54 protein-coding genes, 1 other RNA gene and 2 riboswitches (1 of these 57 running past the window's edge) are annotated in these 55,635 nt (G+C 42.1%); of the genes, 27 read left to right on the top strand and 28 right to left on the bottom strand.

Features of this window, described 5'->3' with window-relative positions:
* From NIE88_RS08110 to parC, 7 genes are all read left to right on the top strand, one after another.
* Positions 1-420, top strand: partial view of an SLOG family protein gene (locus NIE88_RS08110; RefSeq protein ID WP_253060980.1) — the 3' portion only. 171 nt of this gene lie to the left of the window's left edge; 420 of the gene's 591 nt are visible here — the last part of the coding sequence; its start codon lies beyond the left edge, outside the window; it ends in the stop codon at positions 418-420.
* A 154-nt stretch (positions 421-574) separates the two neighbouring features.
* Entirely contained in the window at positions 575-886 is a 312-nt protein-coding gene (gpsB, locus tag NIE88_RS08115; protein WP_253060982.1) for a cell division regulator GpsB, read from the top strand.
* A gap of 62 nt (positions 887-948) precedes the next feature.
* Positions 949-1,337, top strand: an RNA gene (rnpB, locus tag NIE88_RS08120) — RNase P RNA component class B.
* Positions 1,338-1,542: 205 nt separating this feature from the next.
* Entirely contained in the window at positions 1,543-2,679 is a 1,137-nt protein-coding gene (locus NIE88_RS08125; RefSeq protein WP_253060985.1) for a THUMP domain-containing class I SAM-dependent RNA methyltransferase, read from the top strand.
* A 114-nt stretch (positions 2,680-2,793) separates the two neighbouring features.
* On the top strand, positions 2,794-4,305 hold the full coding sequence (locus tag NIE88_RS08130; protein ID WP_253060988.1) for a carboxypeptidase M32: 1,512 nt from the start codon (positions 2,794-2,796) through the stop codon (positions 4,303-4,305).
* Between the two features lie 72 nt (positions 4,306-4,377).
* Positions 4,378-6,360 (top strand): DNA topoisomerase IV subunit B, encoded by a 1,983-nt coding sequence (gene parE / locus NIE88_RS08135; protein WP_290446365.1) that lies wholly within the window; start codon positions 4,378-4,380, stop codon positions 6,358-6,360.
* 2 nt (positions 6,361-6,362) lie between these two features.
* On the top strand, positions 6,363-8,810 hold the full coding sequence (parC, locus tag NIE88_RS08140) for a DNA topoisomerase IV subunit A (protein ID WP_309247024.1): 2,448 nt from the start codon (positions 6,363-6,365) through the stop codon (positions 8,808-8,810).
* 4 nt (positions 8,811-8,814) lie between these two features.
* Here the strand turns inward: parC and NIE88_RS08145 are convergent, their stop codons facing one another.
* Both NIE88_RS08145 and NIE88_RS08150 read right to left on the bottom strand, forming a co-directional pair.
* Positions 8,815-9,294, bottom strand: a complete 480-nt coding sequence (locus NIE88_RS08145) for a hypothetical protein (protein ID WP_253060992.1) — start codon at positions 9,292-9,294, stop codon at positions 8,815-8,817.
* 18 nt (positions 9,295-9,312) lie between these two features.
* Positions 9,313-9,786 (bottom strand): hypothetical protein, encoded by a 474-nt coding sequence (locus NIE88_RS08150; RefSeq protein ID WP_253060996.1) that lies wholly within the window; start codon positions 9,784-9,786, stop codon positions 9,313-9,315.
* Between the two features lie 246 nt (positions 9,787-10,032).
* On the opposite strand from NIE88_RS08150, the gene NIE88_RS08155 reads away from it, so the two are divergent.
* From NIE88_RS08155 to NIE88_RS08165, 3 genes are all read left to right on the top strand, one after another.
* A complete protein-coding gene (locus NIE88_RS08155) occupies positions 10,033-11,040 on the top strand; it encodes an NAD(P)/FAD-dependent oxidoreductase (RefSeq protein ID WP_253060998.1) in 1,008 nt (335 codons plus the stop codon).
* Between the two features lie 112 nt (positions 11,041-11,152).
* Positions 11,153-12,028, top strand: a complete 876-nt coding sequence (locus NIE88_RS08160) for a GNAT family N-acetyltransferase (RefSeq protein ID WP_253061000.1) — start codon at positions 11,153-11,155, stop codon at positions 12,026-12,028.
* 1 nt (position 12,029) lies between these two features.
* The gene (locus NIE88_RS08165) at positions 12,030-13,244 is read left to right on the top strand and encodes a class I SAM-dependent methyltransferase (protein WP_253061002.1); all 1,215 of its coding nucleotides are present in this window, start codon (positions 12,030-12,032) and stop codon (positions 13,242-13,244) included.
* Between the two features lie 46 nt (positions 13,245-13,290).
* Here NIE88_RS08165 and NIE88_RS08170 read toward each other — a convergent pair whose 3' ends face one another.
* Positions 13,291-14,772: a sugar porter family MFS transporter gene (locus tag NIE88_RS08170; protein WP_309247026.1), complete on the bottom strand. Its 1,482-nt coding sequence runs from the start codon at positions 14,770-14,772 to the stop codon at positions 13,291-13,293.
* A 270-nt stretch (positions 14,773-15,042) separates the two neighbouring features.
* Between NIE88_RS08170 and NIE88_RS08175 the strand changes: the two genes are divergently transcribed.
* The 5 genes from NIE88_RS08175 (at position 15,043) to NIE88_RS08195 (ending at position 19,021) form a co-directional block, all read left to right on the top strand.
* The gene (locus NIE88_RS08175; RefSeq protein WP_253061006.1) at positions 15,043-15,495 is read left to right on the top strand and encodes a MarR family winged helix-turn-helix transcriptional regulator; all 453 of its coding nucleotides are present in this window, start codon (positions 15,043-15,045) and stop codon (positions 15,493-15,495) included.
* A gap of 579 nt (positions 15,496-16,074) precedes the next feature.
* Positions 16,075-16,617, top strand: coding sequence for an EXLDI protein (locus NIE88_RS08180; protein WP_253061008.1), 543 nt, complete (start codon positions 16,075-16,077; stop codon positions 16,615-16,617).
* 38 nt (positions 16,618-16,655) lie between these two features.
* The gene (gene corA, locus NIE88_RS08185) at positions 16,656-17,612 is read left to right on the top strand and encodes a magnesium/cobalt transporter CorA (RefSeq protein ID WP_253061010.1); all 957 of its coding nucleotides are present in this window, start codon (positions 16,656-16,658) and stop codon (positions 17,610-17,612) included.
* A 117-nt stretch (positions 17,613-17,729) separates the two neighbouring features.
* Positions 17,730-18,305 (top strand): xanthine phosphoribosyltransferase, encoded by a 576-nt coding sequence (locus tag NIE88_RS08190; protein ID WP_253061012.1) that lies wholly within the window; start codon positions 17,730-17,732, stop codon positions 18,303-18,305.
* Between the two features lie 20 nt (positions 18,306-18,325).
* Positions 18,326-19,021: a YjjG family noncanonical pyrimidine nucleotidase gene (locus NIE88_RS08195; protein WP_253061014.1), complete on the top strand. Its 696-nt coding sequence runs from the start codon at positions 18,326-18,328 to the stop codon at positions 19,019-19,021.
* A 55-nt stretch (positions 19,022-19,076) separates the two neighbouring features.
* Here NIE88_RS08195 and xerS read toward each other — a convergent pair whose 3' ends face one another.
* On the bottom strand, positions 19,077-20,174 hold the full coding sequence (gene xerS, locus NIE88_RS08200) for a tyrosine recombinase XerS (RefSeq protein ID WP_253061016.1): 1,098 nt from the start codon (positions 20,172-20,174) through the stop codon (positions 19,077-19,079).
* Between the two features lie 231 nt (positions 20,175-20,405).
* Positions 20,406-20,489, top strand: a riboswitch (ZMP/ZTP riboswitch).
* Between the two features lie 53 nt (positions 20,490-20,542).
* On the opposite strand from xerS, the gene NIE88_RS08205 reads away from it, so the two are divergent.
* Positions 20,543-21,430 (top strand): bifunctional 5,10-methylenetetrahydrofolate dehydrogenase/5,10-methenyltetrahydrofolate cyclohydrolase, encoded by an 888-nt coding sequence (locus NIE88_RS08205; protein WP_253061018.1) that lies wholly within the window; start codon positions 20,543-20,545, stop codon positions 21,428-21,430.
* Positions 21,417-21,593, top strand: a complete 177-nt coding sequence (locus NIE88_RS22765; RefSeq protein WP_373689417.1) for a cyclodeaminase/cyclohydrolase family protein — start codon at positions 21,417-21,419, stop codon at positions 21,591-21,593. The genes NIE88_RS08205 and NIE88_RS22765 overlap by 14 nt, the downstream gene beginning before the upstream one ends.
* Before the next feature lie 375 nt (positions 21,594-21,968).
* On the opposite strand, the gene NIE88_RS08210 is transcribed toward NIE88_RS22765, so the two are convergent.
* Positions 21,969-22,526 (bottom strand): GNAT family N-acetyltransferase, encoded by a 558-nt coding sequence (locus NIE88_RS08210; protein WP_253061020.1) that lies wholly within the window; start codon positions 22,524-22,526, stop codon positions 21,969-21,971.
* 377 nt (positions 22,527-22,903) lie between these two features.
* On the opposite strand from NIE88_RS08210, the gene NIE88_RS22770 reads away from it, so the two are divergent.
* The gene (locus NIE88_RS22770) at positions 22,904-23,107 is read left to right on the top strand and encodes a DUF975 family protein (RefSeq protein WP_373689418.1); all 204 of its coding nucleotides are present in this window, start codon (positions 22,904-22,906) and stop codon (positions 23,105-23,107) included.
* Positions 23,108-23,336: 229 nt separating this feature from the next.
* Here NIE88_RS22770 and NIE88_RS08215 read toward each other — a convergent pair whose 3' ends face one another.
* Positions 23,337-24,185, bottom strand: coding sequence for a VOC family protein (locus tag NIE88_RS08215; RefSeq protein ID WP_253061022.1), 849 nt, complete (start codon positions 24,183-24,185; stop codon positions 23,337-23,339).
* A gap of 230 nt (positions 24,186-24,415) precedes the next feature.
* Here NIE88_RS08215 and pepF point away from each other — a divergent pair, with 230 nt between their 5' ends.
* Positions 24,416-26,218, top strand: coding sequence for an oligoendopeptidase F (gene pepF, locus NIE88_RS08220; RefSeq protein ID WP_253061024.1), 1,803 nt, complete (start codon positions 24,416-24,418; stop codon positions 26,216-26,218).
* Positions 26,219-26,303: 85 nt separating this feature from the next.
* Here pepF and NIE88_RS08225 read toward each other — a convergent pair whose 3' ends face one another.
* Complete coding sequence (locus tag NIE88_RS08225; RefSeq protein WP_253061026.1) at positions 26,304-28,043, bottom strand: methyl-accepting chemotaxis protein; 1,740 nt, start codon at positions 28,041-28,043, stop codon at positions 26,304-26,306.
* 191 nt (positions 28,044-28,234) lie between these two features.
* On the opposite strand from NIE88_RS08225, the gene spoIIP reads away from it, so the two are divergent.
* Positions 28,235-29,362, top strand: a complete 1,128-nt coding sequence (spoIIP, locus tag NIE88_RS08230) for a stage II sporulation protein P (RefSeq protein WP_253061028.1) — start codon at positions 28,235-28,237, stop codon at positions 29,360-29,362.
* Positions 29,363-29,465: 103 nt separating this feature from the next.
* The gene (gene mbcS / locus NIE88_RS08235; protein ID WP_253061030.1) at positions 29,466-31,058 is read left to right on the top strand and encodes an acyl-CoA synthetase MbcS; all 1,593 of its coding nucleotides are present in this window, start codon (positions 29,466-29,468) and stop codon (positions 31,056-31,058) included.
* A gap of 70 nt (positions 31,059-31,128) precedes the next feature.
* On the opposite strand, the gene NIE88_RS08240 is transcribed toward mbcS, so the two are convergent.
* Genes NIE88_RS08240 through NIE88_RS08255 form a run of 4 tightly spaced genes read right to left on the bottom strand, consistent with a single transcriptional unit; the run spans position 31,129 to position 34,759 of the window.
* Positions 31,129-31,896 (bottom strand): SDR family NAD(P)-dependent oxidoreductase, encoded by a 768-nt coding sequence (locus NIE88_RS08240; protein WP_253061031.1) that lies wholly within the window; start codon positions 31,894-31,896, stop codon positions 31,129-31,131.
* Positions 31,897-31,940: 44 nt separating this feature from the next.
* Positions 31,941-32,768 (bottom strand): energy-coupling factor transporter transmembrane component T family protein, encoded by an 828-nt coding sequence (locus tag NIE88_RS08245; RefSeq protein WP_253061033.1) that lies wholly within the window; start codon positions 32,766-32,768, stop codon positions 31,941-31,943.
* The gene (locus NIE88_RS08250) at positions 32,701-34,176 is read right to left on the bottom strand and encodes an ABC transporter ATP-binding protein (protein WP_253061035.1); all 1,476 of its coding nucleotides are present in this window, start codon (positions 34,174-34,176) and stop codon (positions 32,701-32,703) included. Before NIE88_RS08250 ends, NIE88_RS08245 begins: the two co-directional genes overlap by 68 nt.
* A complete protein-coding gene (locus NIE88_RS08255) occupies positions 34,163-34,759 on the bottom strand; it encodes an ECF transporter S component (RefSeq protein ID WP_253061037.1) in 597 nt (198 codons plus the stop codon). Before NIE88_RS08255 ends, NIE88_RS08250 begins: the two co-directional genes overlap by 14 nt.
* A gap of 96 nt (positions 34,760-34,855) precedes the next feature.
* A riboswitch (TPP riboswitch) is annotated at positions 34,856-34,951 on the bottom strand.
* Between the two features lie 176 nt (positions 34,952-35,127).
* Here NIE88_RS08255 and NIE88_RS08260 point away from each other — a divergent pair.
* Together NIE88_RS08260 and NIE88_RS08265 are read left to right on the top strand one after the other, a co-directional pair.
* On the top strand, positions 35,128-35,679 hold the full coding sequence (locus tag NIE88_RS08260) for a hypothetical protein (protein ID WP_253061039.1): 552 nt from the start codon (positions 35,128-35,130) through the stop codon (positions 35,677-35,679).
* Between the two features lie 80 nt (positions 35,680-35,759).
* Complete coding sequence (locus tag NIE88_RS08265) at positions 35,760-35,963, top strand: hypothetical protein (protein ID WP_253061041.1); 204 nt, start codon at positions 35,760-35,762, stop codon at positions 35,961-35,963.
* Here NIE88_RS08265 and NIE88_RS08270 read toward each other — a convergent pair.
* A complete protein-coding gene (locus NIE88_RS08270) occupies positions 35,960-36,346 on the bottom strand; it encodes a YppE family protein (RefSeq protein ID WP_253061043.1) in 387 nt (128 codons plus the stop codon). The two genes, NIE88_RS08265 and NIE88_RS08270, sit on opposite strands and share 4 nt — an antisense overlap.
* Before the next feature lie 102 nt (positions 36,347-36,448).
* Positions 36,449-36,769, bottom strand: a complete 321-nt coding sequence (locus NIE88_RS08275) for a hypothetical protein (protein ID WP_253061045.1) — start codon at positions 36,767-36,769, stop codon at positions 36,449-36,451.
* A gap of 246 nt (positions 36,770-37,015) precedes the next feature.
* Between NIE88_RS08275 and recU the strand changes: the two genes are divergently transcribed.
* A complete protein-coding gene (recU, locus tag NIE88_RS08280) occupies positions 37,016-37,618 on the top strand; it encodes a Holliday junction resolvase RecU (RefSeq protein ID WP_253061047.1) in 603 nt (200 codons plus the stop codon).
* A gap of 83 nt (positions 37,619-37,701) precedes the next feature.
* The gene (locus tag NIE88_RS08285; RefSeq protein ID WP_253061049.1) at positions 37,702-40,065 is read left to right on the top strand and encodes a transglycosylase domain-containing protein; all 2,364 of its coding nucleotides are present in this window, start codon (positions 37,702-37,704) and stop codon (positions 40,063-40,065) included.
* A gap of 141 nt (positions 40,066-40,206) precedes the next feature.
* On the opposite strand, the gene NIE88_RS08290 is transcribed toward NIE88_RS08285, so the two are convergent.
* The 13 genes from NIE88_RS08290 to NIE88_RS08350 form a co-directional block, all read right to left on the bottom strand.
* Entirely contained in the window at positions 40,207-40,737 is a 531-nt protein-coding gene (locus NIE88_RS08290) for a YpoC family protein (RefSeq protein ID WP_253061051.1), read from the bottom strand.
* Positions 40,712-41,362 carry an endonuclease III gene (gene nth, locus NIE88_RS08295; RefSeq protein WP_253061099.1) on the bottom strand — a complete coding sequence of 217 codons (651 nt, stop codon included), beginning with the start codon at positions 41,360-41,362 and terminating at the stop codon, positions 40,712-40,714. The genes NIE88_RS08290 and nth overlap by 26 nt, the downstream gene beginning before the upstream one ends.
* Before the next feature lie 43 nt (positions 41,363-41,405).
* Complete coding sequence (locus NIE88_RS08300; protein WP_253061053.1) at positions 41,406-42,107, bottom strand: DnaD domain-containing protein; 702 nt, start codon at positions 42,105-42,107, stop codon at positions 41,406-41,408.
* A 156-nt stretch (positions 42,108-42,263) separates the two neighbouring features.
* A complete protein-coding gene (gene asnS, locus NIE88_RS08305; RefSeq protein WP_253061055.1) occupies positions 42,264-43,556 on the bottom strand; it encodes an asparagine--tRNA ligase in 1,293 nt (430 codons plus the stop codon).
* 33 nt (positions 43,557-43,589) lie between these two features.
* Positions 43,590-44,774, bottom strand: coding sequence for a pyridoxal phosphate-dependent aminotransferase (locus tag NIE88_RS08310; protein WP_253061057.1), 1,185 nt, complete (start codon positions 44,772-44,774; stop codon positions 43,590-43,592).
* A gap of 50 nt (positions 44,775-44,824) precedes the next feature.
* Complete coding sequence (locus tag NIE88_RS08315; protein ID WP_253061059.1) at positions 44,825-45,295, bottom strand: cell wall elongation regulator TseB-like domain-containing protein; 471 nt, start codon at positions 45,293-45,295, stop codon at positions 44,825-44,827.
* A 266-nt stretch (positions 45,296-45,561) separates the two neighbouring features.
* Complete coding sequence (panD, locus tag NIE88_RS08320; protein ID WP_253061061.1) at positions 45,562-45,945, bottom strand: aspartate 1-decarboxylase; 384 nt, start codon at positions 45,943-45,945, stop codon at positions 45,562-45,564.
* Positions 45,942-46,826 carry a pantoate--beta-alanine ligase gene (gene panC / locus NIE88_RS08325; protein ID WP_373689419.1) on the bottom strand — a complete coding sequence of 295 codons (885 nt, stop codon included), beginning with the start codon at positions 46,824-46,826 and terminating at the stop codon, positions 45,942-45,944. The genes panD and panC overlap by 4 nt, the downstream gene beginning before the upstream one ends.
* Positions 46,827-47,073: 247 nt before the next feature.
* The gene (locus NIE88_RS08330; RefSeq protein WP_253061065.1) at positions 47,074-48,072 is read right to left on the bottom strand and encodes a biotin--[acetyl-CoA-carboxylase] ligase; all 999 of its coding nucleotides are present in this window, start codon (positions 48,070-48,072) and stop codon (positions 47,074-47,076) included.
* Positions 48,030-49,244, bottom strand: coding sequence for a CCA tRNA nucleotidyltransferase (locus NIE88_RS08335; RefSeq protein WP_253061067.1), 1,215 nt, complete (start codon positions 49,242-49,244; stop codon positions 48,030-48,032). The genes NIE88_RS08330 and NIE88_RS08335 overlap by 43 nt, the downstream gene beginning before the upstream one ends.
* Positions 49,245-49,269: 25 nt before the next feature.
* Complete coding sequence (locus tag NIE88_RS08340; protein WP_253061069.1) at positions 49,270-49,683, bottom strand: methylglyoxal synthase; 414 nt, start codon at positions 49,681-49,683, stop codon at positions 49,270-49,272.
* A gap of 35 nt (positions 49,684-49,718) precedes the next feature.
* Entirely contained in the window at positions 49,719-50,528 is an 810-nt protein-coding gene (gene dapB / locus NIE88_RS08345; RefSeq protein ID WP_290446366.1) for a 4-hydroxy-tetrahydrodipicolinate reductase, read from the bottom strand.
* Positions 50,525-50,875 (bottom strand): nucleotide pyrophosphohydrolase, encoded by a 351-nt coding sequence (locus NIE88_RS08350; protein WP_253061071.1) that lies wholly within the window; start codon positions 50,873-50,875, stop codon positions 50,525-50,527. Before NIE88_RS08350 ends, dapB begins: the two co-directional genes overlap by 4 nt.
* A 213-nt stretch (positions 50,876-51,088) precedes the next feature.
* Here NIE88_RS08350 and NIE88_RS08355 point away from each other — a divergent pair, with 213 nt between their 5' ends.
* Positions 51,089-51,997, top strand: coding sequence for a YitT family protein (locus NIE88_RS08355; RefSeq protein ID WP_253061103.1), 909 nt, complete (start codon positions 51,089-51,091; stop codon positions 51,995-51,997).
* A gap of 153 nt (positions 51,998-52,150) precedes the next feature.
* Entirely contained in the window at positions 52,151-53,080 is a 930-nt protein-coding gene (rarD, locus tag NIE88_RS08360) for an EamA family transporter RarD (protein WP_253061073.1), read from the top strand.
* A gap of 84 nt (positions 53,081-53,164) precedes the next feature.
* Here rarD and NIE88_RS08365 read toward each other — a convergent pair whose 3' ends face one another.
* Positions 53,165-53,590, bottom strand: coding sequence for a ferritin-like domain-containing protein (locus NIE88_RS08365; protein WP_253061075.1), 426 nt, complete (start codon positions 53,588-53,590; stop codon positions 53,165-53,167).
* 108 nt (positions 53,591-53,698) lie between these two features.
* Positions 53,699-55,246 carry an amidase family protein gene (locus tag NIE88_RS08370; RefSeq protein WP_253061077.1) on the bottom strand — a complete coding sequence of 516 codons (1,548 nt, stop codon included), beginning with the start codon at positions 55,244-55,246 and terminating at the stop codon, positions 53,699-53,701.
* Between the last annotated feature and the right edge of the window lie 389 nt (positions 55,247-55,635).

Here is a 55,635-nt window from a genome sequence, read left to right on the forward strand (position 1 = left end):
GTTGAACTATGGGCAGGGCAAGCATGCCTTGAATTGCGGGATTCTGACCAATTGAATGTAAATCTTGCGGTTTTGATGCCTTTTTTTAATCAACAAGAGCATTATAAGGAATGGCAGCAAGAGATTTATGCTCAGATTCTTGAAAGTGCGGATTATACCGGATATATCAGCAAACGTCCCTATGAAAGTCCGGTTCAGCTAAGGCAGAAAAATGAATTTCTTGTTGCAAAAACGGACGCAATGTTGATTATTTATGATGAGGAATCACCGGGATCTCCAAATTATTACCTGGGTGCTGCGAAAAGAAAAGCGCGAAACGCTGACTATTTGATTCAAGTCATCAATCGTTTTGACTTGGATTTTGCTGCTGAAGATTTATCGCAGCAAGATCCCGATTATTGGACAAATAATGATGGATGATGAACTAGTGCAGCTTCCAAAATATTTTTTGCCAGGCTTAATAACTCAGCAATGCGCATAATAAAAATAAAGAATGATGTAATGAATAAGCGATTGACACAATAGACTAAATTTGAAAAAATAAGACGAGATACTTAGCTTGGAGTGAATCAGAATGGCAGACCAGAAGACGATTCGATTAACAAAAAATGAAATTCTCCATAAGGAATTTAAAACCGGTTTTCATGGCTATCAGCAGGATGAGGTTGATCAGTTTTTAGATATTGTGATCAGTGATTATGATATTTTCAACGCAGAAATCCTGCGTCTGCGCGAGGAAAACAAACGGCTCAAAAGTCAGCTCACAGATGGAGAGGGACAGCGTACTGCCGCACCAGTTGAGAATCAGGGTTTGACTAATTACGATATTTTAAAACGGCTGTCTAATCTTGAAAAACACGTTTTCGGCAGCAGACTCGGCGAATAATGCCGATAAAGGGTTGTTTCTTTAATTAAATTGGATTATAATGTATAGCTGTGACATTGTTCGTGTTCGGGTGATCGCTGTATCTCTTGCAGATATAGAGGAAAGTCCATGCTCGCACGGTCTGTGATGACCGTAGTGTTCGTGCCTGGCGAAGTCATAAGCCAGGGTAGTTCGGAGCAATCTGAGCTAACGGCGGGAGAGAAACCTGTGTTCCTTCGGGAATATGGTTTGTCATCCCATAAAGTGCCATAGTGACGATGTCTTTTGGAAACAAAAGAAGTGGAACGCGGTAAACCCCTCGAGCGGGAAACTCAAACTTGGTAGAGGAACCCTTTGGAAGGAATCAAACGGAAAAAGGGACAGATAATTCTGTAGATAGATGATTGCCGCCTCCGTACGAGGAGCGTGCAGCTCCGTTTGAGTGCGAAGGTACAGAACATGGCTTACAGAACATGAATAATGCATTTTAATGAAGAAAAAGCCCATTAAGGGCTTTTTTTGTTCGATTAAAAAGAGCATAAAATGAATGAGGCAGATCGGCATTGTTTTGTACCGGGGGGTTCTGTCATAAATCTTGTGATTACGGTTTATTTTGATAAATATAATTGATACATTTGGCAATAGAATGCAGGAGTTCCTGAGAAAGGAAAAGCGACATGAGTGAGAAATGGACGCTGATTGCGACGGCAGCAATGGGATTAGAAGCAATTGCTGCGCGAGAGTTAAGAAGTTTAGGATACAAAGATTTAAAAGTAGAAAACGGCAGAATTTTATTTTCCGGAGGGCCTTTGGATATTTGCCGATGCAATCTCTGGCTCCGCACAGCAGATCGAATCAGGCTTCAAATCGGTGCTTTTAAAGCGGATACCTTCGACAACTTGTTTGAACAGACAAAGGCACTTCCCTGGGCAGAGATCCTTCCAAGGAATGCCATGTTCCCAGTGATTGGGAAATCCCATAAATCAATATTGCACAGTGTTCCTGATTGCCAAGCAATTGTTAAAAAAGCAATTGTTGAATCAATGAAACAGCACTATAATCAAGAATGGTTTGATGAAGACGGACCGATGTTTAAAATCCAGATTGCTCTCGAAAAGGATTGGGTGACACTTGCTATTGATACTTCGGGTGATGGTTTGCATAAGCGGGGCTACAGACAGCTGCACAACTTAGCACCGCTAAAGGAAACTTTGGCAAGCGCATTAATTTTGCTCAGTCGCTGGAACCCGAATCAGCCGTTTGTCGATCCCTTCTGTGGTTCAGGTACCTTACCAATCGAAGCAGCTATGATCGGTCAGAATATTGCGCCGGGATTCAATCGGGACTTTGTTTCCGAATCATGGCCGATTATTGCGAGTGGCTGCTGGGAGCAAGCACGTGAGGAAGCAGAAAGCATGGCAAACTATGACCAGCCTTTAATGATTACGGGTAGTGACATTGATCACAAAATGATTGAACTGTCTGAGCATAATGCGCTTGAAGCCGGCTTTAACGGATTAATTACATTTAAGCAAATGCAGGTCGCTGATTTTACAACGAAGGATGAGAATGGATGTATGATTGGAAATCCGCCGTACGGAGAACGAATGGGCGACCGCCAGCAGATTCAAATGATTTGCCGTGATCTGGGAGAACTATTTCAAACCTATAAATTATGGTCTTTTTACTTTATCTCATCTTTTGAAAAATTTGAGAATTTCTTTGGCCGTCCAGCAAGCAAGAAAAGAAAGCTGTATAATGGACGAATTCGGACCGACTTTTATCAATACTTTGGGAAAAAATACATGGATTAACACAAACTGATCAGGCAAATGATTCTTCTGAGAAAGAAGGACATTACAATGAATACAGAGAAAAGAATGAAGGAAGCACTTCCTGCATTTACTATCGTAAAAGGGGCGTTATGAATGGCGATTACTGAAATTGTAGACTCTTATAATAAACATGTAAAAAAAATCATGGATTTTAACGAGTCCATCGCACTCGCAGAATGGGATATGCGGACAGGTGCGCCGAAAAAGGGCATAAAGCAGCGTTCAGAAGTTGTTGGAACGCTCTCTGATGAAGTTTTTAAACGATCGACTTCAGACGAAATGAAAGGATACATAGACGCGTTGACTGATCCGGCGGTTCAAGATCAATTAAGCTTAGTTACAAAAAGAATGATCGAGGATTCAAAAAAAACATATGACCGATTCATCAATATCCCTTCTGAGGAGAACAAAGCGTATGTTATTCTTCAATCCGAAGCGCAGGATGTATGGAAAGAAGCAAAGGAAAAAAGTGATTTTGCCATGCTTCAACCATACTTGGAAAAAATGGTTGCATTCAAACGGAAATTCATTGAATACTGGGGTATTAAGAAAAATAAATACGATGCATTGCTTGATTTATACGAGCCTGGGGTGACAGTTAAAACCATTGATCAAGTATTTGACAAACTTCGCAAGGGGCTGATTCCATTAGTTGAAGCGGTTGCCGCATCCAAAGATCAACCGGAAAAAGCATTTTTATCTGTTCCATTTCCTATTGAAAAGCAAAAGGCGCTGTGCCTCCATTTGCTCAAGGAAATCGGATACGATTTTGATGCCGGTCGCCTTGACGAAACAGAACATCCCTTTGAAATCACGCTCAATCCCGGTGATGTGCGTGTGACAACGAATTATCAGGAAACTGATTTTATCTCTACGGTGTTAGGAACCATTCATGAAGGAGGCCATGCTCTGTACGAACAGCATATATCCCGTGAATTAGTAGGAACACCGCTTTGTGCAGGAACCTCGATGGGTATCCACGAGTCGCAGTCCCTCTTCTTTGAAAATTTTATCGGCCGAAGCAAAGCATTCTGGTCGTGTCATTATGAAGAGTTGAAAAGGTTTGCAAACGGCCAGTTTGACGGCATATCTCTCGATGATTTTTATCGAGCAATCAATGTGTCTCAACCATCACTTATTCGTACCTTGGCAGATGAATTAACCTATCCGCTTCATATTATGGTACGCTACGATATTGAAAAAGGATTGTTTAATGGAGAATTGAGCGTAAAGGATTTGCCGGGAGTGTGGAACGAAAAAATGAACGAATATCTGGGCATTACTCCAAACAATGATCGTGAGGGTGTGCTTCAGGATATTCACTGGCCGGGCGGAGATTTCGGCTACTTCCCATCCTATGCACTGGGTTACGTTTATGCTGCTCAATTTAAGAACACGATGGTTAAAGATATACCTGACTTCAACGTTCGCGTCGGTTCAGGCGATCTAAAAGTGGTTACAGAGTGGCTCAGCAAACACATTCATCAGTTCGGAAGCTTAAAAAAACCGCTTAAAATTCTCAATGATACGACTGAAGAGGGACCGAATCCAAATTATTTATTAAATGATCTGTCGAAAAAATATAGTGACATCTATCGCCTTTAATCCATATGATTCAAAGAAACAAGTCGAACATCAGAGATAGATCAGAACGCATTCTGTTCCCTGCTGAACAGGATGTTGGAGAAAGGGGTTCTTTATTTGGCAAGACAAGTATCAGCTTATGATGATGACACAATACAAATACTCGAGGGCCTGGAGGCTGTACGAAAACGTCCGGGCATGTATATTGGTTCTACCGATTCAAGAGGGCTGCATCATCTTGTTTATGAAATTGTTGATAATGCGGTAGATGAAGCACTCGCCGGTTATGGAAATGAAATTTTCGTTCGCATTCATAAAGACGGAAGTGTAAGCGTGCGTGACTTTGGCCGCGGGATGCCTACCGGAATGCATCGAACAGGGAAACCAACGATAGAAGTTATCTTTACCATTCTGCACGCAGGAGGCAAGTTCGGACAGAGCGGCGGTTATAAAACAAGCGGCGGACTGCATGGTGTCGGCTCTTCTGTTGTCAATGCACTTTCAGAATGGCTGGAAGTTACCATCTGGCGCGACGGAAAGACTTTCAAGCAGCGTTTTGAACATGGTGGTCATCCGGCGACAACTCTGGAAGAAATCGGAACGACCCGCGAGACAGGATCATTGATTCATTTTAAACCGGATGCAACAATTTTTAGTACAACGGCGTATCAGTTTGATATTCTAAGCGAACGGCTCCGCGAATCAGCGTTTCTGCAAAAGGGAATGAAGATTGTTCTGACCGATGAACGAAGTGACCGTGAAGAAGTTTATCACTATGAAGAAGGAATTAAAGAATTTGTCGCTTACTTAAATGAAGACAAGGACGTCCTTCATCCGGTCGTTGCCTTTGAAGGTACAGCCAGTGAAATGGAGGTTGAGGTCGCATTTCAGTATAACGACGGCTATTCGGAAAATTTAATCTCATTTGTTAATCATGTACGTACTAAGGACGGCGGGACGCATGAATCCGGATTTCGTACAGCGCTGACGCGCGTGTTCAATGATTATGCGCGAAAAAGTGGTATTTTGAAGGAAAAAGAGAAGAATCTGGATGGTACGGATATTCGTGAAGGGTTCATGGGCATCGTTTCTATTCGCGTTCCGGAGCATTTGCTTCAGTTTGAGGGTCAGACGAAGGAAAAGCTCGGAACGAGCGAAGCACGGTCAGCAGTAGACACGGTTGTATCAGAACAGCTCGCCTATTTTCTTGAAGAAAATCCTCAGACAAGCGAAAGATTAATTCGAAAGGCGACACGTGCACGTCAAGCGCGTATCGCTGCACGAAAAGCAAGAGAAGATGCAAGAAACGGTAAAAAGTCGAAGCGTAAGGAAACGATGCTCAGCGGAAAGCTGACTCCGGCATCTTCTAAAAATGCGGAACGGAACGAGTTGTACCTTGTCGAAGGTGATTCAGCGGGAGGTTCGGCGAAACAGGGACGCGATCGTAAATTTCAAGCTGTTTTGCCGCTTCGAGGCAAAGTCATTAACACACAAAAGGCCCGGCTTGAAGAAATTATGAAAAACGAAGAAATCAACACGATTATTTATGCGATTGGCGCAGGAGTAGGTTCGGATTTTTCTATTAAAGACAGTAATTACGATAAAATTATTATCATGACGGATGCCGACAACGATGGCGCACATATTCAAGTGCTTCTTCTTACTTTCTTCTATCGGTATATGCGGCCATTAATCGACGCAGGCAAAGTGTATATAGCACTGCCACCTCTCTATAAAGTAAGTAAAGGGATCGGGAAGAAAGAAAAACTGGAATATGCTTGGGACGATAATGGGCTTAAGGAAGCAATAAAAAAAATCGGCAAAGGCTACACTATCCAGCGTTACAAAGGTTTAGGCGAGATGAATGCCGATCAACTGTGGGAAACAACGATGAATCCTGAATCGAGAACCTTGATTCAGGTTCATATTGAAGATAAAGCCTATGCTGAGCGCAGGGTGAGTACACTTATGGGTGATAAAGTGGAACCGCGGCGCAAGTGGATCGAAACGCATGTGGCATTTGGACTTGAAGAAGAGGTAAGTGAAGGATTGACCGCTGTGAAAGGTGCTGATTAACTGTGGCAAATAGAGAAAAATTAGTGAATCGGACGCTCGAAGAAGTCATGGGCGACCGATTCGGCATTTATAGCAAATATATTATTCAGGAGCGTGCGCTTCCCGATGTTCGAGACGGATTAAAGCCTGTGCAGCGTCGCATTCTTTATGCAATGCTTCGGGACGGTAATACAAACGACAAACCGTTCCGCAAGTCGGCGAAAACGGTCGGCAACGTCATCGGCAACTACCATCCGCATGGTGATTCCTCAGTCTACGAAGCAATGGTACGTATGAGCCAGGATTGGAAAGTACGGATGCCGCTTATTGAAATGCACGGAAACAACGGCAGTCTTGACGGCGATCCGCCGGCGGCAATGCGTTACACAGAGGCTCGGTTGTCGAAGATATCTGCCGAGCTGCTGAGCGATCTGGATGCGAAAACAGTCGACTACGTGCTTAACTTTGATGACACAACGGAAGAACCCACTGTTTTTCCGTCAAAATTTCCCAATTTGCTGGTTAATGGTTCAACTGGAATTTCGGCGGGCTACGCAACGGACATTCCACCACACTGCTTGTCTGAAATCATTGATGCAACGATTATGCTAATGGAAAATCCAAGCGCTACGGTCGATGATTTAATGACCTATGTTAAAGGGCCGGATTTTCCAACAGGTGGAATTGTTCAGGGATTGGACGGAATTAAGAAAGCATATAAAACGGGGAAAGGTAAAATTGTGCTGCGCGCCCGTACTGAAATTGACACTTTGCGTACAGGACGAAAACAGATTATCGTTACTGAGTTGCCCTATGAAGTTAATAAAGCGCTGCTCGTGAAGAAGATGGACGAACTTCGTCTTGATCATAAGGTTGAGGGCGTTTCAGAAGTGCGTGATGAGACAGACCGCAGCGGCATGCGTATTATTATTGAATTAAAAAAAGATGCAGATCCAAACGGTATTTTAAATTTTTATTTTAAAAATACCGATTTACAGATCTCATACAACTTTAATATGGTCGCCATTGATCATAAAGCACCAAGGCAGCTGGGGCTTAGGGAGATTCTTGAAGCCTATATTGAACACCAAAAAGAAGTTGTCACTCGCCGATCACAATTTGAACTTCAAAAAAGTATTGAACGACAACACATCGTTCGAGGATTAATCAAAGCAATCTCAATTCTTGATGAAGTCATTCGTGTGATCCGAAGCTCAAAGGATAAAAAGAACGCAAAACAGAATCTCTGTGACGTTTTTGCATTTACTGAAATTCAGGCGGAAGCAATCGTAAATTTACAACTGTATCGTTTAACAAATACGGACATTGTCACACTTCAAGAGGAAGAGCATCAATTGGACTTAACCATTGCACGATTGCAGGGAATACTTAATTCCGGCAAAAAATTGATCGCGGTCATCAAAAAGGAACTATTAAATGTTCGAAATAAATATGCGGACGCAAGAAGAACAACCATTGAAGCAGAAATTGAAGAAATCAAAATTAATCTTGAAGTCATGGTTGCTTCTGAAGAGGTCATGGTATCCTTAACAAAACATGGCTATGTGAAGCGTTCAAGTTTGCGATCTTATACGGCAAGTGGCGACGATGGTGTGGCAATGAAGGACACGGACCATTCACTGTTTCAGAAGCAGATGAACACAACCGATACCTTGCTCGTATTTACAGACAAGGGCCGATACGTTTATTTGCCTGTCCATGAAATTCAGGATCGTCGCTGGAAGGAGCTTGGCCAGCACATTGCAAGCATTGTTCCGATCGATCCGGATGAAGCGATTATTTCAGCCGTTCCTGTAAGTGATTTTGAACACAGCAGATTGTATATGACGTTCTTAACGAAACTAGGTATGGTCAAACGGACAAAATTACTGGAATATAAAGCGCAGCGCCGTTCAAAGCCCTTGACCGCTTTAAAATTAAAGAAAGATGACTCATGTCTTGCTGCCATGGTCACGGACGGATCTTCAGATTTACTACTCGCAACTTATATGGGTTACGGATTGCGTTTTGCTGAGCAGGAGGCCGGAGAAGTCGGTCAGCGCGCGGCAGGTGTTAAGGCCGTTCAGTTAAAAAATGGCGATACGGTTGCCGGTGCCGTTGCCCTTAAGAATCAATCATCTGTTCACTTATTGATTGTTACTGATCGCGGGGCCGTCAAGAAAATGAACATAGAAGGCCAAATCGAACAAACCGGCCGGCCGAGACGCGGTGTACAGTTGCTGCGTGAATTAAAGACGAGACCGCATCATATTGCCGGTTTGGCACTTGTTGGCACGAGTGATCAGATCAACATCAGCACGGATAAGGGGAATGTGTTCACACTTCAATCGAAGGACATTCGAGTATCCGATCGGTACAGCAACGGTTCTTTCGTTTTAGATCAGGATGAGGACGGAAAAGTCAACGAAATTTGGATGGATACGGATCAGGTCAAAAAAAACGAGGATTGAATGACTACCTGCGGATAAAAATATGGTAATAAACCATAGTTACAGTGAGTACAATCAGGTAGATCGGCAACGAGAAGAACAGTTGATACCCATTTTTATAGTGGTAAACGCCGACGTGCCAGGCTAATGCTTCGGCAAACATTGAAATCAGTGCCCAAACTGAAATATAAAAGAAATAAGTCGATCGATTTTTTCCAATACCAGTATAAAAGTAAACGAAAAGATAGGCAAAGGGACCAAACATGACGAATGAAAGCATATCCCAAAAGTCAACAAACGGTGTATCGTTTACGCTATAATAATTAAATGGATTGATACACACCGTATTATCAAAAAAAGCGCTGATAAAAATACCAATCAGAAGCATTGTGACTGTCTGCTGCCGTGTGAAACGTTTTGGCAGAAGAAAAATAATCACATAGGCTATAATGCCGCTGATCAGAATGAACAGTTCATTTGAATTGAAAGCCGTATCTTTTGGCATTTGGATCTCCCTTTTCATTTACTCGTCGCCTGATTGCCGTTTTAAACCAAGCAGTTGAAATACTTTAAGAAGGAACAGCATGAGTATGTAGTAACAAATAAAGTAGACAGACAAAATCAACGTGCTGATTGACGTAACAATGGTATGTTTTTCTTCAAGTTTGCAAAACAAAATAAATACGAGAAAGCTTGCAGCGAATGTGAGCGACTTTTTCCATAAACCTTTGTCTTGCACTAAATTAATGGAGATCAGTGTGAGCACAGGGAAAATAACATTCCGATTAAAAAGAAATGCGATTGTCCCTTCAACACTGTAGTTAAATCCGTGATCGCCAAAATACATGCGCTTCGCAGGAATCAAGAGAGAAATCATAATGGTAATTGAGCAAGTGAGAAATAGAAATAGATTTTCCTCACGGGAAAGCCGTTTGGGCAGTATAATGAAAAGATTCACGACGATCCAAATGAGACACAGAGTGACGGCTAGAACCATTCATTTTCCTCCTTTTCGGCGATTAGGTAGGTTGTGAATCATGATGCTGATCAATAATTAGGCCAATTTTGTACCTTCCATTATCTTGAACGTTTTTTGGGGAATTCATTCTGATCCATGTGCGTATCTGCTGATTTATCATTTGTCTGTTCGTACTAAGCGTTCTAATGGCATTGATCAGAAAAATCACTTAGAATAAAACATGATAAAAAATGATCATTTTCTAAGGTAGTTGGAGGGATTGTATTGACCGAAGAACAAGAACTTTTTGATATAACGATAATAGGCGGGGGTCCAACGGGACTTTTCACCACTTTTTATGCCGGAATGCGGCAAATGAAAGTGAAAATTATTGAAAGTCTCCCGCAACTTGGCGGACAGCTCAGTACCCTTTACCCTGAAAAAGAAATCTTCGATGTCGCTGGATTTCCAAAGATCAAGGCAAAAGATCTGGTTAAAAATTTGACGGTACAAGCAGAGCAATTTCATCCTGATGTTGTGCTTGATGAAGCGATCAGTTCTATGGTACGGCGAGAAGATGGAGTCATTGAACTGATCGGAGCTTCCGGCCGCGCTCATCGCACGAAAACCATTGTGATCACTGCCGGAGTCGGCGCGTTCGCGCCACGACCATTAAAGGTCGATCAAAGTGTTGAAAAGTTCACGAACATACATTATTATGTTCAGGATGTGACGATTTTTAAAAAGAGACGCGTTGTCATTTTGGGAGGCGGCGATTCCGCCGTTGATTGGGCGAACACCTTGGCCCCGATCGCAAAGAGCGTGACCATTATCCATCGCCGCGATCAATTCAGGGCGCATGAAACAAGTGTCGAGGCGATGAAAAAGGCATCTGTGCAAATCAAAACCCCGTTTATTGCGAAATCTGTCTCAGGATCGCAGGACCGTATTGATCAACTAACGATTCAAATGGTGAAAGGTGAAACAGAGGAAACGTTGCCACTGGATGATTTGATCGTGAACTATGGTTTTGTATCCGCCTTAGGACCGATTAAGGATTGGGGACTTGAGCTGGAGAAGAATTCAATTCTAGTAAACAGCAAAATGGAAACCAATATTCCGGGTGTTTATGCCGCGGGAGATATTGCTGCTTATCCCGGAAAAATTAAACTGATCGCAACCGGACTGGGCGAAGCGCCGACTGCTGTTAATAATGCCAAGCATTATCTTGATCCGAAATCACGCGCGCAACCTGTGCACAGTTCAAGCGCAGGCGAACTATTTGCAAAATAAACTTACGTTTTTTTTAGAAGCCTGAGATGGTCAGGCTTCTTTACATAACTCAAGAAAAATGAAATAGAAAACAACATATTTTGTTTAGAAATAAGATGAATGGGGCTACTCAATGATCATTAAATCCATCTGTCGGTTAAGTTCAGCTATTAAAAAGGAAATCCGAACACTTGAACAACTGTGTGCTCAGGCCGACGGCGTTCGATACGCTACCTCTTTAGACAGTGTCCTTAATTTTCATGCAGAAATGAAGCACACATTCCTTTGCTATGAGAACCATCAACTCGTCGCTTTTCTGCATGTGTTTGCACCGACGCATTCAGAAGCAGAAATTTCGGCATTGACTTTGCCTCAATGCCGAACAAAAGGCTATTTTACTGCTTTGCTGCTTCGAGCAATTGAAGAACTGAAAGCCTTTCAAATTTCCGATGTGCTTTTTGTTTCTCAGCCGTCCTATCCAAGGAATCAGGTAATCAAACATTTTGGTGCAGCCTATGAATTTTCAGAGTATATCATGTCGCTCGAACGAAAAAAGTACATGATACAGATCCCGGAACAGCCAATGTCTCTATTCATTCAAAGAATGGGATATATGAAGCAATTAATCGAGGTCAGTGTAAAAAGCTTTCATGACAGCAGCGAAGAGGCACAACGCTTAATTGAAATGGCATTGCTGTCTGCCAATCGACAGGGTTATATGGCTGTTTTCAATGACAAAATTATCGGTATCTGTTTTGCACGATTTGAAGGTGCAGAAGCATTTCTGTATGGATTAGGTATACACACTGACTATCAAGGCAAGGGATTCGGCGGCATTTTTCTTAAGCTGGTTCTAAACGAATTGTTCTCAGGAGCTGCTATGAAAGTGAAGCTGGAGGTCGAATCTCGAAATGCTTCGGCACTGCATTTATATACAAAAACAGGATTTGCATCTGAAAACACGGTTGATTATTATCGTGCGACGATCAAGAATCTGCTAGGAGTTTAACATGAGCACACAACAACAAAAAGAACAAAATTGGCGGTCAGCGCTTCTAGAGGCCTGGCGTTTTATTGAGGCTGAAGGAATTTCTGCCACTATAGAAGGTACAGCTGCATTAAAGATACAGGGCTGCGCAATTCATGATGATTCGATTCACATTTCCATTCAGTGGGATGCATTGGAACAGTTTTATCAAACAGTGAGGAAACGTACCGCCTGCGAACTAAAAAGAGACAATGACAGCTGCTTCTTTACCTTCCAGTTAAACGAATATTCGATTCGAATCAGTGGATATTTTGGAACAGTAATTCGCACCGATCCCGATCGATTACTTCTTTCGGTTGAGTCCTGTCAGGTAGCAGTTAAGTCGTTCGGTTATTTTTTGCACACACTGCCACAATCCGATTCGCTGCGCGAAATAGTTAAAGATTATCTAAGGCGTTTGCAAAATACAGATGCAGGTCAAAATGGGCACGCCTGGAATAACGAAGCGTATCAAGCATGGATCAACCGGTTTGGGAAGCCAGAACAAGCAGCTGCGAAAATAAAAGAAAACCCCGCAGCAAAGTTAGGGGCCCTGGCACCGTATTTAAAGGAAATTCAGGGAGAAAAGATTATTAATCTTCTTGGTTCTCACGGAAGCAAAGCACTTGCTCTTGCCTTAATGGGGGCTCAAGTTACTGTGGTTGATATTTCGTCAGAAAATGCTGCTTATGCAAAAAATGTGGCAGATGCACTCCATGTAACACTAAACTACGTTATTTCCGATGTTTTGCAATTACCGGTTGATCAGCACAAGGAAAAGTATGATAAAGTATTCATGGAGCTTGGAATCCTGCATTATTTTATTGATCTCGAACCGCTTGCAGAGCTTGTTTTTTCAATTTTAAAACCGGGTGGCCAATTCCTTATTCAAGAGTTTCATCCCGTGTCAACAAAACTGGTTACGACACGAGGAAAAAGGCAAATTGTTTTCGGCAACTATTTTGATCAATCATTGCATGCGCGTCAAGTCGCTTTCTCGAAACATCTTTCTCATGGAGAAAAAAGGAATGGTGAGAAAGCGCGCACCGTATTCTTAAGAGAGTGGACACTTGGTGAGATCGTGACTGCATTCGCTCAAGCGGGTTTGATCGTGCAGCGTTTAGATGAAACGCCAAATATGAAAATCAACGATATCGGCTTGCCCAAGTTATTTACACTTATTTGTCTAAAACCGTAATTTTTTTGGAAATGCAATAAGAGCAGCCGCAGCTGCTCTAAGTAATTTAATTTTTTTTATCGATATTTACATTCGGCATATCGTTTTGGATGTTCACTTTTGATCCAGCATTGCGAAAATAGAGTTCCAGTTCTTCAAGTGATTTATCCTTAGTCTCAGGCAAGAAACACTTAACAAATGTGAATGCCACTACACCGCAACAGAAAAAGATGAAGAAGGTCATCGAAAGACCGATCCAAGACAGTAAAACGGGAAATAAAAGACTAATCAGGAAATTCGTCGTCCAAAGACAAAATACAGTGACGCCCATTCCTAAACCGCGTAATTTTTGAGGAAAGATCTCAGAAAGCATCAACCAAGTTACCGGAGAGATTGTTGCCTGCTGAAACGCTAGAAACATGACCGTCATGCTGAGAACTAAAAAAGGAAGCAAGGGCGTCCCGTGCAGAGTCATTGAAGCAACGCCAATCAACAGCAAGGAAGTGGAGGTACCGGTCAATCCAATCAGCAGCATAGGCCGATGATTTACTCGTCCAAGAAGCCAGATGCCTACGAAAGTTGCTGCGACTGATATAACTCCATTTGCAACATTAGCAATGAGTGCTACATCTGTTTTGAATCCGGCGTCTTGAAGAATATGCGTTCCATAGTACATGATTGAATTAACACCGCTGATTTGCTGGACAACAGCGATGCCAATTCCAAGAAAAACAATTCTTCTGATCCATGGCTTTCGCAGATCCCGAAAGGTTGCCTTTTCGCTTGACCGATCATTTTGAACTGTTTTTTTGATTGCAACTAATTCTAGTTGAGCACGTTTTGGGTGTCGAATCAGATGAAGCACATGCAATGCGCTTTTTAATTTACCTTTGGATGCATACCACCTTGGACTTTCCGGAACGAAGAACATGCCAATCCAAAGTAAGATTGCCGGCAGCGTGGCGATAACGAGCATATAACGCCATATATGAGTTGAACCGCCAGAGTAATTTGCGATGACCGCATTAAACACATAAGCGAGCAATTGTCCGCTGACAATCATTAACTCATTTTTTGTTACCATTTGACCGCGGATTTCGGCCGGTGAGAGTTCGGCGAGAAACGCCGGAACAGTCACAGATGCTCCACCTACAGCAATTCCCAGCAGAAAACGGAAAAAGACCATAACTGCTGCGTTCGGTGCAAATGTACAGCCCAAGGTTGTTATAAAAAAAACAATGGAGAGGTACTTAATTACCTTTTTACGGCCTTTATGATCGGCTAATCGTCCGCTGAACACTGCTCCAAATGCCGCACCTAGAAGCAAGGAACTGGCGACTAATCCCTCGGTAAATGAAGTAAGATTTAATTGATCCGGTCTGGCCATAAATGGAAGGGCGCCATTTATTACACCCGTGTCGTAACCAAAGAGAAGACCTCCGAAGGTTGATACAAGTGTGATGATTTTTAAAAATTTTTTAGGACTTCGTTTATGAGCACTGTCATCGGAAAGAGCTGCATCCTGCATTGCTTCTAAAGGTTTGTTAATACTGATCGTGAATCCCTCCTACATGAACTGCATTAAAACAAGATTAATTAAAAGATAGACACTGACAAAAATAAAAATGGGTCGTGTTAAAAACAAAGCAAAGATTAATAGGCTTATGTAATTCGAGGATAAATGGTTAAAAATTGATGTTTTGAAAAGAATCACGCGTTGTTAATTGAGTACTAAATTGATAGCAATTAAACCTGAAATTCAACAACTTTTTATTAGTTTAACACTAAACTGACGATTAGTCAAAAAAGGTGAAAATAATTGAAAATAAGAACAATGGGAAGCGCGACAAATAAAGGGATCCTCTCGTGGTTTTACATTTCAAGAACGTACCACATTCAACTGAAGCGCTACAGCCAATTTTTGAAAACGTGGAGTCTGACTCCTTCACAATATGAAGTACTCGTGAATATTAGAGAGAGCGGCAGGATGTCGCAAAAAGAATTGGCAGAGAAAATGTTCCTTACCAAAGGGAATATCACACAATTAATCATAAAGATGGAAAACGAGGGCTACATTTCACGCGAACAAGAATGGAAAACAAAATACATTCGATTAACTGAAAAAGGAAATCAGCTACTTGACCGAATCCGTCCAGAACAGGTTAATTATTTCTCGCAGCAATTTCAAGGCCTGACCAAGAAAGAGCAAAAAAGACTCATTAAATTGCTTAAAAAAGTGAATGAAACACAGATCAATCAGGATAATGAATGACCTTAATATAGGGAATACATCAATTAATCAAACGTATGTTTAATTTATACGTTTGTATCCTGTGGTACAAAATCTCTGTTTTATCGTTTCTCTACTGGGAAACAGACATTATATTTTTATTGATTTTTCTTTGTCTCTCTTTTGAGGGGCATTTTTTATTAAAGCGATTAACAACCAGAAATCTGAATACCACAGGAAAAACTCTTTCGCCAATCAAAAATTCATTAAAAGACTTTAAGAAAGATGGTAACAATACACTTTTTTCAAGCGGGAAAGGTGGTAACTGCTGCGTACGAGCGGTGTGGTGAATTTAAAGTATATAGTTAAACGATGCAATGCAACTCCGCTGCTGTGCTTTATCCATCGTATATCTCATTGCTTTATGCATTGATAACACTTCTTAAAGATACCATTTTAAATACTTAATTATTATGTGAATCACTCGTGTATTTAGTTTCTATGCAGACAAAAAGAAAAAATATATGCATATTTTATGTATAAAACGCTTTGCCATCTACGTATAAAGGTGTATATTTATATGTATAAAGTAAATATATATTATTTTAAAAGGAGATCAATATGCCGAATAAGACTATTTATGTCCCAGATGCTGATTTAGAAGTGTTCGATCAGGCCCAGGAGGTCTCCGGTAAAAATCTATCCGCGACTATTGTGCAAGCGCTGCGTTTCTACACGAAAATTGGTGAAGGAAAAGGATTTGAGCATATTGAAGTTTCCGAAGGCGAAAACGGATTTTATAAGAGAAAACGATTTATAGGCAGAGAATTGGCTTCTGCTAGCGTTCATGACGAAGATCATTCATTGCTGACGACCTATGTTGTCTACGAAACAACTCATGGACGTTATGCTGTGCTCATTCGTGAACAGAAGAGAATTCCTCTTGAACAATCGATTGAGAACGAATTAAAGAAACGAATTATGGAAAAGATCGCAGGAGAAAACATGAACAGAATTCCTTTTCAAAAGGAATCAGAAGATGATAGTCCGGATTTACGCAAACTGGAGATATTCAATTCAATTGACGACTTGGTTGGTCATGTACCCTCTGACTTGTATCGCGCCTTGCACGAAATTAAAGACGGCGAATTTTTAGATATATAAGTTGAGATCAAAGCCATGTAAAAGGAGTTTCTGGATTAATGATACGTATTCTTGCTCACGACAAAGACAATAAAATCTCATCACAGCTAAATCTTACCCAATTAAGTGATCAAGAAATAAATCATTACTGGCTGGATCTAAGTGCCCCTGATGATGATGAACGGAAACAATTAAAGAACTTCCTCCCTGTTTTTCATCGCCTCACAAAGGAAAACGAGCATCATTCGAACAGACCGCAATTAAAGCTGTTTAAAGATTATTATTTTGTTTCCTTGCAAGTCATTAGCCCGAATACCTTGAAAACACATGAACTCTATCTGTATGTTGGGAAAAATTCACTCGTCACATTTCATACCAGCAATTTAAAAGCAGTGAATGATATATGGCATGGCTGCAGATCAGACGATCATTTTTTCAAAGAAGATATTCCGGATGAAATTCTTCGTCGGTTAATGAGTCGATTGGTGGAACAGTATATCATGGCCGCGAATGATCTCGAGGATAAAATCGATGATTTAGATTTGAACGCGAAACGCGAGTCAATCAATAAAATGAATCGACGTATCTTTCAATTACGCAGTGAACTGCTCAGTTTTCGTCGCGTCATCGCACCGCTTATGGATATTACAAATCGAATGATCGGCTCGTCGTCTATTGAAAAAAGCGAGGAACATGAATTTTTCCTGCGCAATTTGAACGATAATTTAAGCAGAATTACACATATGATTGAATCAAATTTGGAAATAACATCTGATATTCGCGACAGTTATCTGTCGCTGACTACATATCGCACGAACCGTGTGATGCAAACTCTGACCGTCATTACTACAATTTTTATGCCACTGACTTTTATTGTCGGTATTTACGGAATGAATTTCGCGTATATGCCTGAGCTCAACTGGAGATATGGTTATTTCTTCATTCTCGTGTTCATGGGACTGATCGCAATCATTATGTATTATTGGTTCCGGAAAAAGGGTTGGTTTGACAAATAGGTTCCGATCATGCCGCCTCCATAATTATCGGGTCTAGTACAGGTGACAAATCCAGTGTATACTTTTAAAAAAGATACCCTGCATTGAATGACTGAAGAGAGGAAGAGCCTAAATATAATGGAAGAATTAAAGAAACGCATTCGTGAGGATGGAACTGTAATCAATTCCGATATTTTAAAAGTTGACCAATTCTTGAATCACCAAATAGATCCAAGTTTATTGAGAAATATCGGCGAACAATTTGCTCAGGCTTTTGCAAACTCCGACGTTTCAAAAATCCTGACAATCGAGTCCTCAGGAATTGCACCTGCATTGATGACTGGACTAGCATTGAATGTCCCGGTAGTGTTTGCGCGGAAAAAGAAGCCGTTAACGCTGAACGAAGGTTCACTAACGACTAAAATCCAATCTTACACGAAACATTTAAATAATTCGGTATATCTTGAAAACAACATGCTTTCAGCGGAGGACCATGTTTTGATCATCGATGATTTTCTTGCTAATGGCGAAGCTTCGCTTGGTTTGACGCGTTTAATCGAAATGGCTGGAGCATCTGTCGCTGGAGTGGGCATTGTCATTGAAAAAACCTTCCAGCCGGGAAGAACGCGGCTTGATCATGCTGGCTATTCTGTTTATTCACTTGCCCGCATTTCATCGCTTGCCAACAATCAAATTACTTTTCTGGATGACTAGTATAAAATGAGGGAAAATCAATGAACCATTACAAATATTTATTTTTTGATGTTGATAATACATTACTTGATTTTAATGCTGCAGAAGAGTTAGCTCTTCAAAGGCTATTTGATGATCAGCATATTAACTTAACCACTGAGATTGAACGTTACTATAAAGAAATGAACAAAGGATTGTGGAGAGATTTCGAAAATGGAAAAATCGATCGTGATGAATTGGTTAACACGCGTTTCGCTAAATTATTTAAAGCCTTTGGCAGAGATGTTGATGGCGTTACAATGGAACAGAATTATCGCCGCTTTCTGAACGAAGGTCATCAGCTTGTCAGTGGCGCTCGTCAATTATTACTTCGTTTAAAAGAACGCTTTGACTTGTACATTGTAACAAACGGTGTTGCTGAAACGCAGCGCAAACGGCTGCAAGATTCCGGTTTGACTCCGTTCTTTAAACAGATTTTTGTCTCAGAGGATTCGGGATATCATAAACCAGATCCCCGTTTTTTTCACTACGTTTTTAAGCATATTCCTTGTTTTAGGGCAGACCATGGGCTTATCGTCGGCGACTCATTAATCTCCGATATCCAGGGAGGAAGTCATGCAGGACTTAAAACGTGTTGGTTCAACGCAAAACATCAGAACAATGAGCTTGATGTAAAGCCAAACTACGAGATACATAAGCTTGATGAACTTTATGCCATTCTGCAACCAAATGAATAAAGGAGAGTACCTAAGGTTACTGAATAATATTTATGTAAACTAATTAACTGGAAAATTATTCTGAACCATGTTGCTGGTCAAAATGATTATCCATATGATCAACAGCACGCTTTAGTTCATCGTTTGAGAGATGCGTATAGATCATTGTTGTCTGGATTGCTGAATGGCCGAGTTGGCGGCGCAGTTTTGGTATATCGTTATTTTCTGCCTGGTAGCGTGTTGCGAACGAGTGACGCAGCTTATGAACAGAAAGTGAAGGCTTCCCGAACGCAATCGCATACTTTTTCACTAGATTTTCGATGGATCGGGCACTGAGCCTGCGCGTTGTTCCTTTCGGCCCCATGGTTGCCGAGACGAACAGCGCCTGATTTGTATGCGGCAGCTTGTATTTTTTTGTACGTACTGCTATGTAATCTTCAAGATCAAGTCCTGCTTGTTCACTGAAAAATACATATTGCTCTTTATTTCCTTTACGAATGACGCGCACCATCCTTTTTTGAAAATCAACGTCATGCAGATCCAGACCGACGACCTCTGATAAACGAAGTCCAGAACCGAGAATCAATGAAACAATTGCGGTATCACGTTCTGCATTCAATGAATGGAAATTGAGCAGCTTCTGATTGTCTTTTATCACGGAACGGTAATCGTGTGCAACAAATTGGCGAAATGCTTCGTACTCATCATTCCAAAGAATCTTTCCGGCCATCTTCTGTGCAATGGTCTCTTGATCTTCTTTTATTTTATTGAATGCGATTTTAGCCATTACATTGCGTACAAGATAAGGCTTGAGATCGTTTGTCTCGGCAATATTTTGTAAATAATTAAACAGAGATTTCAATGAGGAAAGCTTGCGATTAATGGTGAATTTGTCATTACGTAAACGAAATTGAAGATGAGAAAGAAAATTTTCAATTACCTGAGGTGTTAATTTTTCAAGACAATCCAATGGAATATCAATGCGACTTCCTTGATAAAAGCCTTCAGAAATCAGCCAGTCAAAAAATATTAAATAATCATGGCAATAATTCAATAATGAACGCGGGGACATCACTCGCATTTTTTTATCTATATATTCGCGAACGTACCAGGGGAGCTGTGCTGTTTTCTCATCAATTCGGTCATAGAGGCGTGTTGCTCGCTCATCAGTCATAAAGAAAAGCTCCAATCACGTGGTATTATTTTACAGTCAAAAGTATAACACAAAGCAGGATAGATAACAATATTTTACGAAGTAAACAAACCTATAAAAGAACAATGACAGCGAAAATTGATAAATTCATTTCTTGTCTATGACATATATCATTAATCTATGAAATATATTTTATTTTCAGCACTATTCGTGTTATAGTGTAATCGATGAGTTATCTGTTACCTAATTGAATAAATTATGTGTGACTGGCGTAGCATGGGAAAACCATGAGGGAGCACATGATTATTAGATCAGCCGTACGCCTGGGCAAAGGATTTGGATATTTTTTCCGAATGCTTTTTTTATTTGCTTACGGAGGGCATAAACCAATGGGAAAACTGTTACAAACAAAGGGTATGGCCAAACAGATCTCTGGCCACTTGATCGCGGAAATTAAACGGATGAAAGAAGATGGAATTGACCCGACAATCGCTGTGCTCATCGTTCAAGGAGATCCTGCATCTGAATGTTACGCCAAAGTGAAACAAAGAATTGCTCGGCAACTCGGTATCCGCTATTTGCTCACATCTGTACATTCCAAAATCACCGAAACTGAACTGCTTGAAAAAATTAAATGGTTGAATCGCTGTCCGTCCATTCATGGAATTATTCTTGAATTGCCGCTTCCAAAACATCTTAATGCAAAAAAAATGGCATCTGCCATTGCGCCTGAAAAAGATGTTGACGGCCTGTCTCCGACAAATAAATTAGCATGCTTGACTGGTGATGAAGGATTATATTCGGCAACACCGCAATCGTGTATTCGGATACTTGATCATTTCGGCTATCCACTAAAAGGAAAAAATGTTGTATTGATTGGTTGTGGTGAGACGGTCGGCAAACCGCTTGTTCAGCTTTTACTGCGTGCAAATGCAACACTGACTGTGTGCCATGCCTATACAACGGATTTAAAAGATCATATTGCTAACGCAGATATCTTGATCACTGCTGTAGGAAAGAAAGATTTGATCACATCAGATATGGTGCATCATGACCTGGTGATTGTCGATGCTGGAATAAATGAAACAGAGGGTGGCATCGTCGGAGATGTGAAGCCTGAAGTATCAGAATTTGTAAAGGCATTTACTCCTGTTCCGGGTGGGGTAGGAAAAATAACCACAATGATTTTATTTGAAAATCTGGTAAAAGCCGTTCAGCTTCAAGAAAATAAAAAAAGCATTGAAAAAAGAGAGGTTCAGCGAAGTGAAAGCCTTTGACCAAACGATCCGACGATTTATCGAGGCCGCAGGTTCCTCATCGCCAACGCCTGGTGGAGGTAGTGTTGCCGCAATTTGTGCAGCATTAGGAGCCTCCATGGGGTCCGTGGTTGCATGTTTATCGAACGGTCCAAAGTTTGACAGCAATAAAATAATAAGATGAATTAAATTGCGTATCAAATGCAAACAGCAATACAAGTCTTTGAAGAGCTTGCAAAACAGGGGTATGATTTCATTTGATGAATTTATGAACGTATTGAAACTGCCCAAAGAAAATATTGGAGTTATAAAGTTTCCCTTAAATTACTTCGTCAAAATTATATTTTACGTAGTAATATTCAGGCGTATGATACATCTCTTTTTTATATAAATTTCATAGCTTTAAATCCAAGAATGTTCTACTTACCGATCATTGCTCCTCCTTAAATCTAAACAGCTTCCGTTTATTTCAAAGAAATTAAAAGCAAGCATTCTTTAAACGTTAACTAATCATTTTCCAAACCTGTTTGGAGTTTGGGAGATAATTAAAAATCATTTTCTAAATCTGCCCATCATATAAATAAACATTATAATAATAATATTTTCCATCTGAAAGAATTCTATCCTTTTTTATCAGGCCTTCGATTTCAAAACCAAGTTTCTTATACAGTTCAATCGCATTCTTATTCGTTTCCAAAACACCATTTAGCACAATTAGCACAATTTTTTTAACGCCATTGGTGTCAGCCCACGAAATTGTCTTTTTCATAAGTTTTTTTCCAATCCCAAATCCCCAGAAATGCTTCAATACACCTAATCCGAATTCCACTTTATGAGCGAATCGTTTTAATTCGTAACTCGCGCATCTTGAGTAACCTGCTAAACGCCCATCTACTTCTGCAACTAAAAATAAGTTTCTGGGATGATTCGTATCTATTTTAATTATCTTTATAAATCCTTCCCTGTCTATGAGCGCTTCCCCCCTTCTGTCCATATGCTCTGTTTCGCCATCAATCTGTGCCCTCAGCTCAGACAAACGTTCTGCGTCACTTTCAACAGCAGATCTAATCGTATAATGTAATCTTTTAACAGTGAATGCGTGCTGATTAATAATCATGATCTCACTCCATTCCAATTTAAAACTAACGGCAGACAGATGCCCATCATATCATAAGCAAACTAATTTGTTTATGATAAATCAAATATGCGTTTCTAAAACTTAATAAAGTTTAAAGCCATTGGGATTGGTTCCTCATTTTTTCTGGTGCAAAGCTTAATTGGAAGCCTTAATTCAATGTCTTTGACATATACTCTGACAACCTCACCTGTTTCTAACTCGTTCTTTACTGCAAGTTTAGGGACAAGCATTTGCAAGTTGCTGTTTATTGGTACTTCATAAATCTGATTCGCGGACAGAATGTAAAGATCTCATTTCTATTTAAGATTTACCAGCATGGAAAAAAAGCCGTTAAATTAATTTGGACAAATGTATTCATGACCATTTTAATCTTACTATGGTTTTTCGTATTGATTGTTCCCGGAATTATCAAGACTTTTTCATACGCTCAAGTGTACTTCGTCCTTAAAGACCATCCGAATTATTCAGCAAGTAAAGCCATCAAAGAAAGCAAGAAATTAATGAAGAGCTTTAAGTGGAAGTTTTTCCTTCTCAATCTAAGTTTTGGTGGTTTTTGCTGATCATACCTACGATTGCCGGAATCTTCGCGGCTGGAATCATTGGCTTTATGATCTCAATAACATCATTGCTTATCTGCTAATTGCCATCGGAATCTTCGGCAGTATCTGGCTGTATCTTTGGCTGCTTCCTTACTACTACACTTCCTTGGCCATGTTTTATGAATATCTGCGTGTTAATCAATCTTAAACACAAAACCGTCTGATAAGGTCAGGCGGTTTTGTGTTTAGGTTATACAGCAAGTTCAAGTTTAATTCCAGATGGGTCTTTGGCAAACGTATGCCCCTCTGTTTGTTCAATGAATACACCAAGTTTTATCAATCGATCAATCGCTTCGCGACGTGTTTGCCTGTCTGGAAAAATCAGCCGGTAATAATTTAAACCGATATGTGCCCCCTCTTGAACGGGTACGCCTCTGCTATTCCAAACGTTCAGTCCAAGATGGTGATGATAGCCGCCAGTTGATATGAAATCAGCATAGGGCTCATAAGCGGCAGCAAGATTAAAACCTAGTCCATTAAGATAAAATTTTTCTGCTTCTTTCAAGTTAGCGACTTGCAAATGAAGATGCCCCATGATCGTTTCTTTTGAGAGTCCTGTCCAAGATTCTCCGTTCAATTCGTCAAGCAAATGTTTATCCATTGCATTGGTTGGCATAAACACACGTCCGTTCTCCCACTTCCATTTCTCAGATGGACGATCACAATAAATTTCTACTCCGTTGCCATCCGGGTCGTTCAGATAAAGGGCCTCACTGACTGCATGATCAGCACCTCCGACGAGCGGATATTCTTCTTTCAATAAATGAGCCATCACAGCTGCCAGATCTTTTCGAGTCGGTACCCGTAATGCAAGGTGATAGAGTCCGGAACTTCGTCTGTTTTGAGGAAGCACATTGATCGTTTGTTCCACTGTTATTAATGGATCTGAACCGTTCGCTGCGAATGTGACGATTTTTTTTGTCTCTTTTAACACACGCAAACCAAGTACACCGGAATAAAAATCCTTTGAACGTTCTGTATTCTGTACATACAAGTTTACTTGATCCACATACGTATTTGGTGCTTTGTGAAAGTTCATCTAAACTCCTCCGATATGTCTTCTTTGTTTATATAACTAAGAACTCAATAATTACTTTATATAAGTAAATATAATTTAATTAGTTATAGATGTCCATTAATCTTTCTTTTAAGAAAATCAAAAACCCTGCAGACAAGGTCCACATGTATGAATTTGAAAACAGACTTTATCCGTTTGATTAAGCCGGCTATGATAAAATAGAAATCATTAAGATAAATTGGAGGATAGATATGGATCATCGTTTATCGAGAAATCAGGTACCGATTGGCGAAACATGGAATTTAACCGATCTCTTTCCCACGCGAAAGGCGTTTCAAAGTGAACGAAATGCCTTGCTTCAGAAGTCTGAAGAATTAGCAAAGCTTAAGGGCAAACTTGCAGCAAATGGTTCATCACTCCTGCGCGCCCTCGATCAATATTTTGACTTTTCCGCACGATTGTGGCGGCTGTCAGCTTATGTTAGTCTGAAGCAATCTGCTGACAGTACTGCTCCTGAAAATCAGGCAGACGCAGCGCGTGTCGATGCGGCAAATGCTCAAATAGACACAACTTTATCTTTCTTTGAGGATGAATTAATGAATTTGGATGCCGGGCAATGGGCCGCTTTAGTAGATGAAGAAGCCGCTCTTCAAGCATATCAACCCTATATTCAAAAATTATTCGCTCGAAAATCGTACCGCCTCCATCCTGAAGCGGAGAAAACGATCAAAGCATTATCCGAGGTTCTGGAAGCCCCTTATGCGATCTACACGCGCAGCAAGCTCGCAGATATGCCATTTCAATCGGTGACTGATGGTAAAGGTGTGGCGTTGCCGATGTCGTTTACTCTTTATGAAAACAGATATGCTTCAACAAGTGATCCAATTTTAAGAAGAAATGCCTATGAATCCTTTACTCAGTCATTAGATGCCTATAAAAACACCTTTGCTTCCGTCTATGCTGCCGAAGTAGCAAAGACAGTTGCTATTGCAAAACTGCGCGGTTATACTTCTGCAACTGACTATTTGCTTCAGCGTCAATTGGTTAGCGAAACGATGTATAACAATCAATTGGATATTATATATAAAGAGCTCGCACCGCACATGCGGCGGTATGCGAAACTGAAAAGGAAAACTCTCGGATTGAAGGAAATGAAGTACGCCGACCTTCTTGCGCCGATTGATCATTCAGACCCACAGACAACTTTTGAAGAAAGCAAACAGGCAATTCTTGAAGCATTAAAGATCATGGGGCCCGAGTATCATGACATCATAAAAGAAGGCTTTAACAATCGATGGGTCGACTATGGTGACAATGTCGGCAAATCAACCGGAGGATTCTGTGCGTCACCGTATGGTATTCATTCCTATATTTTAATGACCTGGACCGGAGATATACGCAATATCTTGACGCTTGCACATGAATTCGGCCATGCCGGCCATTTTATGCTGGCACAAAGATATCAAAAAATGGCCAACTACCGTCCTTCACTCTTTTTCATTGAAGCACCGTCGACAATGAATGAATTGATTCTCGCCCACTATTTAAAAAAGTATGCAGAATCAGATCAAATGAAGCGTTCGGTGGCTGAACGCCTGCTGAGTACTTATTATCACAACTTTGTCACACACTTGCTGGAAGGCGTTTATCAACGCAAAGTGCTTCATCTTGCCGAGACCGGCGAAGCGCTCACTGCTTCAAAATTAACTGAATTATTCTATGAAACACTGCAAGGATTCTGGGGTGATTCGGTTCAGCTTGAAGAACGTGACGGATTAACCTGGATGCGTCAGCCTCACTACTATTCGGGGCTCTACTCGTATACGTATTCCGCAGGCTTGACTGTCGCCACCGCGGTTGCCGAGCAAATTGAGAATGAAGGCAGACCAGCAATTGATCGCTGGTTGTCCGTGCTCAAGGAAGGCGGACGTCTTACTCCGCGGCAATTAACTGAGAAGGCACATGTTGATATTCTGAATTCCGACACAATCCGCCGAGCGGTCGCCTACGTTGGAACATTGATTGATGAGCTGCAAACGACAACGGTTAAATAAAATTCGTAGAAGCAAAAAAAGCGAACCTATTTCGGTTCGTTCTTTTCTGCTTCTCTTTTTCATCAATTCGATCTACTCATTTTCCTTATACTTTAAAACGTTTCATCAATTGATCAAAATGATCGGATGTTTCTGCAAGTATTTTCGACTCACTTGCTACCGCACGCATTGTTTTCTCAATCCGGTTCATTGATTGGTTAACATTGGCAACCCGTGCGGATGATTCTTGTGAAACAGCAGCAACGGCATCAATTGATTCTTTCATCTGATAGCCGATTTGATTCACTTCATGAAGTCTTTCGGTTAACCGATCCATGCTATCACCAATATTCTGTGCTTCCGAATGAATAGATATCAGCGCATCTCCAGTGCTCTTGATCTGTTTTACTCCCGATCGTACCTGCTCTCCACTGATGACTAATGCTTGTTCAACAGCCTCTGAACCATTATGAATACCTCGCAACTTGTTGGCCATATCTTTTGCAGATTCAGTTGTCTGGATGGAAAGCTTGCGGATTGACTCAGCGATGACCGTAAATCCTTTTCCATATTCTCCGGCTCGTGCTGATTCGATCGTTGCATTCAGAGCAAGCAAGTTGGTTTGACCGGCAATATGCTCAATCATTTCAATTAAGTGATTTAAATCTTTAAGTCGAACCTTAAAATTGCCCATTTCATCCCGTGCTTTTAAAACACTTGACTCAATCTGTTTCATGTTTTTCTGAGATTGATCAATAAGTTTTGTTCCTTCTTCAGTCAAATGTGAAGCGTTGAGCGCCTTATTCAAAACGATCGACAACGTGCCGACTTCCTGATCAAGTTTATTCATGAATTCTTCAGTAAACTGAGCAATATTACTCGTATTTGTTGCTTGATTTTCCAATCCTGCTGAAATCTCATTCGTTGCCTCTGCCATCTCTCTGCTTTCATCAGATACTGATTTTGTTGAGGTAATCAATGTCCTGCCGCTGTTTTTCGTATTGAGTGCGGCCGCACGAATCATTTGAATCATATCAAGTAAGTTATGTTTCATTTTTTCAATAGATTCTGCAATGAGTCCGAGTTCATCTTTATTATGTACACTTTGTTCCTGACCATCTCCTACTCTTAAATCACCGGAGGCTATTTTATTCGTTGACGCAATGACACGTGTAAATGATGCTTTCGTTTGTTTGCTGATCCACAGGGTAACCGCGGAACTTAGGACAATGGTTAAAAGAACACTTGCTACCAGAAACACCATTGATCCGATAACCTGTTTTCGAATATTTTCCATTGCGATTTTTTCTTCAGTCAGGACCGATTCACGTAATTTGCTGACATTGTTTATAATCTGATTCTGGATCTTGTTCTGTTCCTCATGAACCTGTGCTGTTTTCTGCTTATCGTTCATGAGCACCGCCGGAACGAATTCACTTTGAAATAAGTTGAAGGTACGCGCGTCCGCACTCATAATTTGTGAGAACCACTTTTTTTGTTCATTCGTATTCATGTACGGCTCAAGCTTTTTTTCCGCTCTCGTTAATTTCATCTGATCCTGAGAATAAAGCTTGACCGCTGCGTCACCCGGATTCAGTACATAATCAACGACTCTGGCATCTTTTGCGCGAAACAGTGAACCGATTTCCGTAATTTGTGCCGCTCGTTCCCCTGCTCTTTGGGCATCCTCCGCCCTTTGCATCGTTTGATAGAGCAGCACCGCCGACATTGCTGCAGAACTAAGCATGAGGATTAATACAATCCATAAACCGATTGAAAATTTCATGCTGATGGTCAGCTGAAGCCGAGACCATGACGGTTTATTTCGTTTAAAAATGTTCTTCAACCCAATCCCTCCGCTTTTGAGCCTTTCTCTCTACTCTATTAGTATTTATGGAAATGACCGTTGGAAAAAGCCTTTTATTGTAAATTTAGTGTAAAAATAAATTTACAAAAATTTATAGCCACTATTTTCATAAAAAAATAGAAAAAACACGTCTATCTTTTCCCCTATCTTTCATAGATTAATAGAGCAGCTTGGCTAAAACAGAAGATGGGGAGGGACACCACCTGAGAAAACTTAATCAACCAAATATGTTGCATCAATCCATTACTCGTAATCTGTTCTATCATTACTTTTTTGTCCTGATCCTGATTTACGGCCTTGCCGTTATCGTCGGCTTAAGTCAAATCAAGATTAGTTTTATCGAAGATGCGATGCAAAAGGCGGACTTGCCGGCACAAGTCCTGCTCACTGAAACATTCGGAAATGAAAATATAGTTTATAATCATGCGATTAAGAAGCAAGATCGTCCAAAAACTGTCTATCATCTCTTATTTGAGGCTATGACTGAACTTCATTTTGATGATAATCGCAGTCTTTTCGGCTCGGAGCTTCCAGGATTTACCGTGTATAACACGCGCATTTTTGTTGCCGGAAAAGGACTAAATTATAACACGCTGCCAAAAGACAACCCTCCATCTCCGGAAATTAATATCAAGACACCTTCTCCGAAGAAGCCTTCTGAGGAAGAAGATAACGCAAGTAAGTCGAATGAAAAGCTCAAAAAAACAGTATTGATTTACCATACTCACCCATGGGAATCATACAATCCGATTAATAACGGTCAAGTAACAACGACCGACCCTGATAAGAGTGTGGCACTTGACGGAAATGAAATTGAAAAAGTGTTAAGCCAGAATGGGATCGGTTCAGAACATCTGATCAAGCAAGGATGGGGCTATAATGTCGCTTATCAAAGTTCCAGAGCAATGGTTCAGAAGGCTATGAAGAAAACGCCAAGTCTCAATTATTTGATTGATATTCATCGGGACTCATCGGGAAGAAGCATCACGACAATGAAGATCGGCAGCACTTCTTATGCCAGGATCAGCATCATCATTGGAGAGGCAAATCCTAATTACTCAGCTAATCTTTATTTAGCGAAAAAAATAAAAACAGAATTGGATAAGAAGTATCCGGATCTGGTTCGCGGAATCGTCGGCAAGACAAAACTTACTGGAAACGGAATCTACAACCAAGACCTGTCTAAGAATGCCATTCTCGTTGAAATTGGTGGAGTGGATAATAATTTACAAGAAATTACGCGCAGTTCAAAAGCATTCGGAGAAGCCTTAGCACAAGTGATCAATCAGAATAAATGAAAATAGTTGCAATATTTAGCACCAGGTATTAATATTAAGATATAATATTGATCTTGAGACCTGTTCTCGAGGAGATAAACTTCAGAGAGTTGAGTGATCACATATGGAATTGACAGATCTTATTGCACCGCAGAAATATAATTTAATTAGTGAAATTGACCGGTTTGATTCCGACCGGATTGCCCTACTTTGGGAAAGTGAAGACGGTGAAAAACAATCAGTTAGCTATCATGAACTGATTCAAAAAGGCAAACGTTTTGCAAATGTATTAAACAAATTGGGAATTAAAAAAGGCGATAAAGTAATGACAATTGTGCCGAGAATTATTGATGCCTACGTCATTTATTTAGGCGCGCTAAGAGCAGGTATTGCGGTCATTCCCGGATCCGAGATGCTTCGTTCAGGCGACATCAGTTTTCGAATCAATCAAGGCGAAGCAAAAGCAATCATTACTTATAAAGATTTTACTGAACAAGTAGATAATATTCAGGAAAAAATGCCTTCTTTGAAGCATAAGATTTCTGTTGCCGGCGAGACAGACGGATGGCTCTCAATGGACAGCTTGATGGACGAAGTAACCGACTCATATACAACGGTTGATACGGATAAAGATGATATGGCGTTCCTTACCTACACATCAGGGACGTCCGGCACACCTAAAGGTGTTGTCCATACGCATGCATGGGCCTACGCGCATCTCAGAATCGCGCCGAAGCGCTGGCTCAACATCAAGGAAGGCGACATTGTATGGGCAACTGCAGGACCCGGATGGCAAAAATGGATTTGGACCCCCTTCCTTTCAATTCTCGGAAAGGGTGTTACAGGGCTGGTTTATTTTGGCCGCTTTCATCCGGAAAAACAGCTTCAGCTGCTTCAGGATTATAAAGTCAATGTGCTCTGCTGTACACCTACCGAATACCGGCTGATGTCAAAAGTAGATCATTTGGCTGACTACGATCTTTCACAGCTTCATACGGCTTGTTCCGCAGGCGAAGCATTGAATCGAGGAGTGATCGACATTTTCAAAGAAACCTTTGATCTTCAACTGAAAGATGGCTATGGTCAAACAGAGAGCACACTGCTTATCGGTACTTTAGTAGGTAAAGAAGTGCGAATCGGGTCTATGGGTCAGCCGATCCTCGAAGAATTTATTACCATTATTGATGAAGACGGTAATCAAGTGCCGGCTGGTGTTGTAGGCAATATCGCAGTTCGTCGCGACTTCCCTGCCCTCTTTAAAACTTATTATCAGCAGCCCGACCGTTATCAGGCGGCTGTTATTGGCGACTACTTCCTGACTGGAGACCGAGCATCACGTGACAAGGATAACTATTTTTGGTTTCAAGGCAGACGTGACGACGTGATCATCAGTTCAGGATATACAATCGGACCGGCCGAGGTTGAAGATGCACTCCTGAAACATGAGGCAATTAAAGATTGTGCCGTGGTTGCAAGTCCTGATGCGATCCGAGGCAACATAGTTAAGGCTTTCGTTGTTTTAAAAGATGGGTATTCTGAAAATCCGTCACTGATTCCACAACTGCAAAAATTTGTAAAGAATCAGACAGCACCTTATAAATATCCTAGAGCAATCGAATTTGTATCCGAGCTGCCTAAAACTGTATCTGGTAAAATCATGCGTTCCACACTTCGTGATCTTGAAGTGCGTCGTGCAGCCGAAAAACAAAGTGATTGAATCAAACCAAAGACAGTAAAACCCCCGAAGGGATCGATAAATTTTCTGATCCCTTCGGGGGTTTTTGCGTTCACTTCTTTTTCGGTTTTGTGACCATTCGAACAGCTTTTGCCCCCCAATTTCTCGGCAGCAGCTTTGCAGCGATTGCACCGGCATAATTAAGTGAGCCGGTGATGGCGACCTGTTTTCCTTTCATTAATGCTCGATAGCCGATTGATGCAACGGCAGCAACATCCATCGTATGGCTGAACATTTTGATGTTCTCTGCATGGGCTACCGCTCCAAACTGTGTATGCGTAGGTCCTGGACAAAGTGCAGTAACAGTAACTCCGCTTCCGCTCAGTTCTTCAGAAAGCGCTTCAGAAAGCGACAGAACGTATGCCTTGCTCGCAAAATAAACAGCCATAAACGGTCCCGGCTGATAAGCGGCAGTGCTTGCCACATTCATGATTTTACCCGAACTGCTCCGGAGATCAGGCAGGAAATAGTACGTAAGCTCCGTTAGTGCTGTACAATTCAATTGAATCATGTTGCTTTGACGCTCAATTGGCAGGGATTGAAATGCACCGACGAGACCGAACCCAGCATCATTAATCAGCAGATCAACGTTTAAACCAATTTGTTTTACCTCATCATACACTTCTTTTGCAGCCCCTGGCTTGCTTAAATCCTTAGTGATTACAGTAACTGAAAGAGCGGGCCATGCCGCTTTCATTGCTTCCATTTTTTCTTTACTGCGTGCGACAAGAATTAAGTCATAATGATCGGTTGCTAACCGTTCGGCCAAAGCGTTACCAATTCCGCTCGACGCGCCGGTCACTAAGGCGGTTTTTTTCATGAGTGCTCCACTCCATTCTAATCTTTATGATGCACTTTGACTCATTAATGATCAAGTACATTCGTAAACGGAGTAAGCGGGAAATAAGCTGAAAAAAGAAATCCCGAGGTCACGGTCAATAACAGGATGACTACAAAAAAAATATCGTTCCTGCTCCATCCGATCTCATAAAAATAAGTTCGCTTCTCAGTCATTGAAAATCGTTTGGCCTCCATGGCAATGGCTGTCCGCTGTGCACGGCGAATAGACTGGGCAAGCATTGTGATTGTATATCGGGTCATTCGTTCCCAGAATACCCTGATCCCCTTCTGGCGCGTCATACCTCGAACGCGCATCGCCTGACAAATGTGCATGAACTCTTCTGCCATGATCGGAATCATTCGAAATGCAGCCAAGCATCCGTAGGCATAGCGAACCGGCACTCTCAATTGCTGCATCAATGAATAGAAAAAAGGAACCGGGAGTGTCGTTGTTGCGAAAATCATTCCAATTAAACTGAATGTAAATGTTCTGAGGCCAAGCAGTATTCCCCGAGCCAGGCTTTCCTGTGTGATCAGAATAAGCGATTGATGATAGATAATATGGCTTCCTTTGCCGAATAGAATCATGGCCGACGCACTGAAGATCGAGACAATTAATGTAATGAGTACAAACCAAAATGACCATTTGCCCGATAGTCCACTGACAAAATAATAAAGAATTAAAAAGAACATGGATGCCCAAATCATTGTATTTAAATTCTGTACAAAAAGATACACAAGGAACAGCGAAGAAATGAGAATAAATTTTAGACTGGGATTGATTTTAAAAAATAACGTGTTCGTGTTCGTCAAAACCGTATCCAGAGCGCCTCTCCCCCTTGTCGCCTTCATTCCTCGTATCCTTGATCAGTTTCCCTTGATCAATGGTCAGCGTGCGTGTCGCAAAACGGCTGACAATCTCCATTTCATGAGTAACCATAATAATCGTCGTCCCGTCTCGCCTCAATTGTTGAAACAGGTCTAATAAGGCAAACGTGTTTCGTGCATCCTGTCCAAACGTCGGTTCGTCCAAAATCAGAACATCGGGATGATTAATCATCGCAGAGGCGACGCTGAGTCTCCGTTTTTGACCGATTGAAAGCTGAAACGGATGCTGAAGCCGCTGGTCTTTAAGGGCATAGCGTTCCAAAGCCCGATCAACTCTGTGCGTGATTTCATCCTCACTAATTTTTTTTATGCGGAGACTAAAAGCGAGTTCATCCTCGACGCTGTCCGCAACAAACTGATACTCAGGATTTTGAAAAACAAACTGCACATGGTCCTCGGGATGCGCAAAGTTCCAATGCAGTTTTCCTTTAGTACGCAGAAGTCCCATAATCCCTTCAATCATTGTACTTTTGCCGGCGCCGTTTTCACCAATGATTGCGATCCATTCCCCGCGATGGATGGTGAGTTCTTCAATGGAAAGTCTCACGTATTTCTGACGCAGCACTTCCAAATGATTCAGTTCAAGGATGGGCTCAGCAAATGTATGATCACACTTTTCAATTTGTTTCTGCTCATATCCATGCCAAACACCTGGATGCCAAATACCAAAATCATCAAGCTTTTTTTTGTAGTGTGTCAGAATCGTTTCTTTGGGACCATCCGCAAAAATTTCCCCATTATGATTGAACAAGACAACACGATCAATAAAATCAAGGACATGATCGATTTTATGCTCGACGATCATCAACGTACGGCCGATTCCGATACGCCGAACCGTTTGCCAAAGCTGTACCGTCCCCTTCGGATCAAGCAATGCAGTTGGCTCATCTAAAAAGAGTACATCGGGCTCAAGAGCGAGCACGCTGGCAATGGCCAAACGCTGCTTCATACCACCTGAAAGTGTGCGGATCAATTGATGATTGTTCTCCAATTTAAGATCGACCATATCCACATAATGTTGGATTAATTGAGGCATTCGAGCACGTGGAATGCTTCGATTTTCAAGTACAAAGGCAATTTCTTCATCGACATAGGGCATACAAAACTGCGTGTCGGGATCTTGAAAGATAAATCCCCAATTACCCGGTACAGCATGCCGATCGGCACGCATCGGCAATTCAATACTGCCCGGAACAAGACCGGAAAGTACTTGCAAAAGTGTTGATTTTCCGCAGCCGGAAGGCCCCAGCAGTAAAATTTTTTCACCCTTGTGATAATCCAAGGAAAGATCCTTAAAAAGCATCGATTTCTTCTTCGGAAATGCGAGACGCAGATTGGTGACGCCCCAGCCTTTCCGATCATTTAAGGACATCGTAATCTTCCTTAGTCACCGGCCGCAGCGATTGAGTAACGCCTGTCTTTTCCAGACCTTTAACTAACACATATGGGAAAAGGCCGGAAAAAAGGACAGACCCAATGACACGGAACACTAAGTACAGCACCAGGTTCCAGCCTGCGAGAAGCGGAAGATAGGCATAGCCTGCGTCCAAGATGATCGACGCGATCAGCGCGGCAAATGCGGATAAGGAAGCGACACCGATTGAGAATTTCTTATAGCGCCATGCAGCAAAAACAGCCTCTGAAAACGCACCTTGAAGTAAACCATAATAAAGATTAATGACACCACCGCTTCCCGCAAAAAGCATTTCTGCAAGCGCTGCCGCTGTTTCGGCAAGAAATGCAACACCCGGTTTGCGAATGAGTAACGCAGCAAACGGAGCCGCGATGAACCAGATTCCATAAAGCAGCGCATCAAGATGCAGACCAAATGGCTTTACTAAGTCATAAACCGGTCCAAGCAGCCGAAAAACCAGTCCGAAGACAAGGGCAATGACGATCGTTACAAGAATGTCTGATAAATTCAGTTTTAAACTCGTGTTCTTTTCCTTGCTCATTGTACTTCTCCCCCTCAAAATGCATTTAATGGTTCATCCGAAAAGGTGGCTGAAAGTATAAAAAACCGCTTTCAGCTATAGTGAAAGCGGCATTAGTTTCATCATAAACCACTTTCCTACGCTGGTATTACCCAGATCAGGTCCAAGGGTCGGGACAAAGCCCTCTCAGCAAAAGCACCCCTAGTGGACGAACTATTCAATACTTTTTAATTTACAGACTAACCATACTACATCCTCATCCATTCAGCAAGAAATAAGATGATTCATTTGGTTATTTTATTGAGATTAACTCAATAAAGCCATATCGCAAGTGAATAGAAATTGATGAGCAGCGTCAAGCTAAGAAAAAAGTATTGGAGTTCTTGTACATGCGTCGAGTGAAACAGCTGCAATTCTTAGTTCACGTTAATGTTCTGCTGCTTTTGTTTCTTTTTCCTGCGGTAACACATGCTGCCAATATCAATCAACTTATAAAATCCGAGCCTTTTATAAGCAGCACGTTAATGAAACAAGAGTCAGATCTGATTGTTTTCACACATCTTGACCAGCAAGTGAGAAAATGGGCTACCGGGCAGCGATTGCCTTCCGGCGCGCGTTTTATCAATGCAGAACAAGTACTCCAGATTCATGAAGTATTACAAGGCCATGCACCATCACCATCCCTGCTGCTGACCACCGGCATTGATCCTCTCCCCGATCCGCACGACCCGTTAAACGAGCAATATACAGGACCGCTTGCAGACGGGGATTACGTTTTATTTCTCAAACAGTATCATGATTCACAGCGCTATGTTTTGAACGGTGGTTTCTGCGCCGTTTATCCTGTTGTCTCCGGGAAAATAATCGCACTGGATGAGGGCTTTAAGCAATTCTCCGGAATGACCGTATCTGAATTTAATCATTGGCTTTCATTACAATAATTAGCCGCTTCCTGATTTAAGGAATATTTTGATCGGACAAGCCATATAGTCTATTAAAAGCACTCGAGGAGGAACAGGCAGTGGAAAAAACCAATACAACACCATTCTCAAAAAAACAGGCGCAACTATCCGAACGAATGCAACAGTTTTCAAAGAAGGTCGACCGGCTTTCTGCCGAAGAATGCTTTGATTGGATGACTAAAGTCATGTACCGTGCCATTTTATTTCTTGGCATTCCTTATTTTCTTTATGTTCTTGTCTCATTTATTCGAATGGTCAGTTAAAGTTCCGTTTGATCTTGATCCAGCTGATCCAATATATTGCTTAACACGTAGTCGATTGACTTAATCGTTTCATAGAATCTTCTTTTTCGTGTATCCTTTTGAAAAGCAGTGACGCAAACAATAGCAAGATTATCGTAGGTATCTTTAATCTGGATTGGAAACACATACCTTGGTTTGGTCGTTTTCACCCATGCATCGGCAAGTGGGCGCCAGACATCAAGCACACGCTGCATTTCATCTGCAAACGGTTTTACTTCACTATAAAAGTCCGTTTGATAGTCTGCTGCTTGCGTTCGTTCTGAAAATTGCTGGTATGCGGTTTGATTTAACTGCTGTAATCGATTTGTTGCCTCTTTTAATTTAATTGCTGCTTCTGCCTGCAAGGATCATTCACTCCATTAATTTATATCTACTACTAGTGTACCATGGCAGAACGGAAATGCTCTCATCTCTGCTTGAGTGCACAAGGTAGAAAATGTGAGCAATTAACCAAGCAATCGTGTTGTCTGTTCCGTCCACGGTTTTATACTTTCGTTAACTGCCGGCTTCTTCGTCTCAAATAGAATGTTTTCCAGTTGGTGCGAGTAATAAATTCCGGTACCTCTGGCTGCTTTAATCAATAAATGATCGATTTTGTGTATTTTCTTTTCTGATTTTGCGAGTTTCTCCCTGCAAAAAACAAGATGACCGTCAATGATCGCTTCATTCTTGCGTATGATCTTATTTTCAATCTGTTCAAGCTGCATCATTAAATAGTCAACGGTAAAGTCCATTTTCTTAATCGAAATTCCTTTCTGTTCGTCCATATTAATTCCTTCTCTCAATGATTGTCATAGAGAGAATTTCCCTATGTGATTCTGATTCCCTGCACGGTCGACAAAACTAGAACCAATCCTGCAAATTTAGTGAAATAGCGCATTTTACTTTGCAGGATTGCGCAAAAAACAAGAAAACTAACCTCTTTTCTGCTGACTTTGGTATACTGTTCTAAGAACTTAACTGTCATAAACCAGCTAATCTACGAAAATACCGGAAGGGAGCGTTTCCAGCTAATGACCGTCTTTTATCCTAATGGACAACCTTATCAAGGAGGAGATCGATCATTTGATGAAAAGACGGATTCCGAAGTCGCCTATGGCCATCGAGGTATGACTCTGGAAGAAGATCTAAATGTGACAAACCGATATTATATCGAAACGGATCAGGCGGTAATCTACAAAAAACCAACACCAATTCAAATTGTTCATGTGGATTATCCGAAACGCAGTGCCGCGAAGATTACCGAAGCCTATTTTCGCCGAGCATCAACCACTGATTATAATGGTATCTATAAAGGTAAATACATAGATTTTGAAGCTAAGGAAACCACGCACGCCCACTACATTCCTTTAAAGAATTTTCATGCTCATCAAGTTGAGCATATGAAACGAATTAAACGCCATGGAGGAATTGGTTTTATTATCGTTAAATTCACGCAGAGCTCCGAGACTTTTCTGCTTGACGCCGATTTTCTTGCAGTCTATTGGGACGCATCCTTAACCGGCGGCAGAAAATCAATTCCAAAACAATTATTTCAGGAACATGGTCACCTGATTCCCCAGAACTACCTTCCTCGAATCGATTACCTTCGGGTCGTGAAAGAGGTATATTTTTGAGCTGGTCATAATCTATGGGAACAATCGAATACTATGAAACGTAAACCATGGGGCAGGTTTTTTTTGGAAAGGTAGGATCAATCATGGTTGAATACCATACACGAATGGAAAAACGGCGCGCAGCCGAACAAGAGAAACAAAAGGGAAATAAAAAGGTTCCGAAGAATAAGAGGAACAAAAAGAAAAGCGATGGTAAAAAGCATTGGGTAAAACGCATTTTTATCATCCTTCTTCTCTCATTTTTATTTTTAATTCTTGCAGGAGTGATCTTTGTTTTCGCAGTAATCAGAGATGCGCCGAAGTTGGATGAAAATGCGCTGCACAATGAAATATCATCAGTTATGTATGATCAAAACGGGAAAATTGCGACTACTGTCGACTCAGGGCTGCACAAAAAATATACATGTATTGATTCGATTCCATTGACTGTGCAGGATGCTTATATATCGACGGAAGACGTACGATTTTACAAACACTTCGGCATTGATCCGATCCGAATTTTAGGTGCCGGTGTCGCTCAATTTACAAAGGGATACAAATCAGAAGGCGCAAGTACGATTACACAACAAGTGGTTCGCAATGCGATGCTGACCCAAAACAAGACCTTTACCCGCAAGATACAGGAGATGTATCTTGCTATTCAGCTCGAAAAAAAATACACAAAAAAACAGATACTGGAAATGTATTTAAATCAGATCTATTTGGGTGAGGGGCCTACCTGGGGGGTTGCGGCAGCTTCGGAACGTTATTTCGGTAAGAATATCAAAAATGTCACACTGGAGCAGGCTGCAATGCTTGCGGCAATGACTCGGAATCCTGGTTATTACGATCCGATTAAGCACCCGGAACAAGCTAAAGCACGACGTGATTTAGTTTTGGATTTAATGGTTCAAAATAAAGCGATTACTGCAGATGAAGCTGCAAAGGCCAAGGCTGTAAGCATGAAGCAAATGACCAAGGGCCATCATAATGTTCCTGTGAGCAACCGAAAATACGGGGCATTCCTTGACTATGTGCGTCATGAGCTGGTTGATGAGAAGAAAGTCATCACCGAGCAGGAATTTAATTCCGGCGGCTTGAAAATTTACACCACACTGGATTCTGAAATACAAACCCAGACACAAGAAGTTCTGAATAACAAAAAAAATTATCCTAATGTACAGAATAATTTTAATGCCAGTGTTTCCGTTATCGATACGCAGACCGGTGCGATTCGAGCACTTGGCGGTGGACGAAATTACAAGTATCTGTATACAAACTGGTCCTACGACGGAAAGAGAAACATCGGGTCCACAGCCAAACCGATCATGGATTACGGCCCTGCCATCGAGTATTTAAAATGGCCGACTGACTATGAGGTTAATGATTCTAAGGATATTAAGTACAGCTGGGGTAAGGAGATCAACGACTGGGACGGTAAAACACTTGGGAAAATGTCCATGCGCAAAGCGCTGTATCTGTCTCGGAATATTCCGGCTCTGCAAACCTTTCAAGAAGTTGATCATGCTCTAGGCGGTACGAAAAATATCCGTACGTTTGCTGAGAAACTCGGATTTACCGATAGTGTGCTGAAGCAATTAGGTGAAAGTTATTCCATCGGGGGCGGATCGTTTACTTCCAATCCGCTGCAAATGTCTGCCGCCTATGCATCCTTTGGAAATAACGGTATTTATAATCAACCCTACGCGGTTCGTAAAATTGTCAAACCCGATGGCGAAGTCATTCAGCTTGATCATAAACGCCATGTTGCGATGCATGATTACACCGCGTATATGATTACCGACATGCTTAAAGACGTTATGACCAAAGGTACCGGCATAAATGCCAACATTCCCGGTGCCAATCTGGCCGGTAAAACCGGTACGACAAATATCCCTACCGACTATGCCAATCAATTTAAAATCAGTAACTACCTGCGCACAAAAGGTGCTCTGGATTCTTGGTTTGTCGGTTATAACACGCAATTGACTACAGCAATATGGACGGGATATAACGCAGATAAAACCAAAATCGGCAATAAAAACTATGGCTCTTATTTAGGACCGAATGAACAGCGCTATGCTCAAAGGATTTTTAGAGCCATTATGGCTCAATACATGGTCGGTGCCTCAGATTTCAAGAGACCGAGTTCTGTTATTAATCTTAGCAACGGAGAATTGGCGGTGCGGAATTCAACGATTACAAATCACTATAAAGCGGAGAGTAAATCTGATCATTCCGGCAGCTCGGATTCAAGCAGCAGCAGTGAAAGCAGTTCATCCGCACCGCCTGAAAGCAGCAGTGAGAGTGTGCCGCCCGAAAGCAGCAGTGAAAGCAGTTCATCATCTGCGCCTCCGGCTGAATCATCTTCTTCGAGCGCACCAACATCCCCGGAGTCGCCTGCTTCCTCAGCAGCGGCTCCTCCAGCAAGTTCTTCAGAGAACAGCGTACAATCGAGCACACCTTGACAAAAAAGGAGCCATCGAAAAGTCGATGGTTCCTTTTTTGTTTTTCTTTAAGTGAATACGGTTTACTAAGATCCAAAACTAATCACTAAATAAAGTTTCTAAGCCTGCAAATCAGATTAATAGTAAAAATTTTTAAATGAATCAATACTTTTTCTGACGTCTTTTTTGATAAGCAGAATGCCTTTTCGTGAACTCCTGTTCCAATTCATCGAGTTGGATATAAGAAAGGAAACGATCCGGCTGTCGGAGCAGATAAACAAGCCTCTCCTCAATGTTTAGTGGCGCAAAGGGCAGCAATTGAATTCCCTGCAGCAAGCGCTGATCCGTCAATGAATCAACGGGACGTCCTGTTGACCAGAACAACTGGTCAATGAAGACTGAGACAGAGAGCAGCATCGGAAATTCCGCCTTTTTTTGTTCACGCTTATGAAAAAGTTCTCGAATGGATTCTCTTTGCTTCATCCAGTACTCGTGAAAGTAATTCTCCTTTTTACTCCATGGCCAAAATGAAAGGGTATGCGGATTTGCGTGATAACAAAGATCATAGAGAAAAGGGAGCTGAAACACAGCCTCTTCTGAGATAAGCGCAGCTTCAATCACCTGTCGATCCTTATAAAAAGGAGCTTGACGAAAAGATTCCGGGATTTCAAGTTTTTGTAACGATTTTTCCAAAATCGCCCTCTCCTCTTCTCATCCTCTTTCTGCCCTCCCGACAGATGTCCAATAACGGACATTCCGGGCAATTAGGATGCTGCGCTTTGCAGTGATATCTGCCGAAAAAAATAAGCCGATGATGTGTTTCCGACCATTTTTCCCGCGGAAGACGGCGCATTAACGTTCTTTCCACTTCAAGGACACTGTCTTTCCAGCGACAAATGCCCAGTCGCTTCGTCACCCGCTCGACATGCGTATCGACTGCGAGTGCCGGCTCGTCAAATGCGACAGATACAATTACATTTGCGGTCTTTCTACCGATACCGGGCAGCTTGATCAATTCGTCACGAGTCGTTGGCAGGACACCGCCGTAATTTTCAATCAGCATTTGACACATTTGCCGGATATGCTTAGCTTTATTTCGATAAAGTCCGATTGACCGAATATCGTGCTGAAGCTCTGTAACAGAAACAGCTAAATAATCTTCAGGTTCATGGTATTTTTGAAAAAGTGCCGGGGTCACGCGATTGACCAGTGCATCGGTGCATTGCGCGGAAAGCATAACCGCTATAGCAAGTTCAAAAGGATTACTGTGATTCAGTTCACAATGCGCATCGGGGAACATATCCGCAATCGTCTTCATAATGAGGTCAAATTGAGTCTGATTCAGAACAGATTCCTCCTTATTATTCACGTTTTTCCAGCCAATTATAGGCCGGCATTTTCGGTGCATCATGATGAATACTGTGCACAGCATTTGCTGAACGCTGCTGATGACTCCTTACTTTTTCACCACGTGCTTTTGCTTGATCAAGTGTTTTGATCCCATTCTTCTTCCAGTCAAATAAAATTCGATCAATATATCGGAAATTCAGTTTTCCGGAAACAACGGCTTCCCGCAATGCTCCTTTAATCAGCGCAGGTGAATGACGGTCTTGATCCATCCACATCGCAAGTGTCTCACACTCAATCGGCGACAGCGGTCGTCCGAATTCTGTTTCAAACAAAGTATACAATGTATCTTCATTTTTCTTTGACGGCAAGTCAATGGTCATTCCATATGCAGCTCGCAGCAGTTTTTCCCATAACGGATGAAGCGAATAAGCCTCTGCATAAAGCTGCTGATCGTTTTTCTGTACAATGGACAGGAAGCCCCCCTGAATGAGTCGTCTAAGCAAATCAGCGCAGGCCGTTTCATTCAACGTCATGCGCCTCGACAAATCATCAAAGGTGGGAAAGTCATCCCCCCTGGAAATAAACGAATGGACTTGAATCAGCATCATACATTCTTGTTCATTCAAACCTATGTCATGATAATGTTCAATCAGCAAGGCGGGTACATTAACGCTCCCTGTTTCGACTAGTTTCAGCATGAATTTCATATCCATTAGCGACACCTCTTAGTTTATTATAGCATGATCGTATGATTCGGTATTGACTGAACGATCGCGTAATTGGTCAAAGAAATGTTGCATTTCGGTGCTAAATATATCAAAAAGAGGCTTTAGGGACGCTCCCCAGCCTCTTAAAAACGAAACCTTTAATCAAGGATAAATTCGATTCAGCAATCTTGGGAAGGGAATCGTTTCGCGAATATGATCAAGTCCGCAAATCCATGCGATTGCCCGTTCAAGCCCTAAACCAAACCCTGAATGCGGCACAGAACCGTATTGACGCAGTTCCAGGTACCATTTGTATGATGGATCTGTCAGATGAAATGCTTCATAGCGCTTTTTCATTAATTCCAGATCATCAATTCGCTGGCTTCCGCCAATAATCTCTCCATATCCTTCCGGTGCAAGCAAATCCGCACACAGAACAACGTCATCGCGATTCGGATCTGGTTTCATATAAAAAGCTTTTACCTTGGTCGGATACTCAGTAACGAATACGGGCACCTCAAAATGTTCGGCAATGGCTGTTTCGTGAGGTGATCCAAAATCATCACCCCATTCAATGTCTTCGAAGCCTTCTTTTTTCAGAAAATCAATAGCTTCATCATAGGAGATGCGCGGAAACGGAGCCTTAATTTTTTCAAGCTTAGTCGTGTCACGGCTAATAATTTTTAATTCTGACTGGCAATTTTTCAATACTTCCTGAACAAGATAAGCGACATAGTTTTCCTGAATTTTCAAGCTTTCTTCATGGTCACAGAACGCCATTTCCGGTTCAATCATCCAGAATTCAATCAGATGCCGTCTTGTCTTTGATTTCTCCGCTCGAAATGCAGGGCCAAAGGAAAACACTTTACCAAAAGCCATTGCGGCTGCTTCCATATATAGTTGACCGCTTTGTGAGAGATAGGCATCGCGATCAAAATATTTGGTATGGAATAAATCTGTAGTTCCTTCGGCAGAGCTCCCTGTTAAAATCGGTGGATCCACTTTAATAAATCCGTTATCATGGAAAAAATCATAGGTTGCTTTAATGACTTCATCACGAATTCGCAGAATTGCATGCTGCCGGCTTGAACGCAGCCATAGATGGCGATGATCCATTAAAAATTCTACGCCATGTTCTTTTGGCGTGATCGGATATTCGTGGGCGATTTGAATGACATCCAAGGATGTGACTGTAAGCTCAAAACCGCTGGGTGCCCGTTTGTCTTCACGTACGATTCCGGTTACATAAAGGGAACTTTCCTGGGTCAATTCTTTTGCTTTTTCCCAATTTTCTTCACTGACTTCATTCTTTAAGACAACGCCTTGAATAAAACCTGTTCCGTCACGAAGTTCCAGAAACTGGATTTTTCCGCTCGAACGCTTGTTAGCAAGCCAGATTCCAATGGTCACTTCTGCCCCGACATGTTTCTTTACTTCAGAAATTGTTGCTTTCATATTCGCTCGTGACCCCCGTTCAACTCTGCATGATTACTTTGTATGTTTTTTTATAAAAAGTTCAATGCGATCAAGTGCATTTTCAAAATTAGTTAATGAAGTTGCATAGGAAAGTCGGATGTAATTCGGCATTCCGAAGCCTGCACCAGGGACAACGGCTACTTTTTGTTCATCCAAAAGTGCCGTCGACCAATCATCTACACTTACGAATCCACAGGCATCACTTGTTTTACGAATATTCGCAAAGAAATAAAATGCACCTTGAGGTTTGACACAGGACACTCCAGGCAATGCCTCAAGGCGAGGATAAACGGTATTCAACCGTTTTTCAAACGCTTGGCGCATTGTTTCAATGCTTTCCTGCGGACCATTGTATGCAGCGATCGCTGCATATTGCGACACGGACGCCGGATTTGACGTGCTGTGGCTTGCGATATTCGTCATCGCTTTGATTAATGTCGCATCCGCCGCCACATAACCGATCCGCCAGCCGGTCATGGAATGAGATTTCGAAACACCGTTAATGATTACAGTATTCGCCTTGACTTCGTCGGACAACTGTGCAATTGAATAAAATACGTTGCCATTGTAGACTAACTTTTCATAGATTTCATCTGAAACAATTAGAATATCATGCTTCAGACAGTAATCCGCAATCGGTTTAAGTTCTTCTTTTGAGTAGATCATGCCGGTCGGATTGCTTGGTGAATTCAAAATCAGTGCCTTCGTTTTCGCCGTTGCTGCCCGATCTAAATCGGCCGCCGTTATTTTAAAGTGTTTTTCTTCTGTTGTCGCAATGGTTACGGGAACGCCGCCCGCAAGTTTTACCTGCTCTGGATAACTTACCCAATAGGGAGCAGGAATAATCACTTCGTCCCCGGGATTAAGCAGGGCTTGGAATAACAAATAGAGCACATGCTTTGCACCATTCCCGACAATAATCTGCGATGGGTTATAGTCAAACCCTTGATCACGTTTTAATTTGCCGATAATTGCTTGCTTCAGCGCAAGCAGACCGGCTGTCGGCGTATATTTTGTATGACCAGCCTTGGCCGCCTCCATAGCCGCATCAATAATAAATTCCGGAGTATTAAAATCAGGCTGACCTGCTCCCAAACCAATCACATCGTACCCTTGTTCTTTAAGTTCCCCCGCCTTCGCTGTTATGGCTAAGGTACTTGATGGTGTAATTGTTTCTACTCGCTTTGCAAGCTGCATTTTCAATGTTCCTCCCCCGACTGCTCACGTATTCATGAACCGTCTCTTATTTAGAGATTCAAAATTCGCTGCGCTTCCTTGCCATTTTCAAAATAAAAAGATACATAATTATAGTTGTTTCTTGAATTCAGAAAGGTGATTTCCCAAACCGGATTGCCGTTAATCGCGCCGAGACGTGCCGAAATGACTTGTTTTACATCAAGATGCCGATCCGCTAATTTCTGCATTGCCTGCCCTTCAGTCATTCCCGAACTGGCTGCACGCTCAATGAACGGAGCTTTCTTGGGGTTATCCGGCACCCAAATATACATTTTTTTCCCATTTCTTTTTGCCTGAATCACTTGATATGCATCGGTGCCGTTATATGGCGTGACCGATTTGACTTGGTCAAAAACATATCGCTGCTTCGCTTTTTTAACTGCAGCTGCCGCCGCTTGACTTTGATAGCCGGTATTGCTGGAATAAAGCTTCCAAGCACCGGTGCCGACAATGATCAGCACTGCGGTCAATACCGTAATCATTGCTGTTCTTATCGTCCTCAAAACATCACCTGAATCACTTTATGTATCGGACGGAGACTGCATATTCACCGTCTCCGCTGCCAAATAATGATGAGTACCTCAGCAAAAGGTACTCGAAAAAAATGCGCTCCTGAACCAACTGCATTCATTCTTTTCAGAGCCCGCTCTGACGAAATATTTCAACAGTCTTCAGTCTTCGCAGCAAATCAATCGTATCTATTCTTCCAATGAAATGCAAGTTAATTTATCTTGTTTGATGACCTATTTCACAAAATTTCCATTGGCTTTTCTTCATCTAACATTCTTTCAATTCGATTTTCCTGATCAAGAACAGCAACGGCCGGTTTGACTTTTTTAATTTCAGCTTCGTTCATCAGTGCGTAAGCCATAATAATTAAAACATCACCTTTTTGTGCATACCGCGCAGCGGCTCCGTTCAAACAGATGACGCCTGAGTTTTTCGGGCCTGGAATAGCATAGGTTTCAAGGCGGGCACCATTATTATTATTCACTACCTGGACCTTTTCATAAGGAAGCAGGTCAACTGCCTGAAGAAGCGTCTCATCAATGGTGATGCTGCCTACATAGTTCAGATTAGCGTCTGTGACCGTGGCACGATGTATCTTGCAGCGTAAGAAAGGACGCATCATTGAGCTTCCACCTCGCTTATCTTATTGCCGCAGTCAATGGTTACGTTATCGATTAGCCGCGCATTCGCATAACGTACAGCAATGGCAATAATAATGCGGCCAGTCATTTTATCCTTAACGCGTTTCAGCTCAGGGTAGTTCAGAACATCAACATAATCAACGACGCCTGATTGTAAATGTAACTCATAGTACCTGCGAACCGAAGCAATGATCCGGTCAAAATTTCTTTCACCGTTACGAATGGCACTGCAGCCAGCCTGAAGGCCTTTATATAATTCAGGAGCTTCACGGCGCTCATCAGGAAGTAAACGCACATTTCGTGAACTTTTTGCAAGTCCGTCAGCTTCGCGCATAATCGGACAGGCAATTAGCTTTATTGGAAAATGAAAGGAATCGATCAGACTGCGGACAATGGCCACTTGCTGTGCATCCTTCATCCCAAAATAGACAATGTCCGGCGCAACAATGGTAAACAGCTTCGTGAGCACGGTGGCAACCCCATCAAAATGTCCGGGCCTGCTTTTACCACATAAAACACCGGTTTTTTCATTGACCTTGACCGTTACTTGTTGTCCATTGGGATAAATGGTCTCCACTTTCGGGAGAAAAAGCACGTTTACCCCGCAGGATTCAGCAAGCCGCGCATCTCCTTGGCTGTCCTTTGGGTAGTTATCGTAATCATCTTTTTTCTCGCCGAATTGTGTCGGGTTGACAAACACACTTGCAACCACAACATCCGAAGTTTCTGCAGCTTTTTTAAAAAGAGAGGCGTGTCCTTTATGGAGATAGCCCATTGTCGGGACAAATCCGACTGATTTTCCCAGTCTCTTCTGGCTCTTCACAAATTCTCTTAATGCCGCAGGATCGGTAAGCTGCAGCATTTCATGTGTTACATTCATTTTTCATTTCCTCCTCCTGTCTTTGAAGAGGTTTGGGTACGGAACAGAATAAAGCTAACCCGCCCCTCCGTCCATGTCCTCATCGGATCATGGCAGACTTAATCATTATAACTCGGGCAGCGATAATCTAAGTGCTGCTTTCTGAGAAATGCAGCCTGAATAAGATCCGCCGATCCGGCTTCCTCATTATAGCAAAAAGCCAGTCAAATTTCGCTGATCAGCTTTTGGTTTATTTATCCCACTCGATATCTGCAGAATATACCTGAGCCAATGTTCCATCTGATTTTTGTAGCAGCAGTACACCCTCATTGTTTATTCCTCGAGCCACTCCCTCTAAAATGTGTCCGCCCGGTTTACGAACTTTAATCACGTTCCCCAGATTCAAGGCGCGTTGTTCCCAAAGCGGACGAATACTTTGAAAACCTTCATGGAGATATGTGGTGTATAGTGCTTCAAAGCATTCAAAAAATTCCTGAATGAATGGAGCAAGTGCGTATCTTTTTCCTGTTATTAATTCGAGTGATCCGGCAACCTGCCGAACGGATTCCGGCAGATCTGACAGATCGCCGTTTACATTGATGCCAATGCCAATGACCACCGCTTTTACATAAGTTGCTTCTGCTTGAAGCTCGGTTAGAATACCAACCAGCTTCTTTCCATTATATAGAATATCGTTCGGCCATTTAATACCACAAGTGAGTCCGGTCACTTTTTCAATGACATCAGTTGCGGCAACAGCCGTAAGCAACGTCAATTGCGGTGTTTTTTCAATAGGGAGACTCGGCCTCAGGATCATGCTCATCGCAATGTTTGTCCCCCGTTGCGATTGCCAAGTGTGCCCAAGTCGTCCACGGCCATTCGTTTGTTCATTGGTCAGAACAACCGTTCCATCTTCGGCGCCCTCGTCCGCAAGCCGCAATGCTTCTTTTTGTGTCGATTCAATCGATTCATAAAAACGAATCGTTCGGCCAAGGCGTTTCGTTTTAAGACCTGCGGCAACAGCTGGCTCATTCAGTCCGTCCGGAGATTGCATCAGCCGGTACCCTTTTTTCTGTACCGATTCGATGAGAAAGCCTTCTTCAAGAAGTGATTGGATATGCTTCCATACCGCTGTCCGTGAACAGCCGATCAATTCTGATATTTTTTGTCCGGATAAAAATTCGTTTCGATGTTCATATAACAAGGTCAAGATTGCTTTTTTTGAGTAGTTTGCCGGTTTTCGAACCATGAACGAATCGCCTCCAAGTCATTATTTACGCGGCCGTTCACGACTTCACGCTCCAGTTCTTTAATGGCTTTGGCCAGCCATGGTCCCGGTTTTTCTCCGGACCAGTTTATAAAATGATTTCCGTTTGCGGCAAGTTCTGCACGTGAATGAATCGGACAATTCTCCCAGATCAGATCCGCTTTAAGCTGTTGATTGGAAAGTTCCTGTTCGTCAATCTTATCAAACGAGGCTAATAAACGATTAATAGCCTTTACATCACAAATACCGGCAAAATAGACTGACTCTTTGTTCCACCCCATATTCATACGATACTTTGTCCATTTGACCAACCGAGCGACACGACGTCGTTCATCGTTTGACCACTTCCAAGACTTGGCGAACGCGAAGACATCCTCAATTCCTTGGCTGATCAGAAATGCCGTCCAACGTTCCTCATCCTTTTGGAGCCTCTTATAATGAATGCTGACAGCCTTTTTTTCATCCGCATGCTTGAGCATAGGCAACGTATAAATACAGTGTGTTTCGAAAAGAAGCCCAAGTGCGTCGCTGACCCCCTCGCCCGCCAGTAATCGCGTCATTTCCTGATTAATCCGTTCAATTGAGATCTTCTTCAAGAGATCCGCTTTGTCATGAAAAGCATGACGCTCTGTCTGTCCAAGCGTGAAACAGAGTTCGGAAGCGAATCGCATGCCGCGCATCATGCGAAGCGGGTCCTCGGTGATTCGTTCCTCCGCCCGACCAACAGTTCGAATACGCTTGCAATTGATATCCTTTTTCCCCTCGAAAAGATCAATGATCTTGCCATCCCGATCCATTGCTAAAGCATTAATTGTAAAATCACGCCGCATCAGATCTTTCTCAAGAGAAAGGACAAACACAACTTGATTCGGGTGACGATAATCATCGTAATCGGATTCTGAGCGAAAGGTTGTCACCTCATAGCTGTGACCGTTATTCAGAACTGCAACCGTTCCGTGATCGATACCGATCGGGACCGTTCGTTTAAACAAAGAGACAACGTCAGCAGGATGCGCCGACGTTGCTATATCGACATCATGGATCGGGCGGTTAAGCAGATAATCACGCACAGCACCGCCGACGACATAAGCTTCAAAGCCGTGATCTTGCAATCGATCAAGAATAAAAGCTGCATCTTTAAAAGGAAAAGTCAAAGGGGACACCCCATTTAATTAGTGATCAATTGTCTTCCTGCTGCTGATGGATTAATTCACGCCAGTGCATTTCTCCACGCTTGAGTGCATGCATCAGCAGCTCAGCCGAAGCAAGATTAGTGGCTAAAGGAATTCGATAGACATCACTCAATCTCAGCAGCGCATTCACATCGGGTTCATGCGGCTGAGCGGTCAGCGGATCGCGCAGAAAGACAACCATATCCATCTGATTAGACGCGATCATCGCACCGATTTGCTGATCTCCTCCCAGTGGCCCTGACTGGAACCGATGTACTTTTAATCCGGTTGCTTCCATGACCTTTAAGCCTGTTGTTCCCGTAGCATACAATTGATGCTGCCCAAGCAAAAACGAATAAGCAGTTGTAAATTCTACCATCTCAGGTTTCTTCTTGTCATGTGCGATCAATGCAATGTTCATGATTCTGCTCACTCCTTAACAGCTGCAACAGCTGTTTAATCAAGAATATTTTCTAATCCGTATATGAGTGTTTCCAGATCCATTACGGTGGTTGCAGCATAATGCACCCCGGTCATAAACGAGGCCCGGTCCATAGAATCATGGCGAAGGGTCAACAATTCACCCTTGCCCCCGAAAAGTACTTCTTGATGAGCAATTAATCCGGGCAACCGGACGCTGTGAATACGCATACCGTCATAATCGGCACCGCGTGCTCCAGGCAGTGTCTCCTTCTCATCGGAGGCACCTTGCTGCTTCGCTTCCCGTGTTTTCGTCATTAATTCAGCTGTCTTAATTGCGGTGCCTGACGGCGCATCTTTTTTTTTGTCATGATGCAGCTCAATAATTTCTGCATCAGGAAAGTATTTTGCCGCCATTTGACTGAACTTCATAACCAGAACAGCACCAATGGCAAAATTCGGTGCAATAATTCCGCCCAGCTTCTTTTCATCCATCTGTCTCCGATAACGGTCTACTTCATCATTGGTAAATCCTGAGGTACCGATCACCGGTCGCACACCATAGTCGATTGCTTTTTGCAAATTATGTTTTCCGACATCCGGATTCGTGAAATCGATTAATACATCAACGTTCTCCTTAGAAAAGCATGCATCAATGTCTGTGTAAACAAGACCGTCCAATCCCGCAGCCCCTGTTACGTCCGCAACACGCGCTCCGTCATGACTGCGGTCAATAGCAGCCACAAGCTTGAGTTCTGGAGCCTGAGCAATCATATGAATGGTTTCCAAACCCATTCGGCCTCTCGGTCCTGCAACTGCCACGCGAATTTCTTTTTTTTCTTTCAACGTTCATTCTTCCCTTCGTCCGTCTTTCTCGTCCATCGGTCTTTATCCCTCGTTTGAAACTTATCCAGTACAGTCGTTAAAGCCTGTCCTAAGTCAATATGTAAACTGTTCGCCATGCAGATCACAACGAACAGAAGATCACCGAGTTCCTCTTGTACCGTCTTTTCCGCTTCGGTCGGTTTTTTCTTTTTTTCACCATAATAATGATTAATTTCTCTTGCCAGCTCACCCAATTCCTCAGTAAGGCGTGCCGTTAATGCAAGCGGAGAAAAATAGCCTTCTTTAAATTGTCCAATGTACGCATCAACTTCTTTTTGAAAATGGTCCAATGTCTTTTGTTCACTCAATTGTACTCACCTCTGCCCCTCTTTTCCTATTTTAACGGAAATTCGGCCAGATGCCAAAAACAACAAAACGAATTTCAGTAGGATTATACCATTGTTTTCCTGATGTTAAAATGGTCAGCTGTAACGTTCACGGTATTGTACATGGTGGTATATTGAAGTATCACCAAGTAAACCGTATGATATAGATTGCGAATACAGAAAGGTCGTGAGGTGTTGAATTTGAATCTCAAAACAAAGAATGTCTTATTTATTTTACTTGGCGCGGCCATCTATGCGTTTGGGCTTGTCAATTTTAATATGAAAAATATGCTGGCCGAAGGCGGAGTTACCGGCCTGACCCTTATCTTATATAATTTGATATCGATCGACCCGGCAGTTAGCAATATTGTATTGAATATTCCGCTGTTCTTTGCGGGTTGGCGATTCTTCAGACGCAACGAATTTATCTATACTCTGATCGGTACGTTCTCGCTCTCGTTTTTTCTTTTGGTATTTCAGCACTGGATTACTTTTGATTTTTCATTGCGTCATGATTTATTTCTCGCTGCCCTTTTTGCCGGTGCTTTTATCGGTGGCGGGCTTGGCATTATTTTTCGCTATGGAGGGACGACCGGCGGTTCCGATATTGTCGCACGCATTACGCATAAAAAATTTGGATGGGCAATGAGCAAGACAATGCTTGTCATTGATGCTGCTGTGATTATACTTTCACTCTGTTATTTAGATTACAGGCAGATGATGTACACTTTAGTAGGTGTATTTGTCGGTGCGAAAATGATTGATATGATTCAGAAAGGAGCTTATTCAGCGAAAGCAATCATGATTTTTTCTAAGAAAAGCGATCTTTTAGCCGGTCAGATTATTAAATTGCTTGACCGAAGTGTAACCCTTATGGATGGCAAAGGCGGCTATACCGGAAGAAAAATGAATGTGCTCTACTGTGTCGTCAGTCGAAATGAGGTTTTCCGTTTGAAAAGTTTAATTCATGAGTTCGACCCTGATGCATTTGTTACGGTAAATGATGTCCATGAAGTGTTTGGCGAAGGCTTTGCTCAGAATGATGTTGAACTGGCAAATTTCACAGAAAAACAGCTGATGAAAGAAAAAAACAACAATCCATGAGTATGTATAAATTATGTATTTCTCTTTTGAACAAATCTCTAGCCAACAACGAGAAAAGCCGATAAAATGAAAAGATGGTTTGTTTTTTGACTTGATTATCTAAGAAGGGAAGGTGGGTTCGGCAATGGCTTCGGCTTTCTGCTCAGCATCTTTATGAACAATCGAGAAACGAAGATAGGTGCCGTTTACACGTTATCGGCATATTTTATGTGGGGTCTGTTTCCCCTGTATTGGATACCCATTCATCAAATACCTGCATTAGAGATATTAGCACACCGTATTTTCTGGTCTCTGATCTTTATGCTTGTATTGCTCGCTGCCACACATTCGTTTGGCAATTTTAAACTACAATTGAAGAAGTTATTTGCGAATGCAAAGCTGCTTCTCTTTGTTTTTGTGGCTTCTGTTCTGATCACGTTTAACTGGCTTGTCTATATATGGGCTGTAAATAATGGTCATGTCATTGAATCAAGCATGGGATACTACATTAATCCGTTAATCAGCATTCTTCTCGGCATTATTTTTCTTAAAGAAAAGCTGACGATGTGGCAGCTAACGGCTTTTTCGCTTGCTGCTATAGGTGTAGTGATTCAAACCGTAAATTTTGGTCAAGTTCCTTGGATTGCCGTATCACTTGCTCTTTCTTTCGGCTTTTATGGACTGGCAAAAAAATTGATTCATATCGCCCCTTCACTGGAATTGACGTTTGAAACTCTGTTTATCGTTCCGGCAGCACTCATCTATCTGATTTTTCTTCAACAATCCGGATCGGCTGCCTTTGGCACTGGAGCATGGCTGACTACTGCACTTTTAATTGGAACCGGAATTGTAACAGCCGTACCGCTCCTTTTCTTCGCAGAAGGTGCTCAGCGTATTTCTCTAACAATGGTTGGCTTTTTTCAGTACATTACACCAACGATGCAGTTAATTATCGGCGTCGTCGTGTATCAAGAGCCGTTTCATTTTATTCAACTTTTATCGTTTTCATTCATTTGGCTGGGATTGCTTGTTTTTACGTTATCAGCGACATTCAGTGCTCGGAAATCCCCTGCACTTCTGCAACCGTCTCAAATAAAAAGATAATCCCCAAAACCCAAGAGCACAGCCACAAGATTAAGCGGCTATGCTCTTTTTCATAAAAGATTCATTTTTTATAGAACCCATAAATTACTTATAGAGAAGATAAAAATAGTGAAGCCATGCTGCATGCCGCTGCTCATCAAGTGCAGCGCTGTAAAAGCGGGCACGTAACTCTGAATCTGAGACGCTATCCCCTGATTCTCTATAGAATTCAGCATTTCTCAATTCTTGCTCAATGCAATGACGAAGTCCTTCAAGATAAGTTCTTGGCTGTGTGTTATCAGTATTCGCATCAATACCGACCAACGGTTTTCCACCACTGATTGATTCATAAATTACGCAGAAGCCTTCTTCGATTCGTGCTTCGTTTTTTTGAAGTGCACGAAGCTCTTGACGTTCTCGTTTTGTTTTCGCCCCGTCAAAAAGTGTTCTAAAACAAGAATTCATAAAACGAGCACGTTGAACTGCGGAACGCACCCGATTCAGCGTTTGCGTATTTTCTCCAAGTGGCATGAACATCCCCCTCATCCAGTCCAATTAAGTATATTCAATAGATAGAAAAAAGGTGCTCAATAAAATTCGAGCACCTTTGCGAAACTAAATTCTGGAGGAGTTTGCTAATTATAATGCTGGTTTCACGCGGCAATGTGTTGCCTGTTCAAATGAGAACGCAAGCTCGATTAATCGCGGTTCGCTAAACGCCATACCGACAAAGGTGATACCTATCGGTTCGCCTTTAGTTGTATACCCCGCCGGAACAGTGATGGATGGGTAACCGGCTTTTGCTGCAAGATCAGAGCCTTGATAATCAGCAAAAATCAGTGCATCCAACTTCCTCGTCTTCACCACGGCGTCAATGCCTTCTTTGCGAGATAGACGCAAGTCTTCCGCGCGATCCGACAAATAGTGACGATCACCTAAATCACTGCTGAGTTTATCCGCTTTTTCAAGCAGCGTTTGCCCGTACCTCAGCGCTTTATCCGAATGTGCACGATTATAAGCAATGAGTTCAGAGATGCTGTGAACAGGTACATGATCCGAAAGGTTCTCAAGATATTGATTCATGTCATAGGCAAACTCACGGATCATGACCGACGATTTTCGTTCTTCAAGCGTATCAGTCGAAGGAATAATCGCCGGATCAACAATTACTGCTCCTTTTTCACGCATGATGTCCAGTGCATGATTAATGATTTCTGCTTTTTCGTCGCTGACTGAATCCAAATAGCGTCGATCAATCCCTAGTCGGGCGTTTTTCAGTTCTCCTCGTTTCAAAAAAATCGAATAGTCCTTTGCGACATCCCCTTGGCCCCAGATGGTTTCTTCATCATCTTCATCAACTCCTGCAATGGCATTTAGAAGCAGCACCGCATCTTGAACGGTCCGAGCAATTGGTCCTGCCGTGTCCTGACTATGAGAAATTGGCACAATACCGCTCCGACTCACAAGACCAATTGTTGGCTTAATGCCAACAACTGAGTTATAAGCAGCCGGGCAAATAATTGATCCTGATGTCTCTGTACCAATTCCGACTGCTGCCAAGTTTGCGGCAACCGCCGCGGCGGTTCCACTGCTCGATCCACCGACATCAAAAGCGGCGCCATAAGGATTGCGTACCTGCCCGCCTAGGGAACTGTAGCCATTGGGCATGCCTTCGGTAATGAAGTTTGCAAACTCCGTCAAGTTTGCTTTGCCAAGAATAATGGCACCGGCTTTTTTTAATTGTTTAATAACGAAAGCATCCTCTGCAGCCTGATTCATCTCAAGTGCAACAGAACCTGCTGTTGTGTGCATTTTACCTGATGTACTCACATTGTCTTTCACAATGACCGGAACGCCAAACAGTGGTCCGATATCAGAGGTTACCGTTCTTTTGACATCACAAGCCTCAGCTTCGTGCAGCGCATCCGGATTCACCTCTAGGAATGAATGAAGCATCGGTCCGCTCTTATCAAACTGTTCAATGCGATCAAGATACATTTGAACAAGATCCTTTGAAGTGACTTGTCCCAGCTTTAACGCTTTTTGGATTTCTGTTAAAGTTATTTCCTCGATTGCAAATGGTTTGCGCTTTGCTGCTTCCTGCCGCAAATACATACCGGCCGTAACTGCAGCGGCTGCAGCTCCTGTCAGTGCAGCAGCAAATGCAAATTTCTTTTTCTTAGACATTAGATTCACTCCATTGATCAAAATCGTTGCAACGACGCAAATTGTGGCGATAAATTTATTTTAATCTTACCGTTTAGGAAGGAAACATGCAAATAGCTGAATGGTCAAAGCAAATCATTTTATCTTAGTAACACGATAAAGGTATTTGTTGTTTGCGGATCAATAAGAAAAACCAGGCAAAAAACGCCCGGTCCTGAATCCGCGCCTGGTTTTGAATGTGCTCCGGTTGCTCGCGATCAACTGGTGCGCTCGCGGGCAGTCCGGGAACCTCCTCAAATAAGTAATGCCTGCGGGATCTCCCCTGGCCTGCACTCCCGAAGGAATCTTGCACCTGCACGTTTGTTCCACAGTCTTGCTTTTTTTGTAAAATCATATACTTTCTTTACTTG

The organism is Sporolactobacillus shoreicorticis (genome assembly GCF_024125445.1).
GTDB classification, from domain to species: Bacteria; Bacillota; Bacilli; order Bacillales; family Sporolactobacillaceae; genus Sporolactobacillus; species Sporolactobacillus shoreicorticis.

Coding starts and splice junctions, on each gene's coding strand:
- gpsB (WP_253060982.1), top strand. CDS start 575: ATGGCAGACCAGAAGACGATTCGATTAACAAAAAATGAAATTCTCCAT.
- NIE88_RS08125 (WP_253060985.1), top strand. CDS start 1,543: ATGAGTGAGAAATGGACGCTGATTGCGACGGCAGCAATGGGATTAGAA.
- NIE88_RS08130 (WP_253060988.1), top strand. CDS start 2,794: ATGGCGATTACTGAAATTGTAGACTCTTATAATAAACATGTAAAAAAA.
- parE (WP_290446365.1), top strand. CDS start 4,378: ATGTTGGAGAAAGGGGTTCTTTATTTGGCAAGACAAGTATCAGCTTAT.
- NIE88_RS08145 (WP_253060992.1), bottom strand. CDS start 9,294: ATGCCAAAAGATACGGCTTTCAATTCAAATGAACTGTTCATTCTGATC.
- NIE88_RS08150 (WP_253060996.1), bottom strand. CDS start 9,786: ATGGTTCTAGCCGTCACTCTGTGTCTCATTTGGATCGTCGTGAATCTT.
- NIE88_RS08160 (WP_253061000.1), top strand. CDS start 11,153: ATGATCATTAAATCCATCTGTCGGTTAAGTTCAGCTATTAAAAAGGAA.
- NIE88_RS08165 (WP_253061002.1), top strand. CDS start 12,030: ATGAGCACACAACAACAAAAAGAACAAAATTGGCGGTCAGCGCTTCTA.
- NIE88_RS08180 (WP_253061008.1), top strand. CDS start 16,075: ATGCCGAATAAGACTATTTATGTCCCAGATGCTGATTTAGAAGTGTTC.
- corA (WP_253061010.1), top strand. CDS start 16,656: ATGATACGTATTCTTGCTCACGACAAAGACAATAAAATCTCATCACAG.
- NIE88_RS08190 (WP_253061012.1), top strand. CDS start 17,730: ATGGAAGAATTAAAGAAACGCATTCGTGAGGATGGAACTGTAATCAAT.
- NIE88_RS08195 (WP_253061014.1), top strand. CDS start 18,326: ATGAACCATTACAAATATTTATTTTTTGATGTTGATAATACATTACTT.
- xerS (WP_253061016.1), bottom strand. CDS start 20,174: ATGACTGATGAGCGAGCAACACGCCTCTATGACCGAATTGATGAGAAA.
- NIE88_RS08205 (WP_253061018.1), top strand. CDS start 20,543: ATGGGAAAACTGTTACAAACAAAGGGTATGGCCAAACAGATCTCTGGC.
- NIE88_RS08210 (WP_253061020.1), bottom strand. CDS start 22,526: ATGATTATTAATCAGCACGCATTCACTGTTAAAAGATTACATTATACG.
- NIE88_RS22770 (WP_373689418.1), top strand. CDS start 22,904: ATGACCATTTTAATCTTACTATGGTTTTTCGTATTGATTGTTCCCGGA.
- NIE88_RS08215 (WP_253061022.1), bottom strand. CDS start 24,185: ATGAACTTTCACAAAGCACCAAATACGTATGTGGATCAAGTAAACTTG.
- pepF (WP_253061024.1), top strand. CDS start 24,416: ATGGATCATCGTTTATCGAGAAATCAGGTACCGATTGGCGAAACATGG.
- mbcS (WP_253061030.1), top strand. CDS start 29,466: ATGGAATTGACAGATCTTATTGCACCGCAGAAATATAATTTAATTAGT.
- NIE88_RS08240 (WP_253061031.1), bottom strand. CDS start 31,896: ATGAAAAAAACCGCCTTAGTGACCGGCGCGTCGAGCGGAATTGGTAAC.
- NIE88_RS08245 (WP_253061033.1), bottom strand. CDS start 32,768: ATGAAGGCGACAAGGGGGAGAGGCGCTCTGGATACGGTTTTGACGAAC.
- NIE88_RS08250 (WP_253061035.1), bottom strand. CDS start 34,176: ATGTCCTTAAATGATCGGAAAGGCTGGGGCGTCACCAATCTGCGTCTC.
- NIE88_RS08255 (WP_253061037.1), bottom strand. CDS start 34,759: ATGAGCAAGGAAAAGAACACGAGTTTAAAACTGAATTTATCAGACATT.
- NIE88_RS08260 (WP_253061039.1), top strand. CDS start 35,128: ATGCGTCGAGTGAAACAGCTGCAATTCTTAGTTCACGTTAATGTTCTG.
- NIE88_RS08275 (WP_253061045.1), bottom strand. CDS start 36,769: ATGGACGAACAGAAAGGAATTTCGATTAAGAAAATGGACTTTACCGTT.
- recU (WP_253061047.1), top strand. CDS start 37,016: ATGACCGTCTTTTATCCTAATGGACAACCTTATCAAGGAGGAGATCGA.
- NIE88_RS08285 (WP_253061049.1), top strand. CDS start 37,702: ATGGTTGAATACCATACACGAATGGAAAAACGGCGCGCAGCCGAACAA.
- nth (WP_253061099.1), bottom strand. CDS start 41,362: ATGAAGACGATTGCGGATATGTTCCCCGATGCGCATTGTGAACTGAAT.
- NIE88_RS08300 (WP_253061053.1), bottom strand. CDS start 42,107: ATGGATATGAAATTCATGCTGAAACTAGTCGAAACAGGGAGCGTTAAT.
- asnS (WP_253061055.1), bottom strand. CDS start 43,556: ATGAAAGCAACAATTTCTGAAGTAAAGAAACATGTCGGGGCAGAAGTG.
- NIE88_RS08310 (WP_253061057.1), bottom strand. CDS start 44,774: ATGCAGCTTGCAAAGCGAGTAGAAACAATTACACCATCAAGTACCTTA.
- NIE88_RS08315 (WP_253061059.1), bottom strand. CDS start 45,295: ATGATTACGGTATTGACCGCAGTGCTGATCATTGTCGGCACCGGTGCT.
- panD (WP_253061061.1), bottom strand. CDS start 45,945: ATGATGCGTCCTTTCTTACGCTGCAAGATACATCGTGCCACGGTCACA.
- panC (WP_373689419.1), bottom strand. CDS start 46,826: ATGCTGCAGCTTACCGATCCTGCGGCATTAAGAGAATTTGTGAAGAGC.
- NIE88_RS08330 (WP_253061065.1), bottom strand. CDS start 48,072: ATGGTTCGAAAACCGGCAAACTACTCAAAAAAAGCAATCTTGACCTTG.
- NIE88_RS08340 (WP_253061069.1), bottom strand. CDS start 49,683: ATGAACATTGCATTGATCGCACATGACAAGAAGAAACCTGAGATGGTA.
- rarD (WP_253061073.1), top strand. CDS start 52,151: ATGAACAATCGAGAAACGAAGATAGGTGCCGTTTACACGTTATCGGCA.
- NIE88_RS08365 (WP_253061075.1), bottom strand. CDS start 53,590: ATGCCACTTGGAGAAAATACGCAAACGCTGAATCGGGTGCGTTCCGCA.
- NIE88_RS08370 (WP_253061077.1), bottom strand. CDS start 55,246: ATGTCTAAGAAAAAGAAATTTGCATTTGCTGCTGCACTGACAGGAGCT.